Here is a 57,671-nt window from a genome sequence, read left to right on the forward strand (position 1 = left end):
GAGTCTTGTGATGGTAAAATCCATTAGCAGAGGACACAGCACATTGAAATACATTACACCGAATGCCAGATTGCTTGGAATGAATGTAGATGCACTTATGGCTGGAAATAAATTGACAGAAGACTATGTTCATCCGCAGGATCGCGCAAGAGTTATTCAGAATGCGAAGAATGTGTTAAAGAGTGGTGGATCTGATTATGAGGACGAGTATCGTATCGTAGATGATTATGGAAATGTCAGATGGGTTCGTTCCCAGAACAGTATCACACAGGCAGAGGATTCTTCTTATACGATCGAGTTCTTTATAACAGATATTACAGAGAACAAGAAGTTGCAGAACAGTGTAGAGGAAGCTAAGAAAGAGTATGAAGACAAGCTTTCTTACATTATGAACACGACTGTAGATGAGAATGAATATACGAGCGAGAGTATCGATAAAGACAAATGGAACAGTATTGTAAAAGCATTTGCAGGCTTAAGCGGGCTGTATTCAACGGTTGTATCTCCGGCGGGTGATCAGCTTGTAGAACCGGCAGGACCGTCTCTGCATATGGGAAGCTTTTATGATCTTTTTGAGAAACCTCAGTATAAGAGCATCATTGTGAAGTTAAATGAGGTGATCCTCCAGAACAATGTTCCGGTCATTATGGAGATGGATGATGGTATAGATGGAAGTATTATCTGCGGTGCACCGGTTAAGATCGGAGAGAAACATATCGCAACCTGGATTCTGTGCGGATATGATACAGCAGATGTTGCAAAGATGAAGAAGGTATATAAGATCCAGTGGAATATGTGCAATATCTTCTCAGAATATGCATATAATGACAAGGTTCTGTCTAAAGAAGCAGAACGGAGCAAATCTGTTGAAATGTTGTTAGAGGAAAAGATCCAGAGACAGAAGATCCTGACAGAAGCACTCAGTTCCATGGACAGCGATGATAATAAGACAATCAGCAATATTTTGGAAAGAACCGGTGATTATCTGGGCATCGATGTTATGGCGATATACTCACTGAACGAAGATCAGGAGTATATGTGCAGCCATATCTGGTCAAGGGAAAAAAGCATGTCTGCGGAAGAATATGTGGAAGAATGGCAGAAGGGTAAGAAATTCTTTGCACACAGTAAGGAAAGAACATATGACTGCATTGTAGCGGATAAGAACCATGACTTTAAGAATTTTCAGAGTAATATGGAACAGATCGGTGTAACAAGCTTTGTTGCACTCAGTATAGAGATCAATAATATTATCAGCGGATGTATCGTTATGGCGAATAACCATACGGATAAGATATGGTCAGAGGATGATATTGAATTCTCGAAGGACATTCGGAATGTCATTCAGGGTATCCTTGCCAGAATAGAAGGTGATGGTAATATCCGAATGGTAAATAAGCTTCTGGTAGATACTTATAATCATATCAAGATCGGCATCTTTATCCGTGATGAAGAGACGGGGGAGGTATTGTTCTCCAATCAGCCGTTAAATGATATGCTTGGATATGATTTTACAGGAAAAGACAGTAAGACGTTGATCCGTGATCTGAATGATACATTTAAGGGTGTGGCGACCGTACAGAAGCCGTTCCTTACTGAACGGAAAGAGGTAAGCTGGAGAAGCTATATAAGACAGTTCGACAAGATCATGGATTTATCCGAAGTCAGCATGAAATGGCTTGACGGAAGAAAGGCATCTCTTGTAATATTAAGGGATGTACAGGATTAACAGTAACCAGAAAGGGGACCAATCATGGCAAGTTCAGATATCGGTATAGATTTAGGTACCGCCAGTATATTGGTATATGTAAAAGGCAAGGGCGTTGTATTAAAAGAGCCGTCCGTAGTTGCCTATGACAGAGATACAAATAAAATAGTAGCGATCGGTGAAGAAGCCAGACTTATGCTTGGAAGAACACCGGGAAATATCGTAGCAATCCGCCCGCTTCGTCAGGGCGTTATATCGGACTATACAATAACAGAAAAGATGTTAAAGTATTTTGTTCAGAAAGCAGTAGGCAGAAGTTACTTTGGAAGACGACCTCGTATCAGCGTATGTGTGCCTTCACAGGTAACAGAGGTTGAGAAGAAAGCAGTAGAGGACGCAACTTACGCAGCAGGTGCAAGAGACGTGTCTATCATAGAAGAACCGGTGGCAGCAGCAATCGGAGCAGGAATTGATATCTACAGACCATGTGGCAACATGATCGTTGATATCGGTGGCGGAACTTCGGATATCGCTGTTATATCTCTGGGCGGTCCGGTTGTAAGTGCATCCATCAAGGTTGCCGGAGATGATTTTGATGAAGCAATCGTACGTTTTATGAGAAAAAAACACAATCTTCTGATCGGTGAGAGAACTGCAGAGGAGATCAAGATCAAGATCGGTACATGTTTTAGAAGACCTGAGAATATCACACTGGATATCCGCGGAAGAAATCTTGTAACCGGACTTCCGAAGACAGTTACCGTAACCTCAGATGAGACAGAAGAAGCACTCCGAGAACCTGCATCACAGGTATGCGAGGCTGTTCATTCCGTTCTGGAACGTACTCCGCCTGAACTGGCAGCAGATATTGCTGACAGAGGTATTGTATTAACCGGTGGAGGAGCTTTGCTTCATGGACTGGAGGAGCTTCTGGAAGAAAAGACAGGAATTACAACCATGACTGCCGAAGATCCGCTTCGTGCAGTTGCTATCGGAACAGGAAAATATATCGAATTACTCAACAGTAAGAAAGAGTAACGCAGGAGACTTGTTGTGATAAAAGAAGGTTATGTTGAAAAAGTTATCTATAAAAATGACGACAATGGCTACGCCGTTTTCACTGTAGAGGGTGAAGACGGCGAAGACATTTTTGTCGGAACCCTTCACGGTGTCAGTGAGGGAATCTATATATCTGCGGAAGGGGAATATGTCAATCATCCCCAGTATGATCTCCAATTCAAATTTAATTCTTATGAAATAAAAATGCCGGATGATATGATAAGTATAGAACGATATCTGGGTTCCGGTATCATAAAGGGTGTCGGTGAGGCACTGGCAAAACGTATCGTTAAAAAATTCAAGATGGATTCTCTGCGCATAATTGAAGAAGAACCGGAACGACTGGCGGAAGTTAAAGGTATCTCGGAACGAAAAGCAAGAGATATCGCTGTTTCTTATAATGAAAAGAAAGAGATGCAGGATGCGATTATTTTCCTGACCGGATATGGAATATCAATCAATCTGGCGGTAAAGATCTTCAATGAATATGGACAGGAGATGTATAAGATCATCCGGTCAAATCCGTATAAGATTGCAGAGGACATAAACGGTGTCGGATTTAAGACGGCAGATGAGATCGCGGAGCGAATGGGGATCAGCAGTGACTCGGATTTTCGTATCCGCGCGGCACTGTTATATACATTGTTAAATGCGAGCCAGCTCGGACATATGTATCTTCCGAAGCAGATGCTGGTGGCAAAGACCTATTCGCTCTTGGTTGCTGACAATGTACCATATAATGAAGAACTGGAAGATGAGATCGGAAGCCAGATTATAGAACTTCAGATGACGGGTAAGGCGATCGTAAAGGAGCTTGCCGGAGATGTTACTGCTGTCTATGCGGCGGCAAATTATTATATTGAACTGAATTCGGCGAGGATACTGTCAGATATCGATCTTGATTTCACATCAGAGGATCGACCGTTGGATAAGATGCTTGCGCAAATCGAGGAAGCAGAGAAGATCACACTGGAAGAAAAACAAAAACTTGCGATCAAGAATGCGGTCAACAATGGTGTGGCAGTGATCACAGGTGGACCGGGTACCGGTAAAACAACAACGATCAATGCCATGATCAAGATGTTTGAGAAGCTGAATTTGGAACTACTGCTTGCGGCACCGACCGGACGCGCGGCAAAGAGAATCACCGAGGCAACCGGATATACGGCACAGACGATCCATCGCCTGTTGGAGCTGTCCGGTGGCGGGATTGATGAAGAAGGCAACCGCTCTGCTTATACATTTGTAAGAAATTCAAATAATCCGTTAGAAGCGGATGTGATCATAATAGATGAGATGTCAATGGTAGACAGCAGTCTGTTCTACAGCCTGTTGCAAGCAATCATGCCGGGAACCAGGCTGGTACTGGTAGGAGATTCCAATCAGCTTCCATCGGTCGGACCGGGCAATGTATTAAAGGATATCATTCGTTCGGGGGTATTCTCTGTAACGGTGTTGGACAAGATATTCCGACAGGGTGAGAATAGTGACATTATTACGAATGCCCATTTGATCAATGCGGGAAAGCAGCTCGAGATTAATAATAAGAGCAGGGATTTCTTCTATATTCCAAGACAGGGATCACAGGATATCATTGCGGAATTGAAGCATTTGATCTTAGACAGTTTGCCGGGCTTCTTTCAGGTTGACCCGATGAATATCCAGGTGCTTACTCCGATGCGTAAGTATGAGCTGGGTGTCGAGAATCTGAATAAACGATTGCAGGAGATCTTGAATCCTTCGAGCAGAAGCATACCGGAGAAAGAGAAAAATGATATTGTATTCCGTAAGGGTGACAAGGTCATGCAGATCAAAAATAACTATAAGCTGGAGTGGAAGATCATGGATGCAAAGGACCGTTTTGTGAAGGAAGAAGGCGTAGGTGTATTTAACGGAGATGTTGGTTTTATAAAAGAAATCGATGAATTCGATCAGAAGATTGTTGTTGAATACGACGACGGAAGACTGGTAGATTACCTTTATTCCCAGCTTGATGAACTGGAACATGCTTATGCCATCACGATACATAAATCACAGGGAAGTGAATATCCGGTCGTAGTGATTCCACTTCTTACAGGACCGGCAAAGTTGTTGAACCGGAATCTGCTCTATACGGCAGTTACGAGAGCCAGAAAGGGTGTTGTGATCGTAGGCAATATCGGTCTGGTTAAGACAATGATCGATAATATCGACGAACAGAAGAGGTATACAACATTTGCTGAACGACTGGCAGAACTGGCATAAATTCAGAGTGATAAAGGGGGATAAAATATGCGGGAACAGAATATGTGGAACCGGACGCTTATGGATCTTGTATTTCCAAGGAGATGTCCGATCTGTGATGCAGTTATGGCATATGGCGAACAGGGCATCTGTAACCGGCATAAGACGCTGCCATATGTGACCGGACCGGTCTGTATGAAATGCGGGAAGGAGCTTTCGGAAGCTGAACAGGAATATTGTGAAGACTGCAGGCGACACACCAGAAGCTTCGAGCGGGCATATCCGGTCTTTCGTTATGAGGAGCCGGTTGCATCCAGTGTGCTTGCTATTAAATATCATAATAAACGGGAATATGTGGATTATTATGGCAACCTTCTGGCAGAACGTCTCAGAAAAGCAGGGGTTGCAGACCGGATACAGATTATTCTTCCGGTGCCGATACATAAGCGCAGAAGAAAGAAACGTGGCTATAATCAGGCTGAGCTTTTGGCCGAGGTGGTAGGACGACAGCTTCATCTTCCGGTAGATAAGACGCATTTGCTCCGGGTATCAGAGACAGCACCGCAGAAGGAATTATCTCCGCTTGAACGCGCTAATAATATTAAACAGGCATTAGAAGTTAAGATGCTTCCGGCGGAATGGAAGACAGTGTTATTAATAGATGATATCTATACGACAGGGGCAACGGTGCAGGCATGTACAGAAGCCTTGCAGGAGGCCGGAGCGGAACAGATCTACGTCGGTGTGATATGCATAGGAGAAGGCCGATGAGAGGACTTGGCTTATAGTCGGTTCTGTGATAGAATAAATGATATCTGCGGATATTTAAAAGAATCGGCAGGAGAAATATACAGAAATGGAAAAGGCGTATCAGCCGGGGTGAGAGATGAGATTTCGTCCGTGTATCGATATACATAATGGAAAAGTAAAACAGATCGTTGGCAGCAGCCTTCAGGATGAAGGCAATACTGCGAAGGAGAATTTTGTATCTGAGTATGACGGGGCTGCATTTGCAAGGATGTATAAGGCTGCCGGGCTACATGGTGGACATATCATTTTATTGAATCCTGCGGGGAGCGGGTACTACGAAGCGGACTGCCATCAGGCAGAGCTGGCGCTTACGGAATATCCGGGAGGGCTGCAGATCGGCGGCGGAATCAATGCCGAGAATGCCGGACGGTTTCTTGATATGGGAGCATCCCATGTGATCGTCACATCCTATGTCTTTAAGAATGGTGAGATCAACTACGATAATCTGACTGCGATCAGACGGGCAGTCGGAAAGGAACATTTGGTGTTGGATTTAAGCTGTAGAAAACGCGAGGACGGATACTACATTGTGACAGATCGCTGGCAGAAGTTTACAAATGTGAAGATAACAACAGATACATTGGACATGCTTTCCGATTATTGTGATGAATATCTGATCCATGCTGTAGATGTGGAAGGTAAGGCATCCGGTATAGAGATGCATATCGCAAAGCTTCTTGGAGATTGGGGCAGAATACCTGTAACTTATGCAGGTGGTATTGCATCATTTGATGATCTGGATAAGCTCCGTGTGTTGGGGAAGAGTCGAATTGATTTTACGATAGGCAGTGCACTTGATATTTTTGGAGGCCATATGAAGTATCAGGACGTTTTGCAGTATTCAGATCAGTAATGAAGTGTTGAATGAACATGATTCATGAGATAGAGTTATATGTACAGTTGAGAAGGAAGGTACATAGCAATATAGAAAACATGGAGGGACAATAAGACATGAGAAAAATGAAGAAGGTTGCAGTTATGTGCCTGACAGCAGCGATGACGATGTCGTTGCTTGCAGGCTGTGGCGGAGCAAAGAAGGATACCGATGGTTCGACTTCTGAGACAGAAGTGACAACAGAGGTATCAACCGAAGAAGAGACAACCGAAGCTACGACCGAAGAAGCAACAACAGAGGAGGAGCTCGGGGTGTCAGACGGCGATAAGGTGATCAATATCAACTTTGATGATAAAGATACCGATGGTTTCCATACTTATACAAATGGTGGAAATGAAGAAATGACCAATGAAGATGGAGAACTTCGTATCAATATTAAGAAGACGGGAAGCGTAGACTATGCGAACCAGATCTATTATGATGGATTCCGTCTGTATCAGGGTTGTGTCTATGAATATTCCTTCGATGTCCGTTCTGATCTGGAACGTACGATTGAATGGAGATTACAGATCAATGGTGGAGATTATCATGCATACACCAGTGATGTGATCACGATCGGACCGGAGACACAGCATATCACAGCACAGTTTAAGATGGAGGAGGATTCCGATCCTGCACCAAGACTTTGCTTCAACATGGGAAAACAGGAAGGTATGACCGGAGATGAAGCAGAGCATAATATTTATTTTGATAATATTTTATTAGAGGCAGTTGACGCTTCCGGTGCACAGCAGGTAGAAGCAACACCTGATCCTATGGCTATCAATGTGAACCAGGTGGGCTACATGACCGGTGACTCCAAGGTCGCTACCGTGATCGGAAAAAATGCGAAATCATTTGAAGTAATTGATGTGGCATCAGGAAAATCTGTATATTCAGCAGATCTGCCGGAAGAAGCTACCTACGATCCACCATCAGAGATGTTCTGTAAGCAGGCGGATTTCTCATCCGTAAAGGATGCAGGAACCTATAAGATCAAGACAGATGATGGAGAAGAATCAGTGGAATTCAAGATCGGTGACGACATTTACGGAGATCTGTATAAGGATGTCGTGCTGATGCTTTATAATCAGCGTTGCGGTGTGGAGCTTGATAGCAGCATTGCAGGTGAATTTGCACATCCTGCCTGCCATACAGGTGAAGCGGTTGTATACGGAACAGATAAGAAGATCGATGTAACAGGCGGCTGGCATGATGCCGGTGATTATGGACGCTATGTTGTATCAGGTGCAAAGACAGTACAGGATCTGTTCTTAACATATGAAGACAATGGATATAAGGCAGATGACATCGGTATTCCGGAGAGCGGAAACGGTGTGCCGGATGTCTTAGATGAAGCAAGATTTGAGCTGGATTGGTTGCTCAAGATGCAGGATGCAAATGGTGGTGTATATCACAAGGTAACCTGTGATGTATTCCCTGAGACAGTTATGCCGGAAGAAGAAACCGCACAGCTGATCGCATGTCCGATCTCAAATACAGCGACCGGAGATTTTGCGGCTGTTATGGCAAAGGCTTCAGTTCTTTATAAAGATTACGATGCGGATTTTGCAGCAAAATGTCTGGATGCATCAAAGAAGGCATATGAATACCTGAGCGGTAATATGGATGCTTACGGATTCTCAAATCCGGACGATATCGTAACAGGTGAATATCCGGATACGATCTTCCGTGATGAGACGATCTGGGCAGCGGTAGAATTATATGCAGCAACTGGAGATGCTTCCTATAAGAAGGCTGCCGATGCGATCATTGAGGGTAGTGATATCGTAAACTATGGACTTGGATGGGCAGATGTCGGATATTACGCTCTGTATGACTACATCAAATATGACGGCGGTTCTGCCAAGGCAAACGAATTGTTCTTCAATGAAGTAGATAAGACCGTAGATCAGATTAAAGACAACGGTTTCGGTGTATGGGTATCACCAACCAAGACATTTGCATGGGGAAGCAATATGAACATTGCAAATAAAGGAATGTTACTTCTGATGGCAAATAAGCTTAAGCCAAATGCAGATTATGTAAAATATGCTTCATACCAAAGAGACTATCTGCTTGGAAGAAATGCAGTCGGCTACTGTTATGTAACAGGCTATGGTACAAGAACTCCGCTTCATCCGCACCACAGACCATCTCAGGTATTAGAGGTAGCAATGCCGGGTATGTTAGTAGGTGGCGCAGACAGTAATCTGGAAGATCCATATGCAAAGGCTGTTCTTCTGGGCAAAGCACCGGAGAGCAGATATGCAGACAATGCGCAGTCATTCTCCTGTAATGAGGTGACGATCTATTGGAATTCTCCGATGATCTATCTGATGTCAGGACTTGGCAACACGAAATAAACACACAAAATAACACACACATAAATAGCACAGCCGATCGGAATAACTGTTCGGCTGTAGCTGGTATAAGAGAGTTTTCATTATGGACAAAATAAAGAAGTTATTAGAAAAAGAAATTGTCAGATATGTAATAGCAGGCGGGGCAACTACGGTTGTAAATATTGTATCTTTTTATCTGCTGCGTCTGTTTACCGATTTGTCAAGAAGCGTAGCGAATATCATAGCTATATCACTGGCGATTTTATTCGCATTCTTTGCAAATAAGTTTTTTGTGTTCACAGAGAGCAGTAAAAAAGATGCAGGAACGCTGATACGGGAATTTATCTCCTTTGTCGGAACAAGGCTTCTCGCGATGCTGGTTGAAGTTGTCGGCATGAATCTGTTATGTGATTCGTTTCGTTGCAATGAATTTATATCGAAGATCATTGTTCAGTTCTTTGTAGTCATGATCAATTATATATTCGGTAAGTGCTTTGTCTTTAAGAAAGAAAAAATGTCAATCCGGATATTTATGAGAAGAAATTATCTTATCCTGCTTGCGGGAGTGATCCCTGCGTGCTTCCTTTTAGGGGTATGGATCGCGGAAAAGATCGGACCGTTTGGAGGAAACAGTCTGACGATGGTAGACAGTCTTCATCAGTATCTTCCGTTTTTCTCAGATTATTATGACAAGTTAAAGAATGAAGGCAGTCTGTTCTATACATGGGATATCGGACTTGGAAGTAATATGTTGGCGATCATCGCATATTATATTGCATGTCCGATCAATTTCCTTGTTGTATTATTCAAAAGAGAACATATCTATATAGCAATGAGTTTGTTCATCGGAATCAAGATCGTACTTTCCGGTATGTCATTTGCATATTATATGCGTGAGAAATGCAGGAATTATAAGACATATGATGCTGCAATCCTGATCTTCTCAACGGCATATGCGATCAGTAATTATGTGATCGGATATTCATGGAATCTGATGTGGATGGACTGTATCATGATCCTTCCGCTCATCATGGCAGGCTTTGAGCGTATGACAGAGAGTGGGGATTATAAGCTCTATGTTCTGTCTTTGTTCTATGCGCTGATGTGTAACTATTATATGAGTTTTATGATCTGTATCTTCCTCGTTATGGTCTTTCTGCTGACGAACCATAAGAGTGTGAAGAGATTCTTTACCGATGGCTTCCGATTTGCCGGATGCTCTCTGCTGGCAGCGGGTATGTCGGCATTTCTGTTAATCCCTGCATATCTGGGATTGAATACAACAGCGTCGGCGACCAGAGTATTTCCGAAATGGGAATGGTATGGAAGTATATGGGATCAGATCAAACAGCTGTTTTATCTGACGAAGCCGATCAAGAACCAGCAGTTTGACGGCGGCCTGAACATTTATTGCGGAACGATCTGTTTTGTTCTGGTATTTGTCTATCTGTTTAACCGGAACATTAAGCTGTGGGATAAGATAAAGAATGTGATCATTCTGGTAGTGATCTTTGCAAGCTTTAATAATAAGCTGTTGAATTATATCTGGCATGGCTTTCATGATCAGTACGGAATTCCGAACCGATTCTCATTCCTGTTCATTTTCCTGATGCTTGCCATGTGCTGTGAGGTGCTTCTGCTTCTGGATAAGAAAGATACCTTTGCGGTACTTCTGGCTGTAGCGTTTGGATATGGTTTCCTGATCTTATCCTATAAGAAGTGTACGATTGAGCGTCAGACCCTGATCTGGACTGAGATATTCCTGACGGTATATGCATTGTTAATACTGGCATTTACCCTGACAAAGGGAGTCTGGCGGAAGCTTGTCATATATGTACTGACCATAGTCTGTCTGGTAGAGACGGTCACAAATGGAATTAAGGGATATGACAGCAACGGATATGTCGATATCAGCCAGTATTTTGGCATGGAATCATCTATGAATCAGGCGATCGATACACTGGACTGTAAGGATAAGGCATATAGGGTAGAGCTGATGAATACAAAGATCGTAGATGAGCCTACTTATTATAATCTTAAGAGCGTCTGTCTGTTCGGATCGACAGTGTCCGCTGATCTGGTCGATATGATGCATGACCTTGGATATTACACAGGCGCAAATGAATTCCTGTTCGACGGCGGTAACACCTTATCCAATTCATTACTGGGTGTGCGTTATTTGTTACAGAGAGAGGGCGAATATAATTATTTTGATGTCAACTATGTAACAGATGTAGACGGAGTGAACATATATGAAAATCCATATGCGTTAAGTCTTGGCTACATGGTAAATAATGACCTGTTAGATTATGATGGTACGATCGGTAACATGTTCGATACCTTAAATCAGTTCGTGAAGCTGTCAACCGGTGTGCCGGGTGTATTCTCACAGTTATATCCGGAAGTAACGATGTACAGTGATAACTGCGAGCTGTCACATGATAGTGATACCAGCGAGTATTATTCCTATACAAGAACGGACAACAGTAAGTGCGATTTCCAGCTGAGCTTTGATGTGACGGACGAGTCCGCAGATATCTATATTCTGGCAAACAGCTCCGGTATCAATAAGGTAAGGATCTATGTAGACGGAGAGGAACAGAATTATGAGAGACTTCAGAACCAGACTTACCATGTCGGACATCTGGTTCAGGGACAGACCGTAACGGTTGAGTATTGTTTCCAGAGTTCACAGGCGAACAGCGGAAGTGCCAGACTGGTCGTATCTTCCTTTAACTGGGATTCCTTCTTACAGGCATATGATATATTAAGTGCTCAGCAGATGCTGGTTGGTAAAATGGAAGATGGTTATGTGAAAGGATATATGGCGATCGACTATCCGGGACTGCTGTTTACATCCATCCCATATGATAAGGGCTGGACAGCTTATGTAGATGGCAAGAAGTATGAGATCGATACGGTAGGAAATGCTTTCATAGCCTTGAAGCTTGCGACCGGAGAGCATGTGGTCGAGTTCAGGTATTTCCCACCGGGCTTGAAGCTTGGACTGATTCTTACATTTGCATGCTGGATCTTGTTCGGATTCTTATGCGGAAGAACACAGCTTCAGAATCGCCTGGAAGGTGCGGCATCCGGCAAGCGGAGACGCAGAAGTCGGTCAGGTGAAATCTCCGATGTAGAGCCATCAGATATAATAGAGGCATCAAAGGATGATGAGAGGCTTCCGGAGTCTGTACGGAATGAAGCTGAACCGCCGACAGATGATGATTATTACAAGCATGTAGATGAGATCCTTAAGGATGTATTTGACGATGACAAGAAGTAGAGATCGGGAATCTGAGCATCTGCAAGGTGACCGTTTGAAGGCTGTAGATCGGATGTATAACATAGATAAAAAATGAGTGGCGTACATCCGGTAAATTTGTTTATATCTGACATATTATAAAAAGAAACAGAATAATATTGTTAGTTATATATAGTAAAAAATATCAAAAAAAGCCTATAGATTTTATGAAAAATCTATAGGTTTTTTTATCATCTCGTTGACCTTAACATTCATTTATAATATAATAACATGTGGAGTCAAAGTATTAGATTCAAAAAAGTAGAAATAGAGGTGCATCAATGGAGAAAATTAAGGAGTTGGGTTGGAAACCGGTCGCAGCAGCCGGTGCGGTACTTGGCCTTCTGGCTGGTATCTTAGGTGTTGCAGGGGTAGGAGCGGGTGCTCTGATCGTTGGAATACTTGCTGCGATTGTAACATTTGGAGGCTTGTTTATCGTCTGCGGTGACAGTGCCGGAGGCAATGGTGGCAAGGGGGATAAATATAAGAAATTATTTATGAACCTGCCAATCGGATTTGCGCAGGCAAAGATCATAGAAGATCCTGTAAACGGAACCAGTTATCAGATCGTAGATGCAAACGAGATCTTTGGCGAGTACTTCAAACTCGATGTTAGTGATTACACCGGCAAGAACCTGAAGGAGAGCAAGATTGAAGTTCTTCAGGATATCAATGCATGGTTCACGGCATATAATAACTCCGGAACAAAAGAAGGAGATCTGATGGATGTCGAGATCACGATGGAATCCCTTCAGAAGGTATTCAATACCGTAATGTATAAGTCAGAAGCAGATTACATTAACATGGTCGTTATCGATATCACAGATCAGAAAGATACAGAGAACAAATTGTCCAAGGCAATTGTTGATGCGAATGCAGCCTATAAGACACAGGCTGAGTTCCTTGCAAATATGAGCCATGAGATCCGTACACCTATCAATGGTATTCTGGGTATGCTCCAGCTTACATTGATGGCAGATGATCTTCAGGCAGATTACAGAGATAATCTTGTAACCGCAAAGAACTGTGCGGATACATTGCTCCGACTGATCAATGATATTCTTGATATCAGTAAACTGGAAGCAGGAAAATACAAGATCAAAGAAGAAACATTTGATATCAAGCAGGCGATCGAGGAGACGGTTGCTGCACAGGTACCACTTGCAAATAATAAGGGGTTACAGCTCGACTGTTCATTTGGAAACAATATTCCAAAGCTGGTAAAGGGCGATGGACAGAGAATTCAGCAGGTATTAAACTGCCTGTTATCAAACGCGATCAAGTTCACCTCCGAAGGAAGTGTCCGTGTTAAGATCGCATCCATGGATATGGAAGGGGAAAATAAAGTTAAGATCCGTATGGCGGTTGCAGATACCGGAATCGGTATTTCAGAAGCAAACATGAGCAAGCTGTTCATCCGTTTCAGTCAGGTTGATTCTTCTGATACAAGAAGATACGGCGGATCAGGACTTGGACTTGTAATCACAAAGCAGATCGTTGAACTGATGGGTGGTAACATTCAGGTTCAGAGTAAAGAAGATATTGGTTCTACTTTCATCGTAGAAGTACCTATGAAGGTTGTAAAGGCATCTGATGATGCATTAGAAGAGGTTGAAAAGGAAGAAGAACCGGCAGTATTCTCAATCAATGCACACAGCAAAGCAAGAATCCTTGTAGCAGAGGATGAACCGGTTAATCAGCAGGTAATCGGTAAGCTGCTTGGTATGGCAGGCTTCTCTTATGATATTGCAGAGAATGGTCAGAAAGCAGTTGAACTCTTCAAGCAGAAGATTTACGATGCCGCTTTATTCGATGTACAGATGCCTGTTATGGATGGTATCGCAGCTACGCAGGAGATCCGTGAGATCGAGCAGAAGGAAAAGAGAAAGAGACTTCCAATTATCGCAGTAACGGCGAGAGCGATGTTCGGCGATAAGGAACGAATCCTTGAGAATAAACTGGACGATTACATAGCTAAGCCATACAATCTGAATGATGTTGTTGAGACATTAAATAAATATATTGATGATTAACGTAAGGGGGTCATTTGAAAATGGCAGGTAATTTTTTTCAGAATGCATTTGAAAAGACAAAGTCATTAGCCAATCAGGCAGTTGACAGTACAAAATGTGCTGCACAGAAGACGAAGATAAAAGGTAAGATCTCATCTGAGAATTCAAATCTTGACAGAATCTATACAGAGATCGGAAGATATTATTACAATCTGAATAAGGAAGAAGCACCGGAGGAGATCAAGCATCTGTTCGACAGCGCTGCAAAGGGCCTGGAGAATATCGCAGCTCTGGAGAAAGAGTACAGAGAAGTAGAGGAACAGGAACACCGTATTATGAACAGTGGCAACCAGTATCAGCAGACGCCACCACAGGGTATGTATAATCAGCAGATGAACGGAATGCCGCCACAGGGTATGTACAATCCACAGATGAACGGAATGCCACCACAGGGCATGTATAATCCGCATATGAACGGAATGCCACCACAGGGCATGTACAATCAGCAGATGAACGGAATGCCACCACAGGGCATGTACAATCCACAGATGAACGGAATGCCACCACAGGGCATGGCACCACAGATGAACGGAATGCCACCACAGGGTATGGCGCCACAGATGAATGGAATGCCGCCACAGGGCATGGCACCACAGACGAATGAGATGCCACCGCAGCAGAATGTCGCACCTGCACCACAGGCAGAGCCTGTACAGGAATCCGCACCGGCAGCTGCACCTACATCCCAGCCGGAAGCAGTTCCACAGAACGAAGAAAATGTTTAAATAAAAAACAGACATAAAAACACAGCCCCCATATAGCCAGGTTAGTTATATGGGGGCTGTGTTCGTTAATTTGTTGTTTCTGTTGTCGTTGATTCTTCGGTTGGTAATACTGCATCTCCGGGAGGATTTCCATCTTCCCATTCACAATCCGGAAGTTCCCCAATTACTGTTTCGGTATAAGCTATATCTGCCTGTAAAACATGTTCATAGGATTTGTAGGTTGTATAAATGAAACAAAAGGATGCAGTGATAACTGCAATAATAATTATATATGCGGTATATCGGATGCAGGCGGATACGGATAAGTCTTTTTCCAGATCTTTCCCATCTTTTGAAGAAAGATATAAAATCACCTGATCTTTTGGTTCCCCAAATTCTTGTCTTAATGTAGTTGATGTAATAACAGCACCTGTCTCGGCATATTCCTCTATCGTAGAATGGATATCCGACAGAAAACGGCGTTCCACCTTACGATATACAGGAAGTGTTCGTTTTATATCATGTAAATAACGCTTAACTGCACGTTGTTCCTGCTTATTCATGGATTTTCTCATCTCCTGTATAGTTTAAAATATTGTTGATCGCCTCGTGTGTTTCCCGGTAATCTTTTAACAGAAGCTCTAAGCGCTTTTTACCCGAAGCTTCCAGATGATAGTATACACGCATTAGACGTTTCCCGGCAGGCATCTTATAATCAGAAATCAAGCCTGCATCAATTAATTTGTATAGTGCCGGATACAGTGATCCTACAGGTATATCCATAACACCATTTGTCTGTTCCTTTAAAATCTGAGTTAATTCATATCCATAATAGTCTCTCAGACTTAACAGATACAGAACCATAAGTTCAACAGATCCCCTCCTGAAATTACTTTTGTTGTTGTCCATAGCAACACCTCACTCATATTCCGAACCTTTTATACACATTAGTAATGTTGTGCGTTCCCGATAAAGACTCATGCAGATATTATAACATAGGTTTTTCAGATGTAAAGCATAAAACATATAGAGGTAATCGATATATCGAAAAACGATAGTTAGATAACCTAAAATTATGTTGACAAATAAATATTATTAATCTAATATAGTGCGTATAATGATATAGGGATTTATGAGCATGCAAATTATATCTAACAAAGTAGTCATTATTTAAAAGTTTTATGTAAAGGAGTGGAAAACGTGATAAAGAAATTTTTATCAAAGGCAATTCTTACAGCTGCAATTATTGGCTGTATTGGTGGCGCAGGTGTTATGAATGTATCTGCTGGAACTGTTACATTAGATGTTACATCGTCTAATGTATCAGGAATGGTTCCGAAAGATCCATATTCCAAGATGACAACAAAAAGTGATGCAGAGCAGTCTTTTTATATTACGTTAAACAACACTTAGTAATGGTCCTTCGCTTTATTTTACTTCATATAATGCGAATCATAAAAAGGTTTCGGGTGCATTAAAGTATGAAAAAATAAGTTTGGGAAATACAAGAAGTAAAGACTATAGTGCAAAAGTGTATAAGAATAAATCATATTATGTATACGCATTAGCGCCGTCCGGATATGGTAATGTGAGGGGGATTGGAAGATACTGTCCATAAAATAAATAGTAAATATAAAAAGATTATATATTAATTATACAGACCTGTGTAGAAAAGCATAGGTCTGTATAGTATGGAAATAAGGAGAATGGCTATGAAAAATATTCTTTTGGTTATTGTGACTATTCTTGTAGGATGGAGTATGTGTAGCTGTGGGGTGACATCAGAAAAGGAAAAAACAGAAACTGTGCAGAATGGGAAAAATGACAATATATTTCCCACAGAATATAAATATGAATCAAAGGAGTTAACAATTGATATAGAACATATACATCCCAATAATGCAAAATTTAATAATGGAATAAGTCATATGGCTGATCTCGATTATGAGAAGATAGGACGTATGATTATGCCGGATGATGGAACTAATACAATAAATACAGAAGAGGAATGTATACTTAGTAATAAAATGACAGATGATGCGTATGATCAAATTTATTCATGGGGGATAGATGCATGTTCGTATGATACAGTAAAGAGTAGCATATTAAACGCGTGTGTTCGAGATGATAAAAAATATGATGATTTTAATTTAGATAAATATACCGTGGAAAAAGTATTTTCCTTTGGGAATGTAGAGCAGGCAAGACAAGATATTGTTAACAGTTTTGCAAATTGTGGAATTGATCTCAGTACAGATTTTTCTTATGAAGTATATTATCTGGATCATGTAACACTTCAGTCAGAAGAAGAACATATAGATATAGATGGAAATATTCAGGCAGATCAATATAAAAAGGATTGGTCAGATCAGGATGATACGTATTTATTTTATTTTCATAAGATCTATTGTGGACTTCGGGATTTCCAGAAAAATGTATATGCTGATGAGACTGCTGAGGATCGGAATGCACAGTTAACTGTTATGTATAATAAGGATGGGATTATTTCGTTTAATCTTCAAAATTTGTATTTATATGAAAATAGCGGAGAGCCAGTGGCGTTAATGGAATTTGACGATATTATGAATGTGGTAAAAAATTATTATGAAAATATTGTTGATGGAGTCGAAAAAAAAGTTATTTCTGCAGAATTAATAGTAGACTCTGAAAAAAGTAGCAAAGATGCAAAAAAATTAATTCCTGTTTGGGCGTTTGGCATTGAGGAAACTCCGGAAGGTGAATCGACCTCTCGTTATGAACTTAGAGTGAATGCTGAGACTGGAGCAATTATTATACAATAAGGATGAGAAAATGGAAGCATTTTGTGGTTATTTAAAAGTAGATTTGCGACGTGCATTTATTACATGGAAAAATCCGATTACTATTATTCTGATTTATGTAGCGCTGCTTTATAATAAAAATATGGAGACAGATATTATTGGATGGGTTTCATCTGTAAATCAAGTAGTATTAATTGTGATTGCTTTGGCATTAGCATCTGTACCATACGCATCCAGTTATGTAGAGGATGTATCACATAAGTATAAGCGGCAGATGATTCTCAGGGGAGATGGAAATACATATATTTATTCCAGAGTTATAGTAGTCTTTTTGTCAGCATTTGTTGTTTTCTTTGTAGCGTTTATTATAGCAGGAATTACCTTTTATTTCTATCTTGGAATTCCAGATTACAAAGCAGACAGCATAGAACATATTAAAATAGCAAAATCAGCATATTATTTGCTAATACTGAAAGGAAAATATTTGTTATATTTTCTGGCATGTACGATCCATCTGTCTTGTCTGGCAGGAATTATGGCACTTATGGGATTGCTGATCTCTCAGTTGATTCATAATCAGATGGCTGTATATGGCTTTCCAATCGTTTTTATATATTTGCAGGATGTCTTTGTACAGAGACTATTTGGCTGGGAGAAAGGCAGTACGATCTCATTAAACTGGATGGGAGTGGCACTTCTTGATATATCCAATCCGGGGCAGTCTGCTTTTGTCTACTATACGGAGATTCTTAGTTATTTTATTGTATTGCTTTATGGAATTCGTTATTTGAATCAGAGGGATTGGAATGAGTAAGATTAGATTTGTCCTGCGTGGAGCATGGCAGGATTGTATATTAAAATTAAGATCATTTCGGTATATCAGCGCATTTGTAATGGTACTGGGATTGGCGGCAGCCGTTACTTCCGGTATCGATCGACTGGTTGACCGGGTTGGTGAGGGCGTTACGATTTGGATGGTTCCGCATATTTACAGTAATGTATTTTTTGCTACCTTTTATGGTCTGGTTATCTGTTATCTGTTTTCAGATGTTCCCTTTTTCAATCAGAAAGAATTGTTCTCTATTGTCAGACAGGGAAGACCATGCTGGTATCTGAGAAAGATAGTGTCCATGCTATTATCTACATTCATATTTACCATGATTTCTTTTGCAATATGTATATTGGTATTTGTACCGCATATATCATTTCAGAAGGACTGGGGTAAGATGATATATACGATGGCATATAGTGGAAATCTGTACGCTTATAATATCATGACACAGCCATCGCCGGTGATAATCAGCAAATACACTCCGCTTGAAGCTATGTTGTTGTGTTTCCTTATGGTATGGCTAATATCAATTATGATAGGACTTTTGATGTTTACGATCAGTATTCTGGTAAATCGTGTAGCTGCACTTAGTATAATGGCAGGAATCGCATTAGTTAGTCTTTCAGATGGTGTGTTCTTTACTGTGAAATGGCTTCCGTATATTACGATATTTTCCTGGTATCGCTTGTCAACTTATGGTGAGCAGTTGTTTCTTGACTGGAACTATCCCGAACTATCGGAATATCAATGGATCATCGCATGTATTCTTGTGATTTCATTTATTGTATCGATGATAAGGATCTGTTACATCGAGTTTGACTGGGTAAGGGAAGATTGAGAGGTAAGAATATTATGATAGAGATAAAAGATGTTACGAAGAAATTCAAAGATCAGACAGTATTAGATGGAGTAACGCTGACTTGTCCGACAGGTGAGATTACAGGAATTATCGGACATAACGGATCAGGAAAATCTGTATTATTCAAATGTATCTGCGGCCTTCTGTATGCTGACTCCGGGGAAATCCGGGTAGATGGTCAGGAAATGAAGCGTGGAGGAAAAATGATTCAGGATGCAGGCGTTATCATTGAGAATCCTTCATTTCTGGAAAATGAAACAGGTTTTAAGAATCTGGATTATCTGTACTGTATCGCACATAAAAGAGATAAGGAACAGGTACGGCAGGTTCTGAAAAAGGTTGGGCTGGATCCGGCACTGAAAAAGAAAGTGAAGAATTATTCACTTGGTATGAAACAGCGTCTGGCAATTGCGCAGGCGATTATGGAAGATCCCCATATCCTGATACTGGATGAACCAATGAATGGTCTGGACAGTCATGGAGTAGACGATATGCGTGCTGTTTTTATGCAGGAAAAGCAGAAGAATAAGACGATCCTGATTGCCAGTCATAATAAAGATGATATAGATCTTTTGTGCGATCATGTATACCGGATGGAGAACGGCAAACTGCAAAAGATTCGGTAGCGAGAAGCATATCTGAGACTTTAAAAGCAAAATTTAAGATTTGATATATACCAGATGCAGAAAGATATATGATAAAATAAGATATCAATTTCATATTGATCACAGAGGGACGTGTAAAGGCGAATTATATGAAAGGGAGAAAACATGAAAAAAGCGTTTAAATGTTTAATGAGCAGCATATTGATTTTGGCTATGGTGGTAACAACAGGTATCAGCAGTAAAGCCGCAGAGTTTAAGGATGGAGCTGTTTCACAGGCTTCCGTTCAGGCATCGGAAGCAGAGTTATGTGGAAGTAATGCAAAGGGAGGCATCACGACACATTCATGGAAACGGTGGATAGCTACGAATACTACATGGCATTTTTATTCGATATATGCTGTATATGAGATACCCGATAAGCTGAAAAATGCAGAATGGACGGTATCGAATAAGCAGATTGCCAAAGTTGTAAAGACGAAGAATGGCATGGCGATCAGAACCGGTAAAAAGACAGGGACTGTAGTTGTACAGACAAAGTACAGAAGTGAGTCAGGAACGGTTGTATATAAGATAAAGATTCAGGTTGTGAAAGCACTTTCGGCATACAAGGGAAAATCTGTGAAAGCAGAGCTTGTTGAGCTTGATTCGGACTATATGATGGTTTGTTATATGCTGTATAACGGAACCAACAAAGAGCGCAGATACAACAATAACAGGAAACTCAAAAAGTATGAAAATGGCAAATGGAAGACAGTAGCAGAAAAGAATATTACATGGACAAATTGGTATGACCTGCCGGCACATAGCCGCAAATATGTTACATTCAATCTGGGAGATCATTATGATCTTTCAAAGCTGAAAAAAGGGACATATCGTTTATACGTTGGATACGGCAAAAAGTATATTACATTCAAAATCAAATAGCACAATGCGTCTATGATTCAAAATAGCACAAGTGCTGAAAATTACATATGTGTATCAGAAAAAGATCTGTTTCGGCAGGTCTTTTTTTGATGTCAGAAAATGGGTAAAGGTGAATTATCAAGGTAATGTAATGGTTTTTATCGAGAACAGATTACCGATGGAAAGATGTGCTGATTTGTGTCATGTGCGGGAATCTGTGTCAAGTTCAGAATGGTGAAATATAGTTTATTTTCTGCGTATTTACTTCGCTTTTTCAGAATGCTAACGTATGGATACGCTCTTGACGGACACGAAGATGAGTAGCTGTTCACAGGAGAAATATATAGGTCAGATGAAAGGAGGGAGAGATATCGGCAGAGATTGAGAACACAGGTATGATTCTGGTTGCGGGTATCGCAGCATTATATGACATCAGAACATGGAAGATTCCGAATTGGCTGATCCTGTTAGGACTTGAGACAGGTATTTTTATCACCGTTTGGCAGAATGGAGTTCGTATCGGAAGTATTCGTGTACTTGCAGGGATATGGATTCCAATCGGTATTCTGTATGTGATGTTTCTGGCAGGATGGCTTGGTGCGGGAGATATCAAATTATTCTCGGCTGTCGGAGCATTTTGTGGATTTATGATCTGGAAGATCTTACTGTATGCATTTATTGCAGGTGGAATATTGTCATTGTTTTATGTGATAAATCTGCTCATCCGCAAAAAGAAACGGCGTGGTTTGGATGGCAGGGCAGAGAGACACAGGATTCATTTTTCTCTGGCTATCTGGCTGGCGTGTCTGGTGTATGTAGTATATGGATAAAGGAGGTTGCTGTATGAGACAGAGAAAGCTTGGCATCTGTGATCCGGATATCAGATATGCAGTTAGTCTGATGAACTATATTAATGCTGATATTGGGAATTCTTTTCTGGCATTTGCATTTTCAACGAGAGAGAGTCTGTCGGAATATCTTACAGGCAATCATCTGGATCTGGTACTGGTTGCAGAAGACTGGATGGCTGATGCGGCGTTCTGGGATACATACACAGAGCTGTGTGTGATAGGAATGTCGGAGCATAATGCAGAGAATGTTATCTGTAAGTATGAAGATGCAGACAAGATCGTTCAGGACATACTGCGGTTTTTCCGGGCAGGATGCGAGAGCCTGTCCAGTGAATTATTTTGTTCATATGCTGTTATCTCACCGCTTGGGCGTTGTGGGAAGACAAGATTATCGAAGTGTATTTGTTATCTGGACGAGGTAAGAGGCGGTCTGTACATCGGATTTGAGGCGTACGGGATTTCGACAGTTATCGGAGCAGAACAGGAGCGGTATACGATGTCGGAGCTTGCTTATCTGATTAAGACGAGGTCGGATCAGATACTTGATTATGTGGAACGAAGCGTCATTGTGGATGGGAAGATGGGGGTTATTGATTCTCCCCGATCCTATCTGGATATTCGAAATCTGGATGCGGCAGATATGTGTTGGTTCTTAGATCGGCTCTATGCATGGGGCAGATACACCACGATCGTATGTGATATTGATGGAGGCGTGCTTGGTGACAATTCGGTTCTGGAAGCATTTGACCATGTGATCGTGCCGGCGTTTGATGAAGCATATGCGAAGGAGAAAGTGAAAGTATTCCGGAATTGCTTGAAACGGCAGGAGCTTGGAAAGATCGTCAGCCGCATGAAGTGCGTAGAAGTTCCAAATGCTGAATATGACAGTGCGGAGATGATTCGTTGTGCGGGAAACCTGATGGAAGAAAATGGCAGGGAGGGTAGCAGAAGATGTTATGGAACAGGAAATAAAGAATGAGATGAAGCAACGCATCCTTGCGGAGCTCGATATGTCACAGGAGATCGATGATATGGAAGTCAGACGGCTGGTCGATCAGTGCATTATGGAATATAAGGGAACGACAGAGCTGCCATTGCCTGCACGGATAAAACTTAGAAAGGAGCTGTTTAATACTGTAAGGCGGATGGATGTATTGTCGGAATTCCTTGAGGATGAGAGCGTGACGGAGATCATGATCAATGGCTATGACAATATCTTTATTGAGAGATCTGGCAGGGTTTATAAGGTTGATCAGACATTTGAGAATGAGGAACGTCTGGCTTCGATCATTCAGCAGATCGTTGCAGGCTGTAATCGTATTGTAAATGAGGCGGTTCCTATCGTGGATGCCAGACTGGCGGATGGTTCCCGTGTGAATGTGGTATTGCCGCCGATTTCATTAAATGGACCGACGATGACGATTCGTAAATTTCCGAAAGAGAAAATGACGATGGAACGCCTGATTGAGGTTGGGGCATTATCAGAGGATGCGGCAGAGTTCCTTAAACGGCTGGTGAAAGCTCGGTACAATATCTTTGTATCAGGAGGAACCGGAGCAGGCAAGACTACGTTTCTAAATGCATTATCTGATTATATCCCACAGCAGGAACGGGTTATTACGATCGAAGATTCTGCGGAACTACAGTTGAAGAATGTAGTAAATCTCGTTCGGCTGGAAAGTCGGAACTCAAATGTAGAGGGAACGAATGCTGTTACTATCCGGGAGCTTATTAAGTCCAGTCTTCGAATGCGGCCGGATCGTGTGATCGTAGGAGAGGTTAGGGATGCGGCTGCCATTGATATGCTTGCGGCTATGAATACCGGACATGATGGGAGCCTCTCTACCGGACATGCGAATTCTTCCGGAGATATGATCACTCGTCTGGAATCTATGGTATTAATGGGAATGGAGCTTCCGCTGGAAGCTGTTCGCAGACAGATCGCATCTGCTGTAGATGTCATTATTCATCTTGGAAGACTGAGGGATGGTTCCAGAAAGGTGCTGGAGATTGCCGAGGTGACCGGGATGCGTGAAGGACTGGTAGAACTTCATACGATATATGAGTTTGAGGAGATGGTGGCGGGAGAAGAACAGGAGGTTACAGATATGGTTTATGCGGCAGCAGGAACACTGTCGGAACAAAATGTGACAGATGGTTTTCAGCTGCATAAGGTTACAGGCAGACTTCGGGCGCGGGCGGAACTGCTGCATCAGGAGAAGTTCCTACGTGCCGGGATAGCTTACAAGAGCGTATTATGTGCGGAGGTAAGGTCAGAAGGTGCCGGGGTGTGAGATTTTCGGAAGGATCTCCGATAAGGTTTCCGGCAGTATTTTCAGAAGGATCTCCGGTAGGGTTACCGGCGGCATTTTCGGAAGAATCTCCGGTAAGGTTACTGGCGGAAGATTTGACAGAAAGGAAGAAAGGGATGAACAGACAGGAGGATACAAGAAGAAAAACAGATTATAGAATATACAGACTGTCTCTGCCTGAGGTGGCGGTGTGTCTGATCCTATATCTGGGGCTTGTCGGGATCATTAGTTTTCTATATTACAATTCTCCGCTTCCTATACTGATTGCAGCGCCGGGAGGTGTGGCGGCACTTCGAGTCTTTCGAAGCAGATGCATAGAGAAACGACAAAGGCAATTATATGTCGAGTTTAAGGATATGGTGCAGTCGCTTGCGGCAAGTATGGGAGCAGGATATGCATTTGAAAATGCATTTACGGCGGCATATGAAGAAATGCGCAAGTTATATGGAGATTCTGGTCTTATCGTGAAGGAATTGAAATGGGTGATACGTGGGCTTCGAATGCATGAAGATATAGAATATCTGCTTCAGGATATGGGAGAGCGTTCCGGAGTTCGTGAGATATCGGAATTTGCGCAGGTTGTCGGTGTGGCAAAACGAACAGGTGGCAACATGGTTCACATTATGAAAGCAACGGCGGCAGATATCAGCCGGAAGATGGAAGTGGAGCTTGAGATACAGACGATGATCGCAGCGAAAAAATATGAACAGAAGATTATGTTGATCGTTCCATTTTTCATTCTAGCATATCTGCGGATCGCAAATGGAAGCTATATACATATTTTGTATGAGAATATAGCAGGCAGACTGATTATGACAATCTGTTTGGCTGTAAGTATCCTTTCTGCTGCGTGGAGTAGAAAAATGATCAGGATAGGAGTGTGACGGATGGAGTTACCGGGTGTAAGAAGATTATATAAAAGGTATGGCAGGTATCTGGATCACAGGAGGGTCAGAGCCGGTCTGCGTAAGGTTCATGTAGTATCAGAAGAACGTCTGGGACAGATATGTGAAGATTATTATACCGGGCTGATATCCAGAACTCTTATGATATTGATCTTAATGGTGGTTCTGATGATTGCCGCAGGGGTTAAAGAATTCAGTCAGGAACGAAAGGTGGTGCTGGATCGCGACTCATATGGAGGAGATGAGAGCAGTATGGAATTGCAGACAGAGATCGATGGAGAACAGAAACATTTTCATGTTGCGGTGCTTCCAGTCATGTATGATGCCGACAGCATAGAGCAGGCATTTGATGCGGGATTTGAATATCTGGATTCAGTGTATCTGGGAGAAAATGAGAGCGCAGATCAGGTGAAGAAGGATCTGAACCTGATTGATGAGATCGAAGACCTCGGACTTGATGTTTCGTGGGAGATAGACCGTGATGACTGTGTGGATTTTAAGGGTGCGATTCTGGATGGTGATTATCCGGAGCCGGTTCTGGTCAATCTGACGGCGACGTTATCGTATGAGGATTTTCAGGCGGTAAGGCAGTATCCGATTCGTATAACCGGGAAAGAAAAGACGAAGACGGAACAGGTTATAGATCAGCTGAAAGAGCAGATCCGATTTATGCAGCTTCAGTCAAATGACAGCCGGCAGTTAGAGCTTCCGGCTGAGTTGGACGGATACGCTATTACGACAAAAAAGAGTATTCCTTTGCCATTTATAGTGTTCTTATTATGTGTAAGTATTGGTGTTCTTCTGGTTTGCAAAGGATATTCTGATCTGCATAAGGCAGGACAGAAGCGGAATCAGGAACTGATGCAGGCATATCCATCATTTGTCGATCTGTTGTCATTGTATATGGGAGCGGGTCTGACAGTAAAAGGAGCACTTCTAAAGATCGTTACTATGACGGATAGTCGTATCCTTTCGGAGGAGATCAATTATACATTAAATGAGATCCGATCAGGCATACCGGAGACAGAAGGGTATTACAGATTGGGAAATCGACTGGAGCTTCCGGTCTATTTGAAGATGATGACGCTGCTTTCTCAGAATATCAGAAAAGGTACAAGAGATATCCTGAATATGCTTGCAGAGGAAGAACTGTCAGCACTTCAGTTGAAACGGGAACTTGCAAAGAAGAAAGGAGAGGAGGCAGGAACCCGACTGTTGTTTCCTATGATATTACAACTGGGCGTTGTAATGATTATCGTGATAGCGCCTGCACTGATGGGATTTTAAAGAATACCATAATTGGATCAATATTGTCGGGATTATAAATAATGTCAGGACAGAAAGTTCAAATCGAAAAAAGTTAAGTAATGAAATAAAAGAGAAGGAGGAAGGGTGCCGGATAAACCGGAACCTAAGAGAGCTATGAAGAATGTAAAACGTTTTTTAACAGATGAAAGTGGAATGGGTGTTGTAGAGATTTTACTGATCACAGTTGTGTTGATCGCAATGGTTCTGATCTTTCAGAACAAGATTACGACGCTTGTAAATAACATATGGAAATCAATCGGTAAGAGTGCAAAGAAGATCTATTGATAAGGAGGTCAGAATGAGAAATCAGGGACAGATCACAGTATTTCTCAGTCTGATACTGATAAGTCTTCTGGTTTTGTTCCTTGCGGCTATCGGAGTGGTTGAATTTCATATGGACAGAGCAAGGGTATCGGAGGCTGCGAAAGGAGCCTCCGAGCATATCAAAGCCGATTATCAGGAGCAGATATTTGAGGAATATCATGTGCTTTTGCTGGATAAAACGTATGCAGGCAGAGGAGAGGGAGCATTGGAAGACAGAATGCTTCGTTATCTGGATTATACACTTTCGTCATATGGATTTCAGATACAAGATGTCAGTCTTACCGGAATGAAATCTGTGATGGATTCACATTGTGCGCTGCTAAGAGAGCAGATCCGCGATTATATGACTTTGTATTTACAGGTAAAGGCAGTAAAGGATATTGGAGAATGGATGCGGTTGGATGATCGTTCGGCTGAGACTATGGCACAGGAGATTGCAACAGGGAAGCTGGAAGAAAGTGAGAAATCCGGTGACTGGCAAGGTGAAGATCCAAGAAAAGTATTACAAAGAGAGATGAAGCATGGATTGCTTGATCTGGTACTTCCGGAGAATTCCGGTGTATCAGGTGTGAAGATAGAAATGAGCGAGCTTCCGTCCCATACCGGACAAAAGGATTCGGACAGCAGACAGGATCGTGCAGATGGTGAGGATGATTGCAGCGTGGATACTTCATTTGAGGATATTGATCGTCTGGAAGCAGATATGCAGAAGATGACCCGAAGCGGCTCATCCGAGAGTGGAGAAGCCGGAAATGGTCTGTCGGAGATGACAGATGCAGGGAAAGAACTGCTATATGGGTTGACGTGCTTTGATTATTTTACAAGAACCGATGGAAAGGGACATCCGTTGCAATGCGAAGTCGAGTACCTGATCGCAGGCCGGGATAATGATTATGATAACCTGCAGGCCGTTGTAAACCGGATAGTGCTTCACAGGATGCCTGTTAATATGGCGGTATTATTGACTGACCCGGAGAAGATGGCAGAGATCGATAGTATAGCACTTACATTATCACTTGCACCGGGAATTACATATGGAGCCGCCAAATATCTGTTAGTGGCATGTCTGTCTTATGCGGAGACATTGGTGGAGATTCGCTCGTTACTTGCAGGCCATAAGATTCCGCTTGTAAAGACAGGCGCGGAGTGGACTGTAGATTTTGACAGTATCGGAAAGCTTACTGAACTTGATCGGATGGATTATTCAGGTGCGGATGGTGTTGATTACCGGACATTTTTATTCCTGTTTCTGGCAGAAAAAGGAGATGTCATATATGAGCGCATGTGTGATGTTATGCAGATGGTTGTAAGGGAAAAACAGCCGGAGTTTTTGATGAGAGACTGTATCTGTGCATACACGGCAGACCTTGATATCCGGAAGCATGGGACAAATTTCAGCATTGCTATAGAGGCTTCATATCAGGGACAGAGATAATTGCCAGAGATATGTTGAATCAAGATGTTTGCAGAGATATGTCGTATCAGGATTGGAACAAGATAGTAATGTCTTGTGACATTTGGTGATCGTTTGGACCTTGGAGAGGGTCTGAAAAAACTACTACAAAGTAAGATAAGGGGTGGTGTTATATGCTCTCTTGCTTGTCAGGCGGCATGGTTAATATGGTAATGATACACGTAAAAAGAATAATTGTATGTATAATGTCCCCGTCTCTCCACGGAAAGTTAGATTTTGGTGCCATGCGCAGGGCAAAGAGAGTGTATAAGACCATCCCTTTAGATCAGAAACAAACAGGAAATCGGGGAAGTGCAACATTAGAAGCCATGCTGGTGTTACCGCTGTTTTTATTGGCAGCATTTGCCTGCTTCCAGATTGGGAATCTCCTTCAGACCAGAATGCTGGTATATGAAGCGATGCAGGAGACTGCACAGTATATGGCAGAGACCAAATATATGGAACTGACAGATTCAGAAGCTGACGCGAGCTTAGACGCTGTTACAGCAGGGATGGTGCTTCATACCTATATAGATGATGCGGATATGGTTGACCGATATGTAACAGGTGGAAGTAGCGGGATACGGATAAGTCAGGCGGATTACGATACGACTGATGGATGCATCTATCTGCGGCTTGGGTATGGCTTGCAGCAGGAGATTCCATTTATCGGAATAATCAGGTGGAAGGTTTCTGAGCAGATTTGCCAGAAAGCATATGTGGGTCTGATCTTGGACGGAGCAGATAACGATGACAGTTATGTATATATTGCAGAGACAGGTGATGTCTGCCATACCAGCAGAAACTGTTATCACATCCGGCTGACGATCCGGCAAACGAACTTGAACCAGATACAGAATTCGTTATCTCCCTGTGAATTATGTGCAGAAGGAAAACATGCAGATTCTGCGGTGTATGTGACAGAGACGGGTGACCGTTATCATCTATCGATAGGGTGTTCAGGACTGAAACGTACGGTGACAAGGGTTCGCAGGTCGGATGTGACTGGGCTTCCCTATTGCTCTGAATGTGGCAGATAGAAGACAGAAAGGGGATATGAATATGGAGAAGGGCAGAAAAACTCAATGTATGGCTATGAAGACTGACAAGGCGTATGAATATGGAAGTATGGTTATGGAGAATAACAGGCCGTATGAGCGTATAAAGGGTGACGCCGGTTCGATCATAGTTGAAATGTGTGTGCTTATGCCGATCGTTATTACTGTTGTATTTATTGCAATTAATATGATGTTCATGCAGATCAACCGGGCAGCTGCCCGCGGAGAAGCGTATGCCATTACATACAATAAAGAAAGCTATATAGCCGGGCAGGCTGGTACAGGAGATGAGATACTGGAACAACAGATATTTCAGTCATTATCAGAATATATGAATAATCTGGATGAATTGGAGGTCAGTGTGTCTGGGGATAAGGGCAGCAGAAGTCTGTTCTATTCTGTAGGAAAACGAAAGACTGTTGTGAAATATGAGGAAAACCATCTGGGCATAGGACTGCTGATCAATAAAAAAGTCAGTCAGAATAAAATCAAACTGGAGGAGGAGATCCGGGATACAGGGAATAATCTCAGGAGGTGGCAGCTATATGGAAAAGAATTATGACACAGATGGATTTGATGTATATATGTTGTTATCTGATGTTGTATGTCAGCCATCATATGAGATGGAGATGTTACAGAGAAATCATATAAGCGGTATTCTCGATATGCGTCTTCGCTATATAGATGGTGAGGGGTATCCCTGTTATAAGGTAAGCGGTCTTACAGAATATGCGGCCGGTATGATGGATATGGATGCAGCATTTGCATCCATGCCGGCACAGCCGACTTCGGATCCTTCGTATGCATCTATGTCGATTTCACCGGAGGAAATCATGCGGGTATTTCAGGCAGTGTTTCATGTAATCTGGGAACTCAGACGTTATCTGCTGGCGATGAACGATCTGGTTCTACAGGAAGAATACATATTTTTTGATAACCATAAGAAACAATTTGTTTTTACTTATCTGCCGGGATATCAGATAAGTGTGCGGATGCAGATGCGGGTATTGATGGAACAGTACCTTGGTAGAATGGATCATACGAATCGGGTTCAGGCAGATAAGGTGTATGATCTGTATCAGAAAATAGTCGAAGAATATGTTGATCCGGAAGAGTTAGGGACAGAACTTGATCGGATATTATCATGTGATGGTTCCTTTCAAATGTCGGGAATCGGATATGCAGAGAAAAAAGGGGGCGGACCTCAGATAGATGATGCTTGCAGGGATATGGAAGCTGTCTGGAATATGAGCAGGGAAGATTCGGAATCGGAAGATCAGGTAAGTATCGAAAAGAGTAGCCTGAGCGACTTAGGAAGCAGGGCGGGAATCAGTATGCGACATCAATGGAATATATATAAGAGCTTGATTATAGGTGGTATGATTCTGACGTTTTTAGCTGGGGTCATAATGGCATATTTGCAATGTCGAAGATATGGACGGGTGGAACATACGAAGCCGTTATTTGGCATATGCATATTACTGGCTGTGGAATTGCTGGCATATATAGAGATTGATAAACGGACAGAAGATAACAGGATATACGAAGAATACCCGAAAGAACCTTTGCAGCATACAGCTTTTAGAGAACAGAAAACAGAAGACATTACGGACGATGAAATTGAGAGCGATGTAGAGAAGCTACGATTATTTGATAAATCGTGCGAGATATGTACGGACGAAAATGCAGCGGATACACAGGTGTTAAATACCGGACAGCCGTATGGGATGTTCGTCTCACTTTCCGGTTATAGTTCTCAGCCGGAAATGGTGTATGTGACCCGGATTCCGGCGTTGATCGGCAGAGGAGATATGGCAGACTGCCGACTACATGGTGAGAGCATCAGCCGGGTTCATGCGAAGCTTGCTTATGCAGATGCAAATTTTATATTGGAAGATATTGAGTCAACAAATGGAACATGTGTCAATGATTATCCATTGAAGAAGGGATATCCGGTATTGTTATTCCCCGGTGATGAGGTTTCATTTGGAAGCGAACGCTATGAGTTTCGGGTGTGTTGATCCGGGACGATTAATTATACAGACGAGGAGGAAATGATGACGCTATGAAGTTTGAAAAAGAAGAAAGAAAACGGAGAAGACGGAGGAACCGGAGAAGACGGGTGATAACAGGCATAATATGTGTGGTATTGGTATGTATATGTTTGTCGATTTATGCATTTGGCAAATCAGAAATGCTGGGTAGTTTTGCCGGTGGTGGTTTGACACTAAGACAGATAGTTATTGCAACAGGCAGTGATGCCATGGAAACGGCTGATAGTACAACGGGTGAAACCGCTGAGATGGCATTAGCGGTACAGGCGTTACCGGAGCTCATAGAATCAGACATAGAAGAATACAGGCTTGGAAGAATGAAAGCAGAAAACAGCTGTAAGGATTACCGAATATTACGATATAAGGGCAATACTTATAGCAAACTGTTTTCTGTATATTGTGGGGACAAAGATGCACAGATGCCGTGGTATGGTGAGACGCTGGCAGATGGTGTTCATCGCAGGGGAACAAGAGCAGCCGTTTATAGTGACGATGCGGCAGATCAGTATGCACATAATGGAAGCATGTTGAATAGCAATATTCGAAAAGCATTATATCAGGGATATAAAGAGAAGAAGTCACAGACTGTTATTCAAAATCTTTTAAATTCAATCCGTCATTCTGATGCGACGATAAGTGGGACATCTCCGCTGACGCGAGCACAGGCAGAGTTGATGATCGGCGGGAAGCTTCCCGGTCCGGTAGTAACGAATATTGCACCGACATCAGCAGAAAATAGATTGAAGTATACATATAATATGAGCGCAACAGAAACAGCTTATGTCAGTGATAATACCCCTGAACAGAAGCGGAAGAAAAGAACGGAGGTTATCCGGGTGTCAGGAGGAACAGAAAACGGTTTTTCAGTAAAAGTTCCTTCCGGTCAGGGCGTGACATTCTGGATATGTGTGACATGGAATGATACGGTAAAAGACAGCAAATGGAAAGCCTGTACAGGTGGAAGTACAGTGCGGTTAAAAGCGGGAGATCGATTCCTGTTTACAGCAGATATTCAGACGTCGGGAAACACTAAGATAGCAAAGACAGCAGCTGAGAAGTATGGATTTACTACATATGCGGTAGTGCCGGATAATAAAAAGATTCAGTCGTGCTTTGCAGGTGTTTTATATGAATATACATTTGCGATGACTGTTGACTGGGGAAAAAGTCTGACAGATGGTTCATTTACAGTAGAAAAGAATCCGGTAAATCCGGCAGCCGTCAGGCTTCCGTCAGATGAACCTTATTATAATATGGCAGGAATCCGCTATACTGTCTATTCTGACAAAGCTTGTACGGACAAAGCGGGTTCAAACATAGTTGTATCTTATGATGGAAAGGCATATCAGGATAAGGATGGTGCAAATGTAGTATTTGACAGTGAAGCGGCAAGACAACACTATATAACAAAGTACAAATATACGCCGTGCATATACTACTGGACAAAGTTGAATCTGGAAAAGGACAGTTCGTATACTTATTATTACAGAGAACGGGATACCGTTTATACCGGAGACGGTAAAGCGAGATGGTATGCGGCAAAAGGAAATACCTATGGCTATCTGGATGCAAATGTCTATCCATACGATACCGCGGGAATCGTTCATACAGGCTATCGGGTTGATTCGGAAGTTAAGAGTTTTACATTAAAAAAGAACAGCACATTTCAGGTGGATGCATCTGTCAGCGAAGATATGGAAAAGGGAAAATTGCGCCTGATAAAGACATATTTTGGAGATATATCACAGACGAAGGGAGTTCGATTCAGACTATATAAAGTTCCGAATGATAAGACTGCCTACGATGCAGAAGGAAGTTCTATATTAATAGGCGAGTATATGGTAAATGCACAGGGAAAAGGAATACCTGTCAGTCTGACATCTGAGGCAATAACACTTGGAATAAAGAGTGATTATAAGGGCGAAGACATTGACCAGTCATTATGTCGGGATATTTATGATCTTCCGCTTGGCTGGTATGTGCTGGTGGAGGATGCTGTGAGTGCAACGGAACGGGGATTTCGTCCGGCACAAGCTGTTTATCATGAGATTACAACGCAAAGTTCGGAGTACGAATTTCAGGTTCATAATTCTAAGATTAATTTATCGGTGAATAAAACGACCGATCAGTTATATGCCGCACACTCATCCGAGTATTCTTTTGCAGGAATCCGTTATCGTTTATATATGGCGGATGTGACAGGAGGTTGCTCTGTGGAGGATGCTCGATATGCAGGAGAATTTGAGATACAGGAGGATGGAAAGGGCAAGGTGACAGATATAAATAAAGGATTTGCCCCGACCGACGGAGCAACGATTGCTCTTACGAGGAAGGATGAATATACATTAGACGGACTACCGGCTGGTATCTATTATCTGGTCGAAATTTCGGGAAATGCATATTTTGAGAAAAATCTGACACCTCAAAAAGTAGATATGTCCTTAGAGAATCGTGATCCAAACGATGAGGGCAGTTATCGGTATGAGATAACCGTAGCGGATACGGCTAAGACCGGAGAATTAAGGCTTGAAAAAGTAAGCGAAGCTCCGGAGATAACAGACCATGATACCCGTTTCTCACTTGAGGGTGCGGTATATGAGGTATATATGGTAACCGGCAAAGATCAGCCGTATGATGAACGGTATAAAGTCGGAACCTTTACGACGAAACTCAGACAACAGACGAATAATGAGACATTGACAGCAATTGGAATTCCGGAGATTTTAAATTCCTGTGGTGTGGAAAATCAATTTCGTATGCCGGATGATAGTCTGGTTGCGATTTCAGCAGATCAGGAAGAATGCGTATTTTCAGGACTTCCGTTTGGATGGTATGCGGTTGTGGAGGTGAAGGAATCGGAAGGCTTTGCGCTTGATCCTGTAATATATTATAAGCACCTTACACCGGAGCATCCGGAAGAAAAAGTAAGACAGACGATACTTTCAGTAGAAACAACGACGGAGACGACAACCGAGAATACAACCGAGACAACGACCGAGAATACAACCGAGACGACAACCGAGACAACGACCGAGGATACAACCGAGACAACAACCGAGATAACGACCGAAAACAGTACTGAGGTAACAACGGAGAACAGTACTGAAATTACAACCGAAAACAGCACCGAAATAACAACTGAGAATACCACGGAAGCAACCACTGAAGATACGGAAGAGCTTACTGCAGAATTGACGACTCAGACGACCGAACAGATACATGAATCAGGAACCCCGAAGACAGGTGATCAGACCAGCCTCTTATTGATTGCCTGTATCGGAGCAGGAGCTGCTCTTTTGGCAGCCATGATATTATTGAGCTGTAGAAACGGAAATAAGAAACGAAAATAAATAGGATAGAAAAAGCCCAGCACCTTGAAAACTAATAATTGCTATCAATCACCATTTCGGATATAATATCTTTAGTTGTATTTTGGAGGAAATCGTCATGTCTTATATGGCATTATATCGTAAATGGAGACCAGATACTTTTGAAGAAGTCAAGGGTCAGGATCATGTTGTAACAACACTAAAGAATCAGATCATAAATAACAGGATCGGACATGCATTTCTGTTCTGTGGAACCAGAGGAACCGGAAAGACATCCATAGCTAAGTTATTTGCAAAGGCAGTAAACTGTGAGCACCCGATAAATGGTAGTCCATGTAATGAGTGTGCGGCATGTCGTGCAATCGCCGATGGATCATCCATGAATGTGATCGAGATCGATGCGGCATCTAACAATGGTGTAGACAATATCAGACAGATCCGAGAGGAAGTTCAGTATTCGCCATCGGAAGGAAAATATAAGGTATACATCATCGATGAGGTTCATATGTTGACACAGGGAGCGTTTAATGCTCTGTTAAAGACGTTGGAAGAACCACCGGCTTATGTCATCTTTATATTGGCAACAACAGAATCACATAAGATTCCGATTACGATATCATCAAGATGTCAGAAGTATGAATTTCGTAGGATTTCAGTAGAAACGATCAGTGATCGTCTGATGGAGCTGCTTGGCAGAGAGCAGATCGAAGCTGAGAAGAAAGCAGTTGATTATATCGCCAAAGCGGCGGATGGCTCTATGCGAGATGCACTTAGTATTCTGGATCAGTGTATAGCCTTTAATATAGGTAAAGAACTGACATACGAGAATGTTCTGGATACGATCGGTGCAGTCGATATTGATGTATTTGCCAGATTGCTTGACTGTGTGATAAAGCTCGATGTTGTCGGTGCGATCGATCTGGTAGATGAGGTCGTATGGCAGGGGCGTGAGTTGTCCCGGTTCGTTTCGGAATTCACATGGTTTCTTCGAAATGTACTGCTGGTGAAGGTTTCACCGGAGGCAGATCAGAAGCTTGATATGTCAGCAGAGAATCTGGAGCGGTTAAGACAGCTTGCAGCACAGATCGATACGGATGCACTCATTCGTTATATCAATATATTCTCGGATACATCGGCAAATATCAAATATGCGGTTCAGAAGCGTATCGTTCTGGAGCTTGCAGTGATCAAATTATGCAAACCGGAGATGGAGACAGATTACAGTGCGCTGCTTGACCGGGTCCGAGTTCTGGAACAGAAGTTAGAGAGTGGAGCTGCCGGATTAGTGGTTGCCGGGAACAATGGTATAGAAAGCTCGGTATCAGAAGGTGTTATAGCATCGGCAGGAGCAACAGTGCAGGGTGCCGGAGCAGTATCACAGGAATTGCTGGATCAGATCTGCACAAGACTGAAGCAGGAAGGAATGCAGATAGGAAATGCACCTGCAATGGGAGAAGCAGATATAGAAGCAGCATCGAAGAAACTGTCAGAACAGCTGAAGAAAGAACTGCCGGAAGCGAATTATAATGAATTAAGAGAGTTCGTAGAGCAATGGGATATCATCATGGATGGATATCAGAATATTACGAAGAAATTTTTGGAGAAAGCAAGGATCAATATTAATGAAGCCAAGGATGGTCTGTATCTGGCATATGTTCAGAATGAAGATAATAAGCAGGCAATCGCTTATTTTGAAGGAAAAGAACGAATGGCAGCATTACGGGAGCATATAGAGAAAGTGACCGGAAGACAGGTAAAGATCGAGTTGAAGGTTGTCTCAAAGAACAGTGATGCAGCACAGGAGATCGAGGCGAATGATCTTACGAAAATCAATTTTGCTATTCAGTATGAATAAAAACATAAAAAAGAGTTAAGAATCAAGGAGGACATATAAAATGGCTAAAAGAGGCGGCTATAATATGGGTATGATGCCTGGTAACATGAACAACTTAATGAAACAGGCACAGAGAATGCAGAAACAGATGGAGACAACTACCAAGGAATTAGAAGACAAGATATATGAATCTTCTGTAGGTGGCGGAGTTGTTACAGCAAAGGTTTCCGGTAAGAAGGAATTAATGGAGATCAAGCTGGATCCTGAAGTTGTTGATCCTGATGATATCGAGACATTAGAGGATCTGATCATTTCTGCTGTCAATGAAGCATTCCGTATGCAGGATGAAGATTATCAGGAGAATATGAATAAGATTTCCGGCGGTATGGGTCTTGGAGGCTTACCGTTCTAATGGATATATATGGTGGTGAAGTAAACCGTCTGATCGAAGAACTTGGCAGACTTCCGGGTATCGGAGCAAAGACAGCACAGAGACTGGCATTCCACATAATCAGTATGCCGGAGGAACGTGCGCAGGCACTGGCAGATTCAATCGTAAATGCAAAGAAGAAGATAAGATACTGCAATAACTGTTATACGATTACCGACAGTGATCTCTGTCCGATCTGTAGATCGGCAAATCGAAACCATAAGGTGATTATGGTTGTTGAGACTCCGAGGGATCTGGCAGCATATGAACGAACGAATCAGTATGATGGTGTGTATCATGTACTGCATGGAGTGATCAATCCATCTCTGGGAATCGGACCGGCAGATATCAAGATCGCAGAATTGATGAAGCGGTTACAGGGAGATGTAGATGAACTGATCATTGCAACAGGATCGGGACCGGAAGGTGAAGCAACGGCGATGTATATATCGAAGCTGGTCAAGCCGGCAGGCATCAAAGTGAGCAGGATAGCCAGTGGTGTACCGGTAGGCGGAGATCTGGAATGCATTGATGAAGTGACGCTTCTTCGGGCATTAGAAGGCAGAGTATATTTATAGGGACAATTAAATAATGTTTTACATATAAAAGAAGAAAGAGGTGTTTAGGAATGTTGCGAGTTGGATTACTTACCAGTGGCGGCGATTGTCAGGCACTGAATGCAACCATGCGTGGTGTAGCAAAGGGTTTGTACGAGTTATTTGATGAAGTAGAGATTTATGGTTTCCTGAATGGATATAAGGGCTTGATGAGAGCACAGTATATCAAGATGCAGCCGGATGATTTCTCAGGCATTATGACAAAGGGTGGAACGATTCTTGGTAGTTCCAGACAGCCATTTAAACTTATGGGAGAACCGACAGAGGATGGTCTTGATAAGGTGAAATCCATGAAGGACACATACAAGAAGCTGAAGCTGGATTGTCTGTGTGTATTAGGAGGAAATGGTTCGCAGAAGACAGCAAATCTGTTAAGCGAGGAAGGTTTAAATGTAATCGGTCTTCCAAAGACGATCGATAACGATCTTTGGGGAACCGATATGACATTTGGTTTCCAGAGTGCTGTTGATGTGGCAACACAGACGATTGACTGTATTCATACGACAGCAGCATCCCATAATCGTATCTTTATTGTAGAGATTATGGGTCACAAGGTTGGATGGATCACATTACACGCAGGCATTGCGGGTGGCGCAGATGTTATCCTGATCCCTGAGATCCCATATGATATCAAGAAAGTATATGAAGCAATCGATAAGAGAACGAAGAACAATAAAGGCTTTACTATCGTTGCAGTAGCAGAAGGAGCAATCTCCAAAGAGGTTGCTGAGCTTCCAAAGAAAAAGAGAAAGGAAGTAATCGCAAATTCTCCGTATCCATCTGTTGCATATGAGATGGCAGACAAGCTCAAGGAGTTCACAACACAGGATATCCGTATCGCGATTCCCGGTCATACACAGAGAGGTGGAAGCCCATGCCCATATGACAGAGTGATCTCATCCAGATTCGGTGCAAAGGCTGCGGAGCTGATCAAGGCAAAGGATTTCGGAAAGCTCGTTGTATTCAAGGATAATATGGTAACTGCTATTCCATTATCAGAATCAGCAGGAAAGCTCAAATATGTATCTCTGGATGACGATACTGTACTGGCGGCAAAAACGCTTGGAATCTCATTTGGCGATTAAATTCAGAGAAAAACAGTTTTTCAGTAACATAAGTCTCTCTGTCTGCATATATACTAATAGTAATTAAGATTGTAGACAGGGAGATTTGTATGCAGAACGAATTCAAATACATTCCATATGACGGTAAGGATACGAATATAAGAGGATTGATAAAGAATGGAAATGTATATAGTCTGACAAGAGGTATGTCAGGTCTGCTCCTGCCGGATGATCCAAATGAAGATCTCAGCCGTGCGGAAAAGGACTGGGCATATCTGAAAGAGATGTACCCTGAACGGGTACGGCGCATCAGTGCAATGGTAGAAGAAGAATGTGATAAATTGGAATATGCTGGAAGTCCGATGTTTGCGGAATATCCGGATGCAGAGGTTATCCGTAAAATAGCAAGAGATGTCTATGCGGAACTTCCCGATCGGGATATTGATATCCACTTGGATATGGAAGCGGCACCATCAGAACCTCCGTATGTACCGAGGGGAAATGGTTGTGGTAACTGTATGATGCGTAATTTGATAGAAACATTGATCTGTAATGAATTTTACTGTAGACGTGAGCGCTACAGAAGATGTAGGAGACGATTTTACCTGTGAAGAAAATAGGAACACTTATTATGAGAATAATAGTAATGGCAGTTTTCTTTGTGATTACTATTTTTTTAGTTGATAAATTTCAGAATAGACAATATAAGAATCTGGCAATGGAAATGGAGAATGCCACATTGCCTTTAGTATATGTAGACTATGAGGGCAGATATATTAACTGCCTTCATGGTTATACAACGGTAGTTGATACCACTCTGTTCAGAGACTGCATTACCCCGGTTACAGATGATAAGAAGGTGCGGCTTGCAGTAGATGATAAGAATGGTTATGCAAAAGATTACAGCTATGAGCTTCGATCGATATCGGGTGACTCATTGATCGAGAATGGTGATCTTGAATCGGATGGGGAAGAAAACGGCTATCAGATGTTTGATATCGAGATTCGTATGGATATAAAGCCAGATACAGAATATATGCTTGTATTCAAGCTTGACGGAAAGGATGAAGAAACGGTTCGATATTATACAAGAATTGTGATCAATGACAATTATCACGCAGATGAGCTGCTTGATTTTGTACAGAAATTCAATGCTGCAACATTTGAGTTTGATACTTATGAAGAAGCATCCCTGATCTATCCGTATATGCAGGCATATAAAGGGCAAGATGATGATAGCGTATCCATGGGACATATGAATCTGAACAGCAGTTACAAGGATCTGATCTGGAGCGGAATGAACCCGATTCGTATTACATCGATCATTCCACAGATTAAAGAGATTGATGTAAATTATGCCGTGATCGAATTAGACTATGTAACGATGACAGAGGATTCAAACGGAGAAACAGATTATTACTCTATTAGGGAATACTATCGTGTGAGTTACAAAGAACTGCAGCCGGATGACACGACAGACAGTGAGAAAACCGGTGATATGACTGGTGCCGGAGCAGAGGACTCAACCGGAGATACAGGCTCCGGAGATGGCGAAGCATCTGCTGATGAGGGTACGATCTCGGTTATGAACTTTGATCGGTATGTGGATGAATATTTCAACAGAACCGGTGTCGATAATAAGAATAATGTCTATGAGATCGGTATTGTTCTGGATAAGAAATTAGACTACAAATACAGTTCAGATAATAAGAAAATCGCATTTGTAAGAAATGGACAATTGTGGTTGTATAATTATTCTGAAAATCAGATATCTATGGTATTTGGTTTCTGGATGGATGATGTGGAGAATGTTCGAAACACATATGATCATTATGATATTAACATTATATCGATGGATGATGATGGAAATATCAAGTTTGCGGTATATGGTTATATGAACCGTGGCGCACATGAAGGCAAGCTTGGAATCAGTCTGTGTTCTTATGATGCTGCAACTATGGAAGTGACTGAACTGGTATTTGCTGAATGCAATGAGCCATATGCAGCAATGAAGGATGAAGTATCCAGACTTACCTATTATGATGGTACTAATTTTTATTTTATGCTTGGAAATAAAGTGAATTGCATTAATGTGGATCAGAAACAGTTATCTTATTTTATAGATCAGGTATCACTCGATCATGTATATGTATCAGATAATATGGAAGTGATCGCATATGACAGTTCTGATAACAGTACGGATAATTCCGTTCTTACAATGGTGAATCTGAAAACCGGACAGACATATACTTTTGATTCCGGTGCAGGTAAGAGTCTGATATGTTATGGCTTTAAGAATTCAGATATGATTTATGGAATCTGTGATGTGGCAGATAATTCTATGCAGTTGGATCAGGAATCATTTGCAAAGGCGGGACTGGCAGAATCTGTATACAGCAAGATACCGTCTTATAAATTGTTTATTGTGGATGAAAATGGAGAACAGATCAAAGAGTACGAAAAGGGCGATACTTATATTGTAGATGTTCGGATTGAAGATAATCTGATCTATATGACCAGAGGAGTGAAGTCAGGAGAAAATTTTAAGCAGACAGACGATGATTTCATCACTTTCAAAGAAGATGATGCTGTAGCAAGAATACAGACTGTGACAAGAAGTTCATCCGGTGGTATATCAAAGCTTTATTTTACGGTTCCATCGAATATTTATCTGACATATGTACCATATCTGAATATAACGAAGAATACTGTAACGAATCGTTCCTCAGATATGCTTATTACAGTTGAAGATGAGTATGCAGGATATATGGTATATGATAACCTGGGGCTGACAGGTATTTATGATAAGGCAGGAGATGCAATCAATCGGGCAACAAAGATATCGGGTATCGTAGTATCCAAAGATGGCGAAGTCGTATACAGACAGTCAGAGACACAGGAGTATAATACGATTGCATCGTCAATCTATCATCAGAGCTCAAAGAGTGTGGAAGCTTCCATTTGGGATTGCGTTTATATGACACTGATCTATGAGGGCGTTACAGATCTGACATACGATGAGATGAAGGCATCGTATACAGATCCGGTAGAGACACTCACTGTACTCGGTAAATATCCGGGTGCAGATATCTCCGGTATTTCATTAGATCTTGTATTTGGATATATCGGCAGGGGTATTCCGGTTATCAGCAGGATAAATGACGGAAGGTATGTATTGATCGTCAGCTATAACAGTGAGGCGGTCAGATACTATGATCCTGTACTGGATGAAGAAGTGCGGGTGTCAAGAAAAGAATATGAAGCCTCTATGAGTAAGGGAAATAATGAACTTTATTCCTATGTTCAGGAGTAGAATTGAAAAGATATACAGAAGGGGTCAAAGACATTACACAAAAGGTTTGAGTTCTGCCGTATATAAAATAAAAAGAAAAGCTGCCGATTCCGGCAGCTTTTCTATATTATGATAACAACGTTCTGTGTGGATTACTCCTCTGAAATTGTTCCAACAGGACATGAACCTGCACATGCGCCACATGAAATGCACTGTGAACCATCAATAACGAAAACACCACCGTTATCGCTAATAGCTCCAACTGGGCATGAACCTGCACATGAACCACAACCGATACATGAATCACCAATTACGAATGCCATATGATTGTCCTCCTTTTAGTAATAATAATCACATCTCGTTACCTATTCTAAATCAAAAAGTTTTTTATATCAAGTGAAATGAAGTGATTTGTAAAAAATTAGTCTGTGCTAACTTGAGTTTGCCTAGCTTTTTTTCATATAAAAGGATAGACAATTAAAATTGTGTATACTATAATAATGAAGATATTTTTGGAATCGAAAAATGTCATAAAATCAATGAAGAATACAGGAAACAGGAGGAAATATCCACATGGCAAAGATCAGTAAAGATATGCTTATAAATGATATTTTAGCGGTAGATGCAGGAAATGCTGCAATTCTTATGGCGGCAGGTATGCATTGTATCGGATGCCTTGCAGCAGCAGGAGAGACATTAGAGGAAGCAGCAGCCGTTCACGGTTTAGATGCTGCAGAGCTGGAAGTTGAGATTAATGATTATCTTGCAAAGAAAGAGGAGCAGCAGGCATAGTGATTTGTAACAGCCCGAGCAGCAGATCTGTAAAAAAGAAACCATTCCCGGAAGAGTATTGACAGGAATGGTTCTTTTTTTGTACAGAAATTCGGATGTAACAGAAAATGCTGTATCTGAATCTTTTCAATTGTAAAAATATACAGGAATCAAGCTTCCCTTGAATAAATATTTATAGAGCAGACAGTGTCTGTACTGCCTCATCTTCAATAACCATCTTATAATGTTCTTTGAAATGATAAGGTGTCGCTGATGTCATCTTTTGAGATGAACCGTATTCACCAAGTATATAGCAGACACGATTGAATTCCGGTATGGTATTCTGGTCGTTTGTGAACAGAAGATAGAAGCGCTTATCTACCGGATTCTTATATAATGTGTTGGTACTGAAATAAAAGCCGGCAATCTGCTTGGAGGCTTGGATCACAGTATTCAATGAATCAAACACGATAAGTCTTGTCAAGGCTTTCTGTGTTTCTTCTTCCTTTGATTCAGGAGTGGATGCAGGGGTATCAAAATTCGTTGTGATCTCTGCATTATTACCTGTGATACTTGATAAGCTGTTTACGAAGCCTTCCAGAGCATTAAAGATTGCTTCCGGTACCTGAGAAGAATCTCCGTTGATTCCGATATTGATCTGGCCGGATATGACGTTATCGTCGTCATCGGAGGAAAAAGTAAGATCTTCGTTATCGTAATCATCTTCTTCATCGTCATAGTCGGTATCATCAGCATCCGTATCTTTTGTGAACCTTGAGAATCTGGTATCTAATTCCTCCGGATCCTCAACCTTGGTTACGATCAATATAAGGCATTCTGATGAGATTGGGATGGCCTCGATCATCAGAGGTATATCATCAACTTCAAATCCGAGTTCGTTGGATGCTTGCTGCATCATTTCGCGAAACAGCTCCTTTGCCTTTGGAGAACCATATGCGAGTTCGGATATTTTTAATTGTTTGTCTGCTAAATCTGCTTTATTCAATGTGCATCTGATCTGATTTTCACTTAAGCGTTCAATTTTCAATAGGATCACCCCATTTCTGATAGTTACCCGGATGGGTAGAAAACAAGTCATGCAATTGTGTATTAAAACGCACCTATAGTTTACCATATTTGACGAACAAGTAAATAGGGTATAATGTGAAAAAATATGAAATAATTTATAAAAAATCTGTGTGTAATGAATAAAGATATATCCACAGTATAAATTATGTAACAAAAGGAGATTGGGTTCATAATTCATATATTTGACTGCGGTTTGACCATAATTTTAAAAAATGGGTTGGCAAACGGCTTCAGATAGGGTAATATAAATACAGACATCTTATGAACCTTTCATGTGGTTCGGCACGGGTGGTTTTTTTATGCCTGTGAATATCCGTTTAATGATCTGTATATGACAAATGCTGTTTATGCCTAAAGGGTTGTCCATGATATGATTAATATTCACACATCACAGTTTGATTATGTAAGAATGCACATGGGAATCGGTGGGCAGACAGAGTCAATTTTCCATATAAGAAAGAAACTTTAACCAAATAAATCAAAATAGATATCAGCAGATAATTTGTAGAAGATTACAAAAAGAAAAATTTGCTGATATGACCATGCACAAAATAATTGAAGGCAGGGCGCATATAAGGTGTCCCTGCCTTTTTTCTATTCTGTCAGTGTATCGCCGTATTCTGTTATAAAATACCAGATACCTTCAGCTATCGCAGCGGCCATGGCATCCTGATAATCGGCAGAAGTAAGTGCTTTACATTCATCTGGGTTACTTAAGAAGCCGCACTCAACAATGACGGCAGGACAGGGGCTTTTTTTCAGGATCATGTATTCGGCATTTCCTTTTACAGGTCTTTCATTATCGGGATCGATATTGGATTGAATCGAGCCGTGGATACTTTCGGCGAGCAGCTTCCCCTGTTTTGAGTCTGTTAAATAGAAAACCTGAGCACCATGTACTGAAGGATCGGTGAAACTGTTTTGGTGGATACTGATGAACAGATCAGACTGATGATCTGCAACAATCTGAATACGATGGTTCAAGTCTGAGTTTTTCATCGTTCCTGTTGCTTCGGTATTCAGGGAACTGTCATCCTCTCTGGTCATATAGACGACAAAGCCCATGTCGGTCAGTTTCTGTTTTAGGGCAAGGGTGATCCGGAGATTGATATTCTTTTCCTGAGAGTCATCTACCCCGATCTTTCCCGGATCATAGCCGCCGTGTCCAGGGTCAAGAGTAATGATATATTTGGATGACGTATCATTTGTCTCTGAAGTATCAGGAACTACTTCGGGAACCGGCACTGACTGATTATCTGTATCGGGAGAAGTATCCGGCTTATAATAGAAAAGCAGGAGAACCGATAAGGAACAGAAGAAGATCAGGCCGAATACAAGCTTGCGATTGATTTTTCTTAGAATAGAGGCATTTGCTGGCTTCATGGAAATCACCCGGGATACGCTGTTATTCATATCTATGCATAGAATAGGGAGTACATGACAATATAACGCAAATAACAGGATATTTGTTGACATTTGGCAAGGCAGGAATTAAGATAAAGCATGTAAATTTCATAGTGGCAGAATCTGCTCGGATGCAGTCTTTTTCGCATCTGATCAGGGGGAAATTCGGTGAGAATCCGGTGCAACCGCCATTACTGTGTTAAGGCATCAGCCTTTCAGTCAGAATACCCGCAGATTTCATGAGATTTTTCCGCCACCTGTATAAGACAGGACCAGTTCGGCGGAGATGGGCAGTAAGACATTATTGCCTATACAGCTTTTGGGCGTGGGAAAAGCAGATGATGAAGAATATTATTCCCCTGCTTAGAACCAACAATTACATATTTATAAAGAAAGGAATCTACGAAATGAAACGAATCAGGACACTGGTGCTTTCGTTTTTATTTGCGTGCGCAGTTTTATTCGTGCCATTTGCAGTAAATGCAGGTTATGGTATTCAGAATGTTGCGGCAGCGGAAGAAGATGAAAGCACGACCGATTACAGCACAAAATATGTTGTGCTGTCTCTTGAGGGCTTTACGATCGGACAGGGATTTTATATCACACCGACCCGTATGTCTTATGAAGAGATTGGAAACGTCTGGAAACAGGAAGGGATAGACATTGATCTGTCTAAATTGACCGTTTCACAGGCAACTTATGCATTTTTCAAGAAAGCAGGACTTCAGACAGAGCCTGCAGGATCAAGTGCCTATAATGACAGCAACTTCTATCTGTCAAATATCAAAGGCATTGATAAAGGAACTGTAAAAGTTCCAACAGCACTCTTGGATGCATATAAGACACGTAACAATGGAAATGATCTGGAGCTGGATGACAAAACCGGTTCCGGACTCGGAGAATTTGATTACACATCATGGTCAGGCTGGATGATCACAGATGATAATGTACCTTGCAACACAAGTGCAGGAGCATATCTTGTAGACCGGGGGACCGGAGCAAATACCAATGTTCTCCGTTGGCAGTTTACACTTGCCGGTTATGGAGCAGATATTGGATGTGGATTTGAAGGAAATGAGGCATATTATGTAACACAGGATAAGACTGATCTGTATACATTATATGCAGAGAATGAAGAAGAAATTGCCAAAGATGCATCATTAAATGCAGAGCTTCTGGCAGTTATGACAGACCTGAATGCATCAGCAGATGATGTTGCAGATGCGGAATTGAAAATCAAAAAACTTAACGGAAATCTTGTATCAATCAAAATGAATAACGATGCACCATATATGACTCTTACAGATGCAGATGGAAAGACAGTGGCGGCTGGACATCCGGACAGTAATCATGTATATACAGTTGGACTTGAAAAAGGAACATATCGTTTATCAGGTTATAAATTAGTGAATGATAAAAAGGTAGATATGGGTTCGATCGATCTGGTTGTTACCGATGATGCTGGGCAGTCATATACATTATATAGCGTAACAGGAATTGCCTGTACAAATGCAGACACAGTTGACGGTTCAAAGGTATACTGGACAGAAGGCAAAGATTATACAATCACATCTAAGGTTATGTCACCGGATAGTGTAGATCGTCATGCGTCTCTTGGACTGATGCAGGCAGCAACTGCAACTGATTATGCGAGATATGCAGCACTTTGTTATGCTGCTGATATGGTTGAGGTGACGGTTACACCTTTAGGAGAGCGTGTGTCAGCTTATGCTTCGAAAGTGGTATCCAATACAATCACTTCAAGCCGTTCCTATGGATATTCTATATCCGCACCGGCAGCAAGAAAGGTAACATTTACTGTACCGGAAGGAGCTGAGCTTCGTGTCGGAATCCTGTCAACCTATTATATTTACAGAGATGAAACAGGTACAAAGATAGAATCTGCCGAAGAAGGTTATGATACATATGAGTATAATCTCGGAAGTGGTACTACTTATTATTATCGTGTATCCGGTGCAGGCGGTGTAACTTACTGGAACTGGGTTTCAACAAGTCAGGATGCAGATTATACGGTTACAAAAGCAGATATGTATATTGGGGATGATTCCTATAATCCGGATACTGTATATCATGATCTATCCAAGAACCTGTATGATGTTGCAGATATTTATCTTACATCAGATGAGCGTGGATATCTTTCTATGAAGAAGGGTGAGACGTATAGTCTGGAATGTTTCCGTAACTGGCAGGCGATTGAAAGCTTTATGAATTCTAAAATAGCAGAACCGGATTTCCATTATACAGTTATTGATGAAAATGGAAACCCTTCCAACGATGTAATTTCAGTTACACCGGGAGCCCATTCCGAGGTCGCAGAGATTCAGGCGAAATCCGAAGGAACAGCACTTATTCTGGTAACATATGATGCAGAGATCAATATGGCAAGCAAAAATATGGGCGGAACAAACTTCAGTGCGATCTGGCCGGAAAATACAGGTGTTGTTGTAGTAACTGTTGATCAGGATGGAACCGGCATTCAGACCAATATGACAATCAACGAAGGAAAGAATTCAGAAAAGGCAAAAACTGCAGCAGACGGAATCGATTCACAGCTTGATGTTCTTTATTATCTGAAGGGAACAGAAGGCGCAGAGTATACATTTGCACCGGAAAGCGGAGTATCTGTATCCGTTCTTCGTCCGGAGATCGTTGGTGGAAAACTGACATATGGTGGTTTCTCGGCAAAAGATATTACAGAGAATGAGGATGGAAGCTATACGATTGCAGGACTGACAGAAGGTCCTAATGTTGTTAAAGTTACAAAGAACGGAGTTAGTACCTATCAGGTAATTCGTGCAAAAGAGGTAGAGGTTTCATATACCTATAAAGATGCCGATGGAAATGATATAACTGCGGATAAGCTTACAGCAGGTGATTCTATTGTGATTTCCTATGGCGAGAGAACAGAAGACGGAAAGCGTTCTTATAATGGTACATATATTCCTGCTAACAAACTGGCAGGTGTATATAATATGTATGGTACTATCTATCTGACAGATGATGAGGGTAATGTATATAAGGGCAAGACAACTCAGTATCCATATGCGGCTACTCCGGCTGCACAGACAGTAACAGTTACTGTTCCAACTTATTATACAGAGGATACATTTACTTTAGACGGATGTCTTCTTGAATCAGGATTTGGTTCAGTCTATGGTTCACACAGACAGATCAAACATTCTGTTGGAAAACCTATGCAGATGGCAGCCGGTACAGGTACCGCATATATGGGCAGACTTCCAAAGATGGAATTTAAGCTTGCAGATGCAGGATTTGTAAATGTTTCATTAAGTGTTAATGACAGAAAGACACAGAATGAGATTAAAGATTACACAATCAGCGTAAAGGATGAAAAAGGAAATGTTACAACTGTAACAGACGGCGCATTCAAGGGACTTGCGGGCAAAACATATTCATATGCTATTAAGGCTGCAGGTTATATGTATAAAGAAGGATCTTTTGAGATTCCGGAGGATACAACAGGCGGTCTTGTGCAGAAGTTATACCTGACTCCATCTTCTGAACTTGCATGGGATGGAACGACAAAGACAGAACCAAAGCAGGTTGATGGTGTATATCAGATCGGAAGCGGAGCTGAGTTCTACTGGTTTGCAAATGAAGTAAATGTGAATAAGAAGGCTTCAATTGATGTAGTGTTAACGGCAGACATTGATCTTGCAGGTTATCAGTGGACTCCGATTGGTGATTTTAATACTATTTATGCGGGTTCTTTTGATGGACAGGGACACACGATTAAGAATTTGTATCAGAACGATACATCTTATTCAGGAATCTTTGGATTGGAAAAGGGACAGGTACGAAACCTGACAGTAGAAGGTAATATTTATATAGCTACCAAGACAGCTGCCGGTGCGATTGTTGGTTATCTCAATCAGGGAACAAAAGATAATCCGGCATTGATCTCAAACTGTGTTTCTAAAGTAAATATTACATACACAGGAACAAATTCTTATGCTAATATTGGTGGAATTGCAGGATATTGTAATACAAGCAGCTTAACGAATTCAGTAATAGAGAATTGTGTAAACTATGGTACGATCAAAGCTGAGAATGGTGGAACTGTAGGTGGTATTTTAGGATCCATGTCCAGCTGCAATATTACGATAAAGAATTGTACAAACTATGGTACTATTACAGCAAAGAACAGAGTGGGTGGTATTCTTGGTACTCATGATGAATACAATGCATTTGCTCCTGGAGACAAGATTATTAACTGCTATAATGCAGGTGAGATTTCCGGTAAGGAGTATGTTGGAGGAATCGCAGGTATCTTCAATGGTAGAGAATCAAATAATGCCAGCACAGAGATGACAGGATGCTACAGTGCCGGAACGGTTACAGGAAGCGGTGCTACAACAGATGTTACAGCATTTGCAGGAGAGGCAGAGGATATGATAATATCCGGATCTGTATATTCATGTACGAATGAGGTAGGAAATACATATACTGAGGATCAGGCTGCTTTTGTAGCTGCTTCTGATATAGCAGCGGTAAAAGCACTGACAACAGAGACTGTTTCCAGAGCTTCAGATAAAGAATTACTTGATCGTGTTGCTCCTGTTATCGATATTCTTTCAAAGGTTCTGACAACACAGGATGAACAGGCATTTATAAAATTATATAATGATTTGAATGAAGCTATCGATAAAGTAAGAACTGTAAAGGTCGGTATATATGATTATACCGCAGTAAATGCAGGAATTGAGGGAGCATCTTCTGATGGTGTTGTCCTTGATGAAGTAAAAGTTGATGCAGCGACTGCAGTGGATGCTGTCGAAAAGGCATTAAAGGAGAACAATATTCCATATGTTCTGACAGATACAGGATATGGACCATATATGGAATCTATTAATGGACTGACTGTTCAGGCTGAATATACAATGTCAGGCTGGATGTTCTCATATAACCATGATGATTTTACAAATAGTGGATTGGGAACAGTTACATTAAATGATGGAGATACACTGGAATTCCATTATGAGCTTACAGGTGCGGATGTAGCATCTGCATATGCAGGACTCCCGGTATTAAAAGAACTTACAGTTGAGAATAATACATTTGCATTTGAGACAGAGACAGCATATGATGACAACTGGCAGCCAAGTTATACTTACAAGGTAAATGGTGAGACACTTGCCGGAGCCGGTACAGAAGCAGATCCATTTGTTGTAAAGATTAAGTCAGATCGTATAACTGGTTCAGATATTACGAAGTTAGCAGTTAATTATAAGACAGAAGCAGATTCTCATTATGTAACAGTAGATGGTCTTTCAGACAGCGTGGATCTGACAGATGGAGTTGTATTCCATATCACATCCAGAGCAGGAAGAACCGCTTATTATAAGCTTGCAATAGAAAAGGTATTGACAACAGACAATACAAAGATTGAAGTTGCAGAAGCTGTTTATACAGGAGAAGAAGTAAAACCGGAAGTAAAGGTATATCTGGATGATAAGCTGTTGACAGCAGAGAACTATGATGTGATATTTACCGATAATGTAAATGCAGGAACTGCTACCTGTACGATCAAAGGTAAGAATGAATATAGTGGACAGGTTCAGACAACCTTTGAGATTAAAAAGGCAAAGCAGGAAATCGTAGTTGCATCTACAACGCTGGAAGTAGTAGAGGGTGCAGAACCATTTGCTCTTGCAGTTGAGGCTAAGGGTGCACTTACATACACTATTTCAGCGGATGACATAGCTTCTGTAGACGAGACTGGTCTGGTAACAGTAAAGGCAGTTGGTACTGCTGATATTACGATCAAGGCGGCTGAGACAGATAATTATGAGGCAGCAGAACTGGTTATAAGTCTGACTGTTAAGAAGAATGAGGGCGTTCAGATTACTGCTGAAAATACAGTAGTCACAGTTTCGGATGTTACATATACCGGCAAAGAACAGGAGCCGGCTGTTACAGTTACTGTTGGTGGCAAAGAATTATCAGCAGATGATTATACTGTAGAATATTCTGATAACAAGAATGCAGGAACTGCAAAAGTAGTTGTTACAGGTAAGGGTAGTTATACAGGTACAGCAGAGAGTACATTTGTGATCAAGAAGGCATCACAGACGATCTCATCACAGACAATCTATGTATATAATAAATATATTGCATTAAGACCATCTGTTAAGGGTACAGTTACTTACACATCTTCTGATAAGAAGGTTGCAACCGTAAACAAGAAGTCCGGATTTGTTACAGCTAAGAAGCCGGGAAAGGTACAGATCAAAGTAACAGCCGCAGCAACAGCTAATTACAAGAAGGGAACAGGCACGATCACCCTGATCGTTGTACCTGCAACACCGACTGTACAGAAGGCTGCAGCATATAAGACCAAGGCAATCAAGGTTTCTTATAAGAAAGCTTCCGGCGCAAGTGGTTACCAGATCACATATGCAACAAATAAGTCATTCAAGAACGCTAAGAGCGCATCAGTAAGCAGCAAGAAGACAAGTGCTGTTATAAAGAACCTGAAAAAGGGTAAGAAATATTATGTAAAGGTAAGATCATATAAGAAGATCGGTGGCAAGAAGTATTACAGCGTTTACAGTAAGGTAAAGACCGTAAAGACAAAGTAATACGGAATTGCAAATGATTGGATCATAATATAAGATCATAACAGGATCTTGATACCGGCTGTCATAAGTTGGATATACAAATCTGACGATGTGACAGCCGGTATTTATTATAGAAAGAGCAATTACGCAGAAAGGAGACATATTCATTTTATGGCTGACAGATTTACGACGAGAGAAGACTGTATAGAAATGCTTCAGGAAGCTTATAAGAGGTTGAACAGGTATCCGAAGAAATCAGATTTTACGGTAGAAGAAGTTGCGGCGATCAAATCATTTCTTGGACCATGGCCGAGAGCCTTGGAAGCCGGTGGGATTCTTCCCGACCGTTCGGCTGAGCGGGAAGCCGAAAAGAAACAGAAAAGGATCGCAGCGAAGCGCAGACAGACGCAGTATAAGATTGAGCGTCAAAAAAATAACAGGAAAGATGAGACCGTAAATGAAGATGATAAATGAAAAACTCCAGATGCTGGGAAACGCATCTGGAGCTAGTCTGAAATATGAGGGGGCTCAAGAGATTATAGGATGGTACCTTTGAGCAAAATGGCAACAAACAAAATAAAACAACATGTTGCAAAGATACCAAACTTAACTTTGAGATAATTGCAGCGGGCGAAAGACCTCTCTGTCTCAGCGTAAGTGCTGCGCTCATTCCTGTTCTGTTCTTTGCTTGAATACTTCATAAGCACCATCCCTTGTCTTGATGATGTTACTATAAAACCTCTATGCATCATAATCTGCAAAAAAATGCATCAATTCTGCATATTTCTTATAAAGAAGTATTAAGCATCTGTTAATTATAAAAATATCGGTTCATCTGGTAGAAGAACAATCCGTTTTTCATATAAAAGTTGTATTCTTCTGTTGTATCGACGTCTAATTCCATAGTGATCTCAGTAGTGTAAGTATAATAGGTATGAGCGGTCAGAGGTGTTCCTGTTAGCTTTTCAAATAACTGCAGATCAGAATCCGGTATCTTTGTTGGAGTCATACCTGCACCGCTTCCGGATCCTTTCTCAAAGCTGAGCTCATAATAAGAGGCTAATATATCGTATAGAGTGTCAAAACAAGTGTCACTGAACGTAGTTGAATTACCGACATGGCTTCCTAAAAAGTTATACAGTGGAAGTATATAATCATTGTAATATTCCAGTTCTACCAGACTTCCTTCACTATAGAAAGTGTTGGAATTAGGATCCAGATTCATTGTAAATGTAATCAGTTTGTTTGTGTCATAATCCAGGAAGCAATTCATTTCAAATCCAAAATAGTAGATATTAACCACCCATATCGTAAAACTGCGGTAAGAATCTTCGTCTGAGGTTGCGAGATATTTGGATATATACATCTCGTAGATACCATTTACAGTAAAATCACAGGAAAAATAATCTGAGAAATACGATGTCAGTTCATTTACGGTTATATCATGAATCTCACTGTAGGAATGCTTGTCCGTATAATCAAAGTTCAGATCGGTATAATAACATTCTCCGTTTATGATGTTGATCTTCTCAAGCAGTGTCAGTTTATTTGTTACATCGAGATTGTTCGGACTGATCTCATGGCTGGATACGGAATTCAATGTTTTCCTGTCCTGAATACGAAAATACAGATTCGAGGCAATGATACAGATCACAAAAATTGCAATGCATATTATAAACCAGAGAAGATTCTTGTATAGGAAATGAAGAATACCGCGTGCTTTTCCGGTATGTTCGACAGAGGGAACAGTACCTTCTTCACTTTCATTTATCATATCATTTACTTCTGATTCAGAGATATCATCGTCTTCCTTATGGGCAGCGGTCAGTTCATAGGAAGCAATGACAGATTCTTTATTTTCTTCGTTACTCATGATGTGCCGCCTCCTTTATATTTGGTAATGTAATAGTGACAACCGTACCGCGTCCGACGGCACTCTTGTATTTGATCTTAGCCTGATGGATCTCTGCAATCTTGCTGCAAATGGCAAGACCGAGTCCGGCGCCGCCCTGCGCACGGGATCTGGATTTGTCGATTCGGTAGAAAGCTTCACTGATTCGTGTGATTTCTTCCGGTGGCATTCCCCGTCCGTTATCTTTGATAATGATTACATAATTATCATCCCTTACGGTTCCGGCTACATGGATAAGACCATTGTCGTCGATCGCTTTTCTGGCGTTATCAATGATATTGATGATCAGAGACTGAAAGAGGTCAATGTCCATCATACAGCAGCCCTTTCGGCAGCTTGACTTTAATGTGATATGTTCCTTTGCCAGCTCCGGCTTCATAACATTGATTACATTTCGGACCGCAAGGGCCGGATCAGTCGGTGTCAATATAGTTTCCTGATTCTTAACGACCAGCAGATCTAGTAATTTCAAGGATAAGCTCTCCAGACGTTTTCCTTCTGAGAAGATATAGTTGGCTGCTTCATTTGTTTCGTCTTCACTCATATTCTGGCTTCGCAGAAGATCGGCATAACCGATGATCGAAGTCATAGGGGTCTTTAATTCATGTGCGAAGCTTCCCATAAACTGTTCCTGTTTTTCCATAGAGAAATGAAGCTCTGAGATGTTATCTTCGATAGTATCTGCCATGTTGTTGAAATCATTTGCGAGTGCCTCGATCTCATCGCCGGAGTGGATGTGCAGACGGGCAGAGTAATCACCGTGGGAGATATGCTGCGCAAGTGATGATAATTTTTCCAACGGCTTTGTAAGCAGGCTGGCTGCGATCATGGATGTGATACTTCCGACAACGAAGATCGCGATCAACAGCAGACGGAATGTATTCTGTTCCTGCGCACGAGCAGCATACACGGAAGTGATGTCATAGACAATGTCCATCTGTGAGATGTCCAGATTTTCTGTATTGATATCCATGGAACTGCATAATTGCAGATAGTAGTTATTATTTTCTCTCCAAATGATCGAATTACAGGTATTTTCATCCGATGGTTTCATTTCTTTATATGTAAAGGATGAATTCATGATGCTTACGACTTCCATATCCGAATTTCGAAGAATGATATTCTTGCGGTTGGAGTTGCCCTGGGCGGAAAGCTGGTTAATGATATTAGACATGTCGATATAAGATGATACAGAATTTGTATCAACAGCAATCAGCAGAGTACTCTGAATACTCTCATAATTTAGCAGGTCACTGTCGATGGTGGAAGATAACGAGGTTTTGAATGATCGGTGGATCAGTATGGTTCCTCCCAGACCGAAGGACAGTCCCAGAAGTACAACCATACATAATACCAGTTTATGCTTAAATTTCATAGAAACTCCTTTTTAGATCTCCAGACGATATCCGATCTTGTTAATGGTTTTTAAGCAGTCCTCCAGTCCGAGCTTTTTACGCATACGCTGAACATGGAGCGCAACTGTGCGGCTGTCGCATGGATAGTCGCCGCCCCAGATACGTTCATAGATCGTTTCACGATAGAGGGCAACGCCCGGATTCTGTGCAAATAACAGCAGCAGTTCATATTCCTTGTTTGTCAGAGGAATCTCCCTGCCGTTTTTGGTAACGCTCATTGCGACAGTATCGATCATCAGATCACGTATGGCTATCGTTGTATTCAGCTTATTATATCTCCGGAGTACAACCTCGATCCTTGCAAGAAGCTCGACGATCTCAAATGGTTTCACGATATAATCTTCGGCTCCCATCTTCAGACCCATAACACGGTCGTTTAAGGAATTCTTTGCTGTGATAAAGATTACAGGGATTTTTAACGGTTTTATATATTCAAGGACATCATAACCGGATGCACCCGGAAGCATGATGTCGAGCAGAACCAGGTCAAACGGATTTTCTTCTAATATATCGGCTGCAGCCAGACCATCATAGATACAGGTACAGGAATATCCCGCCTTTGTAAGACTCATTTTGATCAGATTGGCGATTGGCTTTTCGTCTTCTACTACTAAAATATTAATCATAAATACATAACCTCCTGCGGGTCGACCTTAAATGACCCCATACGAATTAATTCTACTATATTTTAGAAGAACATAAAAGAGAATAATGCTGAAAAAATGAGATTTAAGGTTTTGTCCTGTCCCCTCCCGGCTGTCCACCCACCTACTTCATGTCTGCTCCCTTCCGGCCGGATCCTTTGCATATAAACTCGCATATTTTCTATGAACTGTACCTGCCTTATTTGCTCATGCTCCTGTGCAAACTCGCCTTCGGCTCAAACATGCACCCGCATTCGCGGGCAAGGTACAAGTTCATAACGAAAATATTGCTTTATGTTTATATGCAAAGAATCCAGCCGGTAGTAGGCAGGCACGAAGTTGGGTAATACATAGCCGGTAGTGGGTAGGTGCGAGGACAAGCCGGGCGTGGCGATGTGGAACATTGGGGAGTTCACAAGATGTTGTTTAGATGGTATATTAATAAAGATTGGATGAAGTTATTAAGCTATTATGTGTTTTAAAGAAAAGGGCAATATTTCTTAATAAAGGACAATAAGCAAATGATGAAAAAGGAAGAACTGAAAGAGTTAGAGGAAAGGATAGTGAATGGTTATCGCATCAGCAGAGAGGAAGCCGGATTGCTTATGGAAGCTGACCTGACAGAGCTATCTGAGGCGGCAGACCGGATTCGACTGCATTTTTGTGGAAATGTCTGTGATGTCTGTTCTGTGGCGGCGGTCAAGGTAGGACAATGCAGCGAGGATTGTCTGTACTGTGCACAGTCAACAAGAGCAAAGGATAAAGTTCCGGCAGAATGTGTGCTGGGCGAGAAGGTATTGACGGATATAGCGGTTCAGGATAAGAGCAGAGGCTCTTATCGTTATGGACTGGTGTCTGTTGGCAGGCGACTGTCGAAAAAAGAGGTAGAGCTTGCTGTTTCAAATGTTGCGGATATAAGAAAAACTGCGGATATCCATGTGTGCGCATCCCTTGGTATGTTGGATAAGGAGGATTTCATGAAGCTGCATGAAGCAGGGATGACGATGGTTCATAATAATATGGAGACATCGGATGAATTCTTTAAGACCTTATGTACTACGCACACCTCAGATGATAAGAGAAAAAGTATCCGGGCGGCGAAAGCAGCCGGCATGAAGGTGTGCAGTGGCGGACTGATCGGACTGGGAGAGACACTTTCTGATCGAATTGATCTGGCATTTTCCTTGAGAGAGCTGGATGTGGATTCTGTTCCGATCAATATGTTGAATCCGATTCCGGGAACTTATTTTGAGCATCAGGAACCGATGAAAGAAGATGAATTTCTTCGTACGGTTGCAATCTTTCGGTTTGTTCTGCCGGATACATTTATCCGCTTGGCTGCCGGAAGGGCATTTTTGCCTGATAATGGAAAGGCGGCACTTCGAGCCGGTGCAAATGCGGTTATCAGCGGTGACTTTCTGACAACGACAGGAATTACATTTGAGACAGATCTGCAGATGATACGTGAGCAGGGGTACGAGGTCGGAGCACCAAAGCCCGGCACCCGCATGGACTTTTAATCGATATTGTTTCGTCCCACCGGCCGACTGAATCCTCTGTATTAGACTCGCATATTTTCTATGCATTGCACTTGCCTGATCCGCTCATGCTTCAGTGCAAACTCGCCTTTGGCTCGGACATGCACCCGCATTCGCTGGCAAAGTACAATTCATAACGAAAATATTGCTAATGTCTATATACAGAGGATTCAGTCGACCGGTGGGACGAAATAGTGTCGGGATGTAAGATTTAACTGCGGTTGTTGAATTTTCGGGAAGAAAATTATATTATAAAAAAGAATGAAAATAAGATCCGACATAAAGGATTTACGGACAAATAATTTGTTTTAAGAAGAAAGAGGTACAACATGAACATTTATGACAGAATGATGGCGATTGGCACGAAGATGACAGAGATGGATGCCT

Annotated in this window: 46 protein-coding genes and 1 riboswitch (2 of these 47 only partly in view); of the genes, 38 read left to right on the forward strand and 8 right to left on the reverse strand. The window is 41.7% G+C overall.

Going from position 1 to position 57,671, the window contains the following annotated elements; translation table 11 throughout:
• From GT641_RS05860 to GT641_RS05900, 9 genes are all read left to right on the forward strand, one after another.
• A protein-coding gene (locus GT641_RS05860; RefSeq protein WP_161117039.1) for a PAS domain-containing protein crosses the window boundary here: on the forward strand, positions 1-1,729 show its 3' portion. The gene continues 761 nt to the left of window position 1, outside the view; the window shows 1,729 of its 2,490 coding nt (coding positions 762-2,490); the start codon falls outside the window, past its left edge; its stop codon occupies positions 1,727-1,729.
• A gap of 24 nt (positions 1,730-1,753) precedes the next feature.
• Entirely contained in the window at positions 1,754-2,746 is a 993-nt protein-coding gene (gene mreB, locus GT641_RS05865) for a rod shape-determining protein MreB (RefSeq protein ID WP_008400448.1), read from the forward strand.
• A gap of 15 nt (positions 2,747-2,761) precedes the next feature.
• Positions 2,762-5,011: an ATP-dependent RecD-like DNA helicase gene (locus GT641_RS05870; protein ID WP_161117040.1), complete on the forward strand. Its 2,250-nt coding sequence runs from the start codon at positions 2,762-2,764 to the stop codon at positions 5,009-5,011.
• Between the two features lie 27 nt (positions 5,012-5,038).
• The gene (locus GT641_RS05875; RefSeq protein WP_161117041.1) at positions 5,039-5,761 is read left to right on the forward strand and encodes a ComF family protein; all 723 of its coding nucleotides are present in this window, start codon (positions 5,039-5,041) and stop codon (positions 5,759-5,761) included.
• A gap of 115 nt (positions 5,762-5,876) precedes the next feature.
• Complete coding sequence (gene hisA / locus GT641_RS05880; protein WP_161117042.1) at positions 5,877-6,653, forward strand: phosphoribosylformimino-5-aminoimidazole carboxamide ribotide isomerase; 777 nt, start codon at positions 5,877-5,879, stop codon at positions 6,651-6,653.
• A 98-nt stretch (positions 6,654-6,751) separates the two neighbouring features.
• Positions 6,752-9,040, forward strand: a complete 2,289-nt coding sequence (locus tag GT641_RS05885; protein WP_161117043.1) for a glycoside hydrolase family 9 protein — start codon at positions 6,752-6,754, stop codon at positions 9,038-9,040.
• Between the two features lie 82 nt (positions 9,041-9,122).
• Positions 9,123-12,305: a GtrA family protein gene (locus GT641_RS05890; RefSeq protein ID WP_161117044.1), complete on the forward strand. Its 3,183-nt coding sequence runs from the start codon at positions 9,123-9,125 to the stop codon at positions 12,303-12,305.
• Positions 12,306-12,604: 299 nt separating this feature from the next.
• Positions 12,605-14,356, forward strand: a complete 1,752-nt coding sequence (locus GT641_RS05895) for an ATP-binding protein (protein ID WP_008400436.1) — start codon at positions 12,605-12,607, stop codon at positions 14,354-14,356.
• Between the two features lie 20 nt (positions 14,357-14,376).
• Positions 14,377-15,120: a hypothetical protein gene (locus GT641_RS05900; RefSeq protein WP_161117045.1), complete on the forward strand. Its 744-nt coding sequence runs from the start codon at positions 14,377-14,379 to the stop codon at positions 15,118-15,120.
• 65 nt (positions 15,121-15,185) lie between these two features.
• On the opposite strand, the gene GT641_RS05905 is transcribed toward GT641_RS05900, so the two are convergent.
• Together GT641_RS05905 and GT641_RS05910 are read right to left on the reverse strand one after the other, a co-directional pair.
• On the reverse strand, positions 15,186-15,662 hold the full coding sequence (locus GT641_RS05905) for a DUF6120 family protein (RefSeq protein WP_161117046.1): 477 nt from the start codon (positions 15,660-15,662) through the stop codon (positions 15,186-15,188).
• Entirely contained in the window at positions 15,655-16,008 is a 354-nt protein-coding gene (locus GT641_RS05910) for a PadR family transcriptional regulator (protein WP_161117047.1), read from the reverse strand. The genes GT641_RS05905 and GT641_RS05910 overlap by 8 nt, the downstream gene beginning before the upstream one ends.
• Positions 16,009-16,299: 291 nt before the next feature.
• Between GT641_RS05910 and GT641_RS05915 the strand changes: the two genes are divergently transcribed.
• The 24 genes from GT641_RS05915 to GT641_RS06030 all read left to right on the forward strand — a co-directional run bounded on the left by GT641_RS05915 (position 16,300) and on the right by GT641_RS06030 (position 41,930).
• On the forward strand, positions 16,300-16,512 hold the full coding sequence (locus GT641_RS05915) for a hypothetical protein (RefSeq protein WP_161117048.1): 213 nt from the start codon (positions 16,300-16,302) through the stop codon (positions 16,510-16,512).
• A gap of 299 nt (positions 16,513-16,811) precedes the next feature.
• Entirely contained in the window at positions 16,812-17,900 is a 1,089-nt protein-coding gene (locus GT641_RS05920) for a hypothetical protein (protein ID WP_161117049.1), read from the forward strand.
• 10 nt (positions 17,901-17,910) lie between these two features.
• Positions 17,911-18,693 carry a hypothetical protein gene (locus GT641_RS05925; protein WP_161117050.1) on the forward strand — a complete coding sequence of 261 codons (783 nt, stop codon included), beginning with the start codon at positions 17,911-17,913 and terminating at the stop codon, positions 18,691-18,693.
• Complete coding sequence (locus GT641_RS05930) at positions 18,686-19,549, forward strand: hypothetical protein (protein WP_161117051.1); 864 nt, start codon at positions 18,686-18,688, stop codon at positions 19,547-19,549. Before GT641_RS05925 ends, GT641_RS05930 begins: the two co-directional genes overlap by 8 nt.
• Before the next feature lie 14 nt (positions 19,550-19,563).
• Entirely contained in the window at positions 19,564-20,196 is a 633-nt protein-coding gene (locus GT641_RS05935; protein ID WP_161117052.1) for an ATP-binding cassette domain-containing protein, read from the forward strand.
• Between the two features lie 144 nt (positions 20,197-20,340).
• Complete coding sequence (locus GT641_RS05940; RefSeq protein WP_161117053.1) at positions 20,341-21,099, forward strand: immunoglobulin-like domain-containing protein; 759 nt, start codon at positions 20,341-20,343, stop codon at positions 21,097-21,099.
• A gap of 374 nt (positions 21,100-21,473) precedes the next feature.
• A complete protein-coding gene (locus GT641_RS05945) occupies positions 21,474-21,908 on the forward strand; it encodes a prepilin peptidase (RefSeq protein WP_008400422.1) in 435 nt (144 codons plus the stop codon).
• A gap of 13 nt (positions 21,909-21,921) precedes the next feature.
• Positions 21,922-22,908, forward strand: coding sequence for a hypothetical protein (locus tag GT641_RS05950; RefSeq protein ID WP_161117054.1), 987 nt, complete (start codon positions 21,922-21,924; stop codon positions 22,906-22,908).
• Positions 22,886-24,223 (forward strand): CpaF family protein, encoded by a 1,338-nt coding sequence (locus tag GT641_RS05955; protein WP_161117055.1) that lies wholly within the window; start codon positions 22,886-22,888, stop codon positions 24,221-24,223. Before GT641_RS05950 ends, GT641_RS05955 begins: the two co-directional genes overlap by 23 nt.
• Positions 24,210-24,398 carry a hypothetical protein gene (locus GT641_RS05960; RefSeq protein ID WP_161117056.1) on the forward strand — a complete coding sequence of 63 codons (189 nt, stop codon included), beginning with the start codon at positions 24,210-24,212 and terminating at the stop codon, positions 24,396-24,398. Before GT641_RS05955 ends, GT641_RS05960 begins: the two co-directional genes overlap by 14 nt.
• A complete protein-coding gene (locus GT641_RS05965) occupies positions 24,358-25,125 on the forward strand; it encodes a type II secretion system F family protein (RefSeq protein WP_161117057.1) in 768 nt (255 codons plus the stop codon). Before GT641_RS05960 ends, GT641_RS05965 begins: the two co-directional genes overlap by 41 nt.
• A 3-nt stretch (positions 25,126-25,128) precedes the next feature.
• On the forward strand, positions 25,129-26,433 hold the full coding sequence (locus GT641_RS05970; protein ID WP_161117058.1) for a type II secretion system F family protein: 1,305 nt from the start codon (positions 25,129-25,131) through the stop codon (positions 26,431-26,433).
• A gap of 105 nt (positions 26,434-26,538) precedes the next feature.
• A complete protein-coding gene (locus tag GT641_RS05975; RefSeq protein ID WP_347475262.1) occupies positions 26,539-26,739 on the forward strand; it encodes a Flp1 family type IVb pilin in 201 nt (66 codons plus the stop codon).
• Between the two features lie 13 nt (positions 26,740-26,752).
• Positions 26,753-28,213, forward strand: coding sequence for a DUF5702 domain-containing protein (locus GT641_RS05980; RefSeq protein WP_119963476.1), 1,461 nt, complete (start codon positions 26,753-26,755; stop codon positions 28,211-28,213).
• A gap of 281 nt (positions 28,214-28,494) precedes the next feature.
• Entirely contained in the window at positions 28,495-29,271 is a 777-nt protein-coding gene (locus tag GT641_RS05985; protein WP_161117059.1) for a TadE family protein, read from the forward strand.
• Between the two features lie 22 nt (positions 29,272-29,293).
• A complete protein-coding gene (locus GT641_RS05990) occupies positions 29,294-29,851 on the forward strand; it encodes a hypothetical protein (protein WP_161117060.1) in 558 nt (185 codons plus the stop codon).
• On the forward strand, positions 29,835-31,310 hold the full coding sequence (locus GT641_RS05995; protein WP_161117061.1) for a DUF6382 domain-containing protein: 1,476 nt from the start codon (positions 29,835-29,837) through the stop codon (positions 31,308-31,310). The genes GT641_RS05990 and GT641_RS05995 overlap by 17 nt, the downstream gene beginning before the upstream one ends.
• A 44-nt stretch (positions 31,311-31,354) precedes the next feature.
• The gene (locus tag GT641_RS12975; protein WP_192919808.1) at positions 31,355-34,693 is read left to right on the forward strand and encodes a hypothetical protein; all 3,339 of its coding nucleotides are present in this window, start codon (positions 31,355-31,357) and stop codon (positions 34,691-34,693) included.
• 97 nt (positions 34,694-34,790) lie between these two features.
• Entirely contained in the window at positions 34,791-36,527 is a 1,737-nt protein-coding gene (gene dnaX / locus GT641_RS06005; RefSeq protein ID WP_161117062.1) for a DNA polymerase III subunit gamma/tau, read from the forward strand.
• Positions 36,528-36,567: 40 nt separating this feature from the next.
• Positions 36,568-36,918: a YbaB/EbfC family nucleoid-associated protein gene (locus tag GT641_RS06010; protein ID WP_008400312.1), complete on the forward strand. Its 351-nt coding sequence runs from the start codon at positions 36,568-36,570 to the stop codon at positions 36,916-36,918.
• Entirely contained in the window at positions 36,918-37,514 is a 597-nt protein-coding gene (gene recR, locus GT641_RS06015) for a recombination mediator RecR (RefSeq protein WP_008400310.1), read from the forward strand. Before GT641_RS06010 ends, recR begins: the two co-directional genes overlap by 1 nt.
• Before the next feature lie 50 nt (positions 37,515-37,564).
• Positions 37,565-38,638 carry a 6-phosphofructokinase gene (locus GT641_RS06020; RefSeq protein WP_161117063.1) on the forward strand — a complete coding sequence of 358 codons (1,074 nt, stop codon included), beginning with the start codon at positions 37,565-37,567 and terminating at the stop codon, positions 38,636-38,638.
• A gap of 89 nt (positions 38,639-38,727) precedes the next feature.
• Complete coding sequence (locus tag GT641_RS06025; RefSeq protein WP_008400307.1) at positions 38,728-39,228, forward strand: hypothetical protein; 501 nt, start codon at positions 38,728-38,730, stop codon at positions 39,226-39,228.
• 20 nt (positions 39,229-39,248) lie between these two features.
• Positions 39,249-41,930: a hypothetical protein gene (locus GT641_RS06030; protein WP_192919809.1), complete on the forward strand. Its 2,682-nt coding sequence runs from the start codon at positions 39,249-39,251 to the stop codon at positions 41,928-41,930.
• Between the two features lie 131 nt (positions 41,931-42,061).
• Here GT641_RS06030 and GT641_RS06035 read toward each other — a convergent pair whose 3' ends face one another.
• A complete protein-coding gene (locus GT641_RS06035; protein WP_004852414.1) occupies positions 42,062-42,232 on the reverse strand; it encodes a 4Fe-4S binding protein in 171 nt (56 codons plus the stop codon).
• Between the two features lie 250 nt (positions 42,233-42,482).
• On the opposite strand from GT641_RS06035, the gene GT641_RS06040 reads away from it, so the two are divergent.
• The gene (locus GT641_RS06040; RefSeq protein ID WP_008400300.1) at positions 42,483-42,701 is read left to right on the forward strand and encodes a DUF1858 domain-containing protein; all 219 of its coding nucleotides are present in this window, start codon (positions 42,483-42,485) and stop codon (positions 42,699-42,701) included.
• Between the two features lie 172 nt (positions 42,702-42,873).
• Here the strand turns inward: GT641_RS06040 and GT641_RS06045 are convergent, their stop codons facing one another.
• Complete coding sequence (locus GT641_RS06045; protein WP_243143703.1) at positions 42,874-43,728, reverse strand: adaptor protein MecA; 855 nt, start codon at positions 43,726-43,728, stop codon at positions 42,874-42,876.
• 635 nt (positions 43,729-44,363) lie between these two features.
• Positions 44,364-45,152: an N-acetylmuramoyl-L-alanine amidase gene (locus GT641_RS06050; protein ID WP_161117066.1), complete on the reverse strand. Its 789-nt coding sequence runs from the start codon at positions 45,150-45,152 to the stop codon at positions 44,364-44,366.
• Between the two features lie 127 nt (positions 45,153-45,279).
• Positions 45,280-45,424, forward strand: a riboswitch (cobalamin riboswitch).
• 156 nt (positions 45,425-45,580) lie between these two features.
• On the opposite strand from GT641_RS06050, the gene GT641_RS06055 reads away from it, so the two are divergent.
• Positions 45,581-51,796 carry an Ig-like domain-containing protein gene (locus GT641_RS06055; protein ID WP_243143704.1) on the forward strand — a complete coding sequence of 2,072 codons (6,216 nt, stop codon included), beginning with the start codon at positions 45,581-45,583 and terminating at the stop codon, positions 51,794-51,796.
• 150 nt (positions 51,797-51,946) lie between these two features.
• Positions 51,947-52,249: a hypothetical protein gene (locus GT641_RS06060; RefSeq protein ID WP_161117068.1), complete on the forward strand. Its 303-nt coding sequence runs from the start codon at positions 51,947-51,949 to the stop codon at positions 52,247-52,249.
• A gap of 337 nt (positions 52,250-52,586) precedes the next feature.
• Here the strand turns inward: GT641_RS06060 and GT641_RS06065 are convergent, their stop codons facing one another.
• From GT641_RS06065 to GT641_RS06075, 3 genes are read right to left on the reverse strand one after another with little or no spacing between them, the layout of a single operon-like run.
• Entirely contained in the window at positions 52,587-53,648 is a 1,062-nt protein-coding gene (locus GT641_RS06065) for a hypothetical protein (RefSeq protein WP_161117069.1), read from the reverse strand.
• A complete protein-coding gene (locus GT641_RS06070) occupies positions 53,641-55,062 on the reverse strand; it encodes a HAMP domain-containing sensor histidine kinase (RefSeq protein WP_161117070.1) in 1,422 nt (473 codons plus the stop codon). Before GT641_RS06070 ends, GT641_RS06065 begins: the two co-directional genes overlap by 8 nt.
• Before the next feature lie 12 nt (positions 55,063-55,074).
• On the reverse strand, positions 55,075-55,728 hold the full coding sequence (locus GT641_RS06075) for a response regulator transcription factor (RefSeq protein ID WP_008400283.1): 654 nt from the start codon (positions 55,726-55,728) through the stop codon (positions 55,075-55,077).
• Between the two features lie 539 nt (positions 55,729-56,267).
• Between GT641_RS06075 and bioB the strand changes: the two genes are divergently transcribed.
• Both bioB and GT641_RS06085 read left to right on the forward strand, forming a co-directional pair.
• Positions 56,268-57,266 (forward strand): biotin synthase BioB, encoded by a 999-nt coding sequence (bioB, locus tag GT641_RS06080; protein ID WP_192919810.1) that lies wholly within the window; start codon positions 56,268-56,270, stop codon positions 57,264-57,266.
• Positions 57,267-57,613: 347 nt separating this feature from the next.
• On the forward strand, positions 57,614-57,671 hold the beginning of the coding sequence (locus GT641_RS06085) for a hypothetical protein (protein WP_161117071.1). It continues 518 nt past the right edge of the window; only the first 58 of its 576 coding nucleotides appear in the window; it begins with the start codon at positions 57,614-57,616; the stop codon falls past the right edge of the window.

The sequence above is a fragment of the Clostridium sp. BIOML-A1 genome (assembly GCF_009874105.1).
Lineage (GTDB): Bacteria > Bacillota > Clostridia > Lachnospirales > Lachnospiraceae > Coprococcus.

Excerpts from the sequence above, each read along its gene's own strand:
- GT641_RS06030 (WP_192919809.1), top strand. The coding sequence starts at position 39,249 with ATGAGAATAATAGTAATGGCAGTTTTCTTTGTGATTACTATTTTTTTA.
- dnaX (WP_161117062.1), top strand. The coding sequence starts at position 34,791 with ATGTCTTATATGGCATTATATCGTAAATGGAGACCAGATACTTTTGAA.
- GT641_RS05940 (WP_161117053.1), top strand. The coding sequence starts at position 20,341 with ATGAAAAAAGCGTTTAAATGTTTAATGAGCAGCATATTGATTTTGGCT.
- bioB (WP_192919810.1), top strand. The coding sequence starts at position 56,268 with ATGATGAAAAAGGAAGAACTGAAAGAGTTAGAGGAAAGGATAGTGAAT.
- GT641_RS06070 (WP_161117070.1), bottom strand. The coding sequence starts at position 55,062 with ATGAAATTTAAGCATAAACTGGTATTATGTATGGTTGTACTTCTGGGA.
- GT641_RS05990 (WP_161117060.1), top strand. The coding sequence starts at position 29,294 with ATGGAGAAGGGCAGAAAAACTCAATGTATGGCTATGAAGACTGACAAG.
- mreB (WP_008400448.1), top strand. The coding sequence starts at position 1,754 with ATGGCAAGTTCAGATATCGGTATAGATTTAGGTACCGCCAGTATATTG.
- GT641_RS06025 (WP_008400307.1), top strand. The coding sequence starts at position 38,728 with ATGCAGAACGAATTCAAATACATTCCATATGACGGTAAGGATACGAAT.
- GT641_RS05920 (WP_161117049.1), top strand. The coding sequence starts at position 16,812 with ATGAAAAATATTCTTTTGGTTATTGTGACTATTCTTGTAGGATGGAGT.
- GT641_RS06065 (WP_161117069.1), bottom strand. The coding sequence starts at position 53,648 with ATGAGTAACGAAGAAAATAAAGAATCTGTCATTGCTTCCTATGAACTG.
- GT641_RS06020 (WP_161117063.1), top strand. The coding sequence starts at position 37,565 with ATGTTGCGAGTTGGATTACTTACCAGTGGCGGCGATTGTCAGGCACTG.
- GT641_RS05895 (WP_008400436.1), top strand. The coding sequence starts at position 12,605 with ATGGAGAAAATTAAGGAGTTGGGTTGGAAACCGGTCGCAGCAGCCGGT.
- GT641_RS05905 (WP_161117046.1), bottom strand. The coding sequence starts at position 15,662 with ATGAATAAGCAGGAACAACGTGCAGTTAAGCGTTATTTACATGATATA.
- GT641_RS05935 (WP_161117052.1), top strand. The coding sequence starts at position 19,564 with ATGATAGAGATAAAAGATGTTACGAAGAAATTCAAAGATCAGACAGTA.
- GT641_RS06075 (WP_008400283.1), bottom strand. The coding sequence starts at position 55,728 with ATGATTAATATTTTAGTAGTAGAAGACGAAAAGCCAATCGCCAATCTG.
- GT641_RS12975 (WP_192919808.1), top strand. The coding sequence starts at position 31,355 with ATGAAGTTTGAAAAAGAAGAAAGAAAACGGAGAAGACGGAGGAACCGG.
- GT641_RS05900 (WP_161117045.1), top strand. The coding sequence starts at position 14,377 with ATGGCAGGTAATTTTTTTCAGAATGCATTTGAAAAGACAAAGTCATTA.
- GT641_RS05885 (WP_161117043.1), top strand. The coding sequence starts at position 6,752 with ATGAGAAAAATGAAGAAGGTTGCAGTTATGTGCCTGACAGCAGCGATG.
- GT641_RS05910 (WP_161117047.1), bottom strand. The coding sequence starts at position 16,008 with ATGGACAACAACAAAAGTAATTTCAGGAGGGGATCTGTTGAACTTATG.
- recR (WP_008400310.1), top strand. The coding sequence starts at position 36,918 with ATGGATATATATGGTGGTGAAGTAAACCGTCTGATCGAAGAACTTGGC.
- GT641_RS05995 (WP_161117061.1), top strand. The coding sequence starts at position 29,835 with ATGGAAAAGAATTATGACACAGATGGATTTGATGTATATATGTTGTTA.
- GT641_RS05950 (WP_161117054.1), top strand. The coding sequence starts at position 21,922 with ATGAGACAGAGAAAGCTTGGCATCTGTGATCCGGATATCAGATATGCA.
- GT641_RS05965 (WP_161117057.1), top strand. The coding sequence starts at position 24,358 with ATGAACAGACAGGAGGATACAAGAAGAAAAACAGATTATAGAATATAC.
- GT641_RS05925 (WP_161117050.1), top strand. The coding sequence starts at position 17,911 with ATGGAAGCATTTTGTGGTTATTTAAAAGTAGATTTGCGACGTGCATTT.
- GT641_RS06055 (WP_243143704.1), top strand. The coding sequence starts at position 45,581 with ATGAAACGAATCAGGACACTGGTGCTTTCGTTTTTATTTGCGTGCGCA.
- GT641_RS06010 (WP_008400312.1), top strand. The coding sequence starts at position 36,568 with ATGGCTAAAAGAGGCGGCTATAATATGGGTATGATGCCTGGTAACATG.
- GT641_RS05930 (WP_161117051.1), top strand. The coding sequence starts at position 18,686 with ATGAGTAAGATTAGATTTGTCCTGCGTGGAGCATGGCAGGATTGTATA.
- GT641_RS06050 (WP_161117066.1), bottom strand. The coding sequence starts at position 45,152 with ATGAAGCCAGCAAATGCCTCTATTCTAAGAAAAATCAATCGCAAGCTT.
- GT641_RS06035 (WP_004852414.1), bottom strand. The coding sequence starts at position 42,232 with ATGGCATTCGTAATTGGTGATTCATGTATCGGTTGTGGTTCATGTGCA.
- GT641_RS05955 (WP_161117055.1), top strand. The coding sequence starts at position 22,886 with ATGGAACAGGAAATAAAGAATGAGATGAAGCAACGCATCCTTGCGGAG.
- GT641_RS05970 (WP_161117058.1), top strand. The coding sequence starts at position 25,129 with ATGGAGTTACCGGGTGTAAGAAGATTATATAAAAGGTATGGCAGGTAT.
- GT641_RS06060 (WP_161117068.1), top strand. The coding sequence starts at position 51,947 with ATGGCTGACAGATTTACGACGAGAGAAGACTGTATAGAAATGCTTCAG.
- hisA (WP_161117042.1), top strand. The coding sequence starts at position 5,877 with ATGAGATTTCGTCCGTGTATCGATATACATAATGGAAAAGTAAAACAG.
- GT641_RS05980 (WP_119963476.1), top strand. The coding sequence starts at position 26,753 with ATGAGAAATCAGGGACAGATCACAGTATTTCTCAGTCTGATACTGATA.
- GT641_RS06040 (WP_008400300.1), top strand. The coding sequence starts at position 42,483 with ATGGCAAAGATCAGTAAAGATATGCTTATAAATGATATTTTAGCGGTA.
- GT641_RS05875 (WP_161117041.1), top strand. The coding sequence starts at position 5,039 with ATGCGGGAACAGAATATGTGGAACCGGACGCTTATGGATCTTGTATTT.
- GT641_RS05890 (WP_161117044.1), top strand. The coding sequence starts at position 9,123 with ATGGACAAAATAAAGAAGTTATTAGAAAAAGAAATTGTCAGATATGTA.
- GT641_RS05945 (WP_008400422.1), top strand. The coding sequence starts at position 21,474 with ATGATTCTGGTTGCGGGTATCGCAGCATTATATGACATCAGAACATGG.